Annotated in this window: 55 protein-coding genes and 1 tRNA gene; 3 read left to right on the top strand and 53 right to left on the bottom strand. The window is 45.5% G+C overall.

Going from position 1 to position 55,570, the window contains the following annotated elements; all coding sequences use genetic code 11:
* Positions 1-233: 233 nt before the first annotated feature.
* The 15 genes from lysS to GDZ68_RS15650 all read right to left on the bottom strand — a co-directional run bounded on the left by lysS (position 234) and on the right by GDZ68_RS15650 (position 17,093).
* A complete protein-coding gene (gene lysS / locus GDZ68_RS15580) occupies positions 234-1,724 on the bottom strand; it encodes a lysine--tRNA ligase (protein ID WP_153723236.1) in 1,491 nt (496 codons plus the stop codon).
* 168 nt (positions 1,725-1,892) lie between these two features.
* Entirely contained in the window at positions 1,893-2,408 is a 516-nt protein-coding gene (folK, locus tag GDZ68_RS15585) for a 2-amino-4-hydroxy-6-hydroxymethyldihydropteridine diphosphokinase (protein ID WP_228551134.1), read from the bottom strand.
* On the bottom strand, positions 2,405-2,773 hold the full coding sequence (gene folB, locus GDZ68_RS15590; protein ID WP_153723237.1) for a dihydroneopterin aldolase: 369 nt from the start codon (positions 2,771-2,773) through the stop codon (positions 2,405-2,407). The genes folK and folB overlap by 4 nt, the downstream gene beginning before the upstream one ends.
* A gap of 20 nt (positions 2,774-2,793) precedes the next feature.
* Positions 2,794-3,645 carry a dihydropteroate synthase gene (gene folP / locus GDZ68_RS15595; protein ID WP_153723238.1) on the bottom strand — a complete coding sequence of 284 codons (852 nt, stop codon included), beginning with the start codon at positions 3,643-3,645 and terminating at the stop codon, positions 2,794-2,796.
* The gene (pabC, locus tag GDZ68_RS15600; RefSeq protein ID WP_408020125.1) at positions 3,645-4,544 is read right to left on the bottom strand and encodes an aminodeoxychorismate lyase; all 900 of its coding nucleotides are present in this window, start codon (positions 4,542-4,544) and stop codon (positions 3,645-3,647) included. The genes folP and pabC overlap by 1 nt, the downstream gene beginning before the upstream one ends.
* A complete protein-coding gene (locus tag GDZ68_RS15605; protein WP_153723239.1) occupies positions 4,496-5,908 on the bottom strand; it encodes an anthranilate synthase component I family protein in 1,413 nt (470 codons plus the stop codon). The genes pabC and GDZ68_RS15605 overlap by 49 nt, the downstream gene beginning before the upstream one ends.
* A gap of 29 nt (positions 5,909-5,937) precedes the next feature.
* Positions 5,938-6,594 (bottom strand): peroxiredoxin family protein, encoded by a 657-nt coding sequence (locus GDZ68_RS15610; protein ID WP_194841202.1) that lies wholly within the window; start codon positions 6,592-6,594, stop codon positions 5,938-5,940.
* Positions 6,595-6,715: 121 nt separating this feature from the next.
* Entirely contained in the window at positions 6,716-7,642 is a 927-nt protein-coding gene (gene cysK / locus GDZ68_RS15615; protein WP_153723241.1) for a cysteine synthase A, read from the bottom strand.
* Positions 7,643-7,758: 116 nt separating this feature from the next.
* On the bottom strand, positions 7,759-8,685 hold the full coding sequence (locus GDZ68_RS15620; protein WP_153723242.1) for a peptidylprolyl isomerase: 927 nt from the start codon (positions 8,683-8,685) through the stop codon (positions 7,759-7,761).
* On the bottom strand, positions 8,663-9,553 hold the full coding sequence (gene hslO / locus GDZ68_RS15625; protein ID WP_153723243.1) for an Hsp33 family molecular chaperone HslO: 891 nt from the start codon (positions 9,551-9,553) through the stop codon (positions 8,663-8,665). Before hslO ends, GDZ68_RS15620 begins: the two co-directional genes overlap by 23 nt.
* A gap of 14 nt (positions 9,554-9,567) precedes the next feature.
* Entirely contained in the window at positions 9,568-10,332 is a 765-nt protein-coding gene (locus GDZ68_RS15630) for a type III pantothenate kinase (protein WP_153723244.1), read from the bottom strand.
* Positions 10,333-10,500: 168 nt separating this feature from the next.
* Positions 10,501-12,549, bottom strand: coding sequence for an ATP-dependent zinc metalloprotease FtsH (gene ftsH, locus GDZ68_RS15635; RefSeq protein ID WP_153723245.1), 2,049 nt, complete (start codon positions 12,547-12,549; stop codon positions 10,501-10,503).
* Positions 12,550-12,692: 143 nt separating this feature from the next.
* On the bottom strand, positions 12,693-13,235 hold the full coding sequence (hpt, locus tag GDZ68_RS15640; protein WP_153723246.1) for a hypoxanthine phosphoribosyltransferase: 543 nt from the start codon (positions 13,233-13,235) through the stop codon (positions 12,693-12,695).
* 18 nt (positions 13,236-13,253) lie between these two features.
* Positions 13,254-14,663, bottom strand: coding sequence for a tRNA lysidine(34) synthetase TilS (gene tilS, locus GDZ68_RS15645; RefSeq protein ID WP_153723247.1), 1,410 nt, complete (start codon positions 14,661-14,663; stop codon positions 13,254-13,256).
* A gap of 18 nt (positions 14,664-14,681) precedes the next feature.
* Entirely contained in the window at positions 14,682-17,093 is a 2,412-nt protein-coding gene (locus GDZ68_RS15650; protein WP_153723248.1) for a SpoIIE family protein phosphatase, read from the bottom strand.
* 214 nt (positions 17,094-17,307) lie between these two features.
* Here GDZ68_RS15650 and GDZ68_RS15655 point away from each other — a divergent pair.
* Positions 17,308-17,381, top strand: a tRNA-Met gene (locus GDZ68_RS15655).
* 120 nt (positions 17,382-17,501) lie between these two features.
* Entirely contained in the window at positions 17,502-17,792 is a 291-nt protein-coding gene (locus GDZ68_RS15660) for a hypothetical protein (protein ID WP_153723249.1), read from the top strand.
* Between the two features lie 119 nt (positions 17,793-17,911).
* Here GDZ68_RS15660 and GDZ68_RS15665 read toward each other — a convergent pair whose 3' ends face one another.
* The 28 genes from GDZ68_RS15665 to metG all read right to left on the bottom strand — a co-directional run bounded on the left by GDZ68_RS15665 (position 17,912) and on the right by metG (position 47,109).
* The gene (locus GDZ68_RS15665; protein WP_153723250.1) at positions 17,912-18,334 is read right to left on the bottom strand and encodes a S1 domain-containing RNA-binding protein; all 423 of its coding nucleotides are present in this window, start codon (positions 18,332-18,334) and stop codon (positions 17,912-17,914) included.
* Positions 18,335-18,455: 121 nt separating this feature from the next.
* The gene (locus GDZ68_RS15670) at positions 18,456-18,869 is read right to left on the bottom strand and encodes an FtsB family cell division protein (RefSeq protein WP_153723251.1); all 414 of its coding nucleotides are present in this window, start codon (positions 18,867-18,869) and stop codon (positions 18,456-18,458) included.
* 29 nt (positions 18,870-18,898) lie between these two features.
* On the bottom strand, positions 18,899-19,384 hold the full coding sequence (gene yabQ, locus GDZ68_RS15675) for a spore cortex biosynthesis protein YabQ (protein WP_153723252.1): 486 nt from the start codon (positions 19,382-19,384) through the stop codon (positions 18,899-18,901).
* Positions 19,381-19,677, bottom strand: coding sequence for a sporulation protein YabP (yabP, locus tag GDZ68_RS15680; protein WP_153723253.1), 297 nt, complete (start codon positions 19,675-19,677; stop codon positions 19,381-19,383). The genes yabQ and yabP overlap by 4 nt, the downstream gene beginning before the upstream one ends.
* A 205-nt stretch (positions 19,678-19,882) precedes the next feature.
* Positions 19,883-20,173 carry an RNA-binding S4 domain-containing protein gene (locus GDZ68_RS15685; RefSeq protein ID WP_153723254.1) on the bottom strand — a complete coding sequence of 97 codons (291 nt, stop codon included), beginning with the start codon at positions 20,171-20,173 and terminating at the stop codon, positions 19,883-19,885.
* Positions 20,170-21,630, bottom strand: a complete 1,461-nt coding sequence (yabN, locus tag GDZ68_RS15690) for a bifunctional methyltransferase/pyrophosphohydrolase YabN (RefSeq protein ID WP_153723255.1) — start codon at positions 21,628-21,630, stop codon at positions 20,170-20,172. Before yabN ends, GDZ68_RS15685 begins: the two co-directional genes overlap by 4 nt.
* A 5-nt stretch (positions 21,631-21,635) precedes the next feature.
* Positions 21,636-23,228 (bottom strand): putative polysaccharide biosynthesis protein, encoded by a 1,593-nt coding sequence (locus GDZ68_RS15695; RefSeq protein ID WP_153723256.1) that lies wholly within the window; start codon positions 23,226-23,228, stop codon positions 21,636-21,638.
* 54 nt (positions 23,229-23,282) lie between these two features.
* Entirely contained in the window at positions 23,283-23,876 is a 594-nt protein-coding gene (ytaF, locus tag GDZ68_RS15700) for a sporulation membrane protein YtaF (protein WP_153723257.1), read from the bottom strand.
* Positions 23,877-24,018: 142 nt separating this feature from the next.
* Positions 24,019-25,221, bottom strand: a complete 1,203-nt coding sequence (locus GDZ68_RS15705; RefSeq protein WP_153723258.1) for an NAD(P)-dependent malic enzyme — start codon at positions 25,219-25,221, stop codon at positions 24,019-24,021.
* A gap of 1,097 nt (positions 25,222-26,318) precedes the next feature.
* On the bottom strand, positions 26,319-26,855 hold the full coding sequence (gene spoVT, locus GDZ68_RS15710) for a stage V sporulation protein T (RefSeq protein WP_153723259.1): 537 nt from the start codon (positions 26,853-26,855) through the stop codon (positions 26,319-26,321).
* A 101-nt stretch (positions 26,856-26,956) separates the two neighbouring features.
* Entirely contained in the window at positions 26,957-30,472 is a 3,516-nt protein-coding gene (mfd, locus tag GDZ68_RS15715) for a transcription-repair coupling factor (protein ID WP_153723260.1), read from the bottom strand.
* A 117-nt stretch (positions 30,473-30,589) separates the two neighbouring features.
* Positions 30,590-30,817 carry an anti-sigma-F factor Fin gene (locus GDZ68_RS15720; protein ID WP_153723261.1) on the bottom strand — a complete coding sequence of 76 codons (228 nt, stop codon included), beginning with the start codon at positions 30,815-30,817 and terminating at the stop codon, positions 30,590-30,592.
* Positions 30,818-30,870: 53 nt separating this feature from the next.
* Positions 30,871-31,434 (bottom strand): aminoacyl-tRNA hydrolase, encoded by a 564-nt coding sequence (gene pth, locus GDZ68_RS15725; protein WP_153723262.1) that lies wholly within the window; start codon positions 31,432-31,434, stop codon positions 30,871-30,873.
* Positions 31,435-31,517: 83 nt separating this feature from the next.
* Positions 31,518-32,144, bottom strand: coding sequence for a 50S ribosomal protein L25/general stress protein Ctc (locus tag GDZ68_RS15730; RefSeq protein WP_194841203.1), 627 nt, complete (start codon positions 32,142-32,144; stop codon positions 31,518-31,520).
* Positions 32,145-32,225: 81 nt separating this feature from the next.
* Complete coding sequence (locus GDZ68_RS15735; RefSeq protein WP_153723264.1) at positions 32,226-33,185, bottom strand: ribose-phosphate diphosphokinase; 960 nt, start codon at positions 33,183-33,185, stop codon at positions 32,226-32,228.
* A 27-nt stretch (positions 33,186-33,212) separates the two neighbouring features.
* On the bottom strand, positions 33,213-34,571 hold the full coding sequence (gene glmU, locus GDZ68_RS15740) for a bifunctional UDP-N-acetylglucosamine diphosphorylase/glucosamine-1-phosphate N-acetyltransferase GlmU (RefSeq protein WP_153723265.1): 1,359 nt from the start codon (positions 34,569-34,571) through the stop codon (positions 33,213-33,215).
* A gap of 272 nt (positions 34,572-34,843) precedes the next feature.
* Positions 34,844-35,119, bottom strand: a complete 276-nt coding sequence (gene spoVG, locus GDZ68_RS15745; RefSeq protein WP_153723266.1) for a septation regulator SpoVG — start codon at positions 35,117-35,119, stop codon at positions 34,844-34,846.
* Between the two features lie 842 nt (positions 35,120-35,961).
* A complete protein-coding gene (locus tag GDZ68_RS15750; protein ID WP_153723267.1) occupies positions 35,962-36,336 on the bottom strand; it encodes a RidA family protein in 375 nt (124 codons plus the stop codon).
* Positions 36,324-37,166, bottom strand: a complete 843-nt coding sequence (gene purR / locus GDZ68_RS15755) for a pur operon repressor (protein WP_153723268.1) — start codon at positions 37,164-37,166, stop codon at positions 36,324-36,326. The genes GDZ68_RS15750 and purR overlap by 13 nt, the downstream gene beginning before the upstream one ends.
* 57 nt (positions 37,167-37,223) lie before the next feature.
* Positions 37,224-38,090, bottom strand: coding sequence for a 4-(cytidine 5'-diphospho)-2-C-methyl-D-erythritol kinase (gene ispE / locus GDZ68_RS15760; RefSeq protein WP_153723269.1), 867 nt, complete (start codon positions 38,088-38,090; stop codon positions 37,224-37,226).
* Between the two features lie 156 nt (positions 38,091-38,246).
* Positions 38,247-38,420: a small, acid-soluble spore protein, alpha/beta type gene (locus GDZ68_RS15765; protein WP_153723270.1), complete on the bottom strand. Its 174-nt coding sequence runs from the start codon at positions 38,418-38,420 to the stop codon at positions 38,247-38,249.
* Positions 38,421-39,406: 986 nt separating this feature from the next.
* Positions 39,407-39,673: a biofilm formation stimulator Veg gene (gene veg / locus GDZ68_RS15770; protein WP_081243506.1), complete on the bottom strand. Its 267-nt coding sequence runs from the start codon at positions 39,671-39,673 to the stop codon at positions 39,407-39,409.
* Positions 39,674-39,818: 145 nt separating this feature from the next.
* Complete coding sequence (rsmA, locus tag GDZ68_RS15775) at positions 39,819-40,712, bottom strand: 16S rRNA (adenine(1518)-N(6)/adenine(1519)-N(6))-dimethyltransferase RsmA (RefSeq protein ID WP_153723271.1); 894 nt, start codon at positions 40,710-40,712, stop codon at positions 39,819-39,821.
* The gene (gene rnmV / locus GDZ68_RS15780; protein ID WP_153723272.1) at positions 40,705-41,271 is read right to left on the bottom strand and encodes a ribonuclease M5; all 567 of its coding nucleotides are present in this window, start codon (positions 41,269-41,271) and stop codon (positions 40,705-40,707) included. Before rnmV ends, rsmA begins: the two co-directional genes overlap by 8 nt.
* Positions 41,272-41,407: 136 nt before the next feature.
* Positions 41,408-42,652 (bottom strand): G5 and 3D domain-containing protein, encoded by a 1,245-nt coding sequence (locus GDZ68_RS15785; protein WP_153723273.1) that lies wholly within the window; start codon positions 42,650-42,652, stop codon positions 41,408-41,410.
* A 137-nt stretch (positions 42,653-42,789) separates the two neighbouring features.
* Entirely contained in the window at positions 42,790-43,557 is a 768-nt protein-coding gene (locus GDZ68_RS15790; protein ID WP_153723274.1) for a TatD family hydrolase, read from the bottom strand.
* 244 nt (positions 43,558-43,801) lie between these two features.
* On the bottom strand, positions 43,802-44,272 hold the full coding sequence (locus GDZ68_RS15795) for a peptide-methionine (S)-S-oxide reductase (protein WP_153723275.1): 471 nt from the start codon (positions 44,270-44,272) through the stop codon (positions 43,802-43,804).
* A gap of 878 nt (positions 44,273-45,150) precedes the next feature.
* On the bottom strand, positions 45,151-47,109 hold the full coding sequence (metG, locus tag GDZ68_RS15800) for a methionine--tRNA ligase (RefSeq protein ID WP_153723276.1): 1,959 nt from the start codon (positions 47,107-47,109) through the stop codon (positions 45,151-45,153).
* Between the two features lie 301 nt (positions 47,110-47,410).
* Between metG and GDZ68_RS15805 the strand changes: the two genes are divergently transcribed.
* The gene (locus GDZ68_RS15805; protein WP_153723277.1) at positions 47,411-47,686 is read left to right on the top strand and encodes an AbrB/MazE/SpoVT family DNA-binding domain-containing protein; all 276 of its coding nucleotides are present in this window, start codon (positions 47,411-47,413) and stop codon (positions 47,684-47,686) included.
* Positions 47,687-47,742: 56 nt separating this feature from the next.
* Here GDZ68_RS15805 and rsmI read toward each other — a convergent pair whose 3' ends face one another.
* From rsmI to GDZ68_RS15855, 10 genes are all read right to left on the bottom strand, one after another.
* Complete coding sequence (rsmI, locus tag GDZ68_RS15810; protein ID WP_153723289.1) at positions 47,743-48,618, bottom strand: 16S rRNA (cytidine(1402)-2'-O)-methyltransferase; 876 nt, start codon at positions 48,616-48,618, stop codon at positions 47,743-47,745.
* Positions 48,618-48,881 (bottom strand): GIY-YIG nuclease family protein, encoded by a 264-nt coding sequence (locus GDZ68_RS15815; protein WP_153723278.1) that lies wholly within the window; start codon positions 48,879-48,881, stop codon positions 48,618-48,620. Before GDZ68_RS15815 ends, rsmI begins: the two co-directional genes overlap by 1 nt.
* The gene (locus GDZ68_RS15820) at positions 48,868-49,608 is read right to left on the bottom strand and encodes a tRNA1(Val) (adenine(37)-N6)-methyltransferase (protein ID WP_153723279.1); all 741 of its coding nucleotides are present in this window, start codon (positions 49,606-49,608) and stop codon (positions 48,868-48,870) included. The genes GDZ68_RS15815 and GDZ68_RS15820 overlap by 14 nt, the downstream gene beginning before the upstream one ends.
* Positions 49,609-49,666: 58 nt before the next feature.
* Positions 49,667-50,026: a DNA replication initiation control protein YabA gene (yabA, locus tag GDZ68_RS15825; protein WP_153723280.1), complete on the bottom strand. Its 360-nt coding sequence runs from the start codon at positions 50,024-50,026 to the stop codon at positions 49,667-49,669.
* Positions 50,027-50,039: 13 nt separating this feature from the next.
* Positions 50,040-50,867 carry a PSP1 domain-containing protein gene (locus tag GDZ68_RS15830; protein ID WP_153723281.1) on the bottom strand — a complete coding sequence of 276 codons (828 nt, stop codon included), beginning with the start codon at positions 50,865-50,867 and terminating at the stop codon, positions 50,040-50,042.
* Entirely contained in the window at positions 50,860-51,870 is a 1,011-nt protein-coding gene (gene holB, locus GDZ68_RS15835; RefSeq protein WP_153723282.1) for a DNA polymerase III subunit delta', read from the bottom strand. Before holB ends, GDZ68_RS15830 begins: the two co-directional genes overlap by 8 nt.
* A gap of 72 nt (positions 51,871-51,942) precedes the next feature.
* A complete protein-coding gene (locus GDZ68_RS15840) occupies positions 51,943-52,380 on the bottom strand; it encodes a YaaR family protein (protein WP_153723283.1) in 438 nt (145 codons plus the stop codon).
* A gap of 17 nt (positions 52,381-52,397) precedes the next feature.
* Entirely contained in the window at positions 52,398-52,727 is a 330-nt protein-coding gene (locus tag GDZ68_RS15845; protein ID WP_153723284.1) for a cyclic-di-AMP receptor, read from the bottom strand.
* A gap of 88 nt (positions 52,728-52,815) precedes the next feature.
* Complete coding sequence (gene tmk, locus GDZ68_RS15850) at positions 52,816-53,457, bottom strand: dTMP kinase (RefSeq protein WP_153723285.1); 642 nt, start codon at positions 53,455-53,457, stop codon at positions 52,816-52,818.
* A gap of 17 nt (positions 53,458-53,474) precedes the next feature.
* Complete coding sequence (locus tag GDZ68_RS15855; RefSeq protein ID WP_194841205.1) at positions 53,475-54,899, bottom strand: aminotransferase class I/II-fold pyridoxal phosphate-dependent enzyme; 1,425 nt, start codon at positions 54,897-54,899, stop codon at positions 53,475-53,477.
* Positions 54,900-55,570 lie beyond the last annotated feature (671 nt).

A 55,570-nucleotide genomic window follows, 5' to 3' on the forward strand; every position in this document is an offset into this window, starting at 1 on the left:
AAGAGGCAACTTTTTAATAATACCAAATCGCTGTATTGTTGTCAACACTTTTGTTTAATTTCTTTTAAAGTGTTTTTTCAGCTGAGTAGCTGTCTTGCAAATGCGACGCTTATTAATATACCATCGTTCTTTTTATAATGCAAGCCTAATTTGAATTACTTTTATATTTTCTCGATATTTCATCATTGAACATAATAAAACAGCTCCGACATTTGCAGTCAGAGCTGTTCAGATCAGTCTTTAGAACGCATCTGCGGGAAAAGCAGAACGTCACGGATTGATTGAGAATTTGTTAATAGCATGACGAGACGGTCGATACCGATACCGAGTCCGCCGGTAGGCGGCAAGCCGTATTCAAGCGCTTCAATGAAATCTTCATCCATTTCATGCGCTTCATCATTGCCTTGCTCTTTCTCTACTAGCTGCGCTTCAAAGCGTTGGCGCTGATCGATTGGATCATTCAGCTCAGTGAAAGCATTTGCGTGTTCACGGCGAACGATAAACAACTCAAACCGGTCCGTATAGCGCGGATCTTCAGGATTCTTCTTAGCAAGTGGCGACACTTCTACAGGATGCCCGTAGATGAATGTCGGCTGCACAAGCTCTTCTTCAACTTTTTGCTCGAAGAATTCATTCAATACGTGGCCTGCTTCCATTGAAGGAGTTACTTGAACATTATGTTCCTTCGCAAGTTCGTGCGCCTGCTCTCTTGTCAGCTGCTGCCAGAAGTCTACTCCTGTATATTCTTTTACTGCATCTGCCATATGAAGTCTCTTCCACCGCGGTGCCAAATCAATCTGGTCTTCGCCGTATTGAATGGTCGTTGTGCCGAGAACCTCTTGCGCAATATGTGCAACCAGGTTTTCCGTCAGTTCCATAATGTCGTTATAATCTGCGTATGCTTCATATAACTCAATCATCGTAAACTCGGGATTATGTCGAGTAGACATTCCTTCATTACGGAATACACGTCCGATCTCATAGACTTTCTCCAAGCCGCCAACAATCAGGCGTTTCAAATGAAGTTCAATTGCAATACGCATATAGAGTGTCATGTCCAATGTATTATGGTGAGTAACAAACGGGCGTGCCGCGGCCCCCCCGGCAATCGAATGCAGCATTGGTGTTTCAACTTCCAGAAAGCCTTGTCCATCCAGGTAATGACGCATAGATTGGATAATCCGGCTGCGCATGATGAATGTCTCTTTACTTCCTTCCGTTGAAATCAAGTCCAGGTAACGTTGGCGATAGCGCTGTTCAACGTCTTGCAGGCCGTGGAATTTCTCGGGCAGCGGACGAAGTGATTTCGTCAGGAACGTAAAGTTCGTCGCTTTAATAGAAAGCTCTCCTACTTTTGTTTTAAAAATTACACCCTGAATACCGACAATGTCGCCTAAATCCGCCAATGTAAACAATTTATACGCATCTTCACCGATTGCATCCTGGCGTACGTAAATTTGAATCTGTCCGCCTAGATCCTGAATATGCGCAAAACCAGCTTTTCCTTTACCGCGCTTCGTCATAATCCGGCCTGCAATCGTCACTTCATGCTCAGTTTCTTCAAGCTCTTCCTTCGATTGCTCTTCATAAGCCGAACGAATTTCATTTGTCAGGTGAGTACGCTCAAAACGCTGGCCAAACGGATCTAAACCGCCTTCTCGTATATCATTCATCTTTTGGCGTCTCACCAAAAGCTGATCATTCATTTCATCCAAATTGGACATTCCCTTTCACTCCTTATACTTTGGCTCATCTTCTTCTCAGATCCAGCCGTCTGCAACTATTGTACACAAATTACCCGCCTAACAAAAGTCCAAATGGTTATCCAGTTTGATTCCATAGAAAAAACTGCCCTATTAAAGAGCAGTTTTATCGTTATACAGCCGGCAAGCTCAATCCTGCTGCAAGAACTCCCCGGCGTTTTGAATCTGTTTCCAGAGGATGACTCCCTCTTCCCTCATAGCCGGTTCTTCGCGATAAAGCGCACCTGTAGAGGGATGCTTCACTTCCGAATTAATTTCAATGAGCGGGACAAGCACGAATGCACGTTCCTGCATGCGCAAATGAGGAACAATTAAATCCTCAGTTTGTATGCTGTCTTCGTTATAAAGCAAAATATCCAAATCAACCGTCCGCGGTCCCCAGCGGATTTTCCGCATTCTGCCGAGTTTGTTTTCAATCGACTGACAGGCACGCAGTAACTCTGCTGCTTCCAATGAAGTCACTAATTCCAGAGCGATATTTAAAAACTTCGCTTGCTCGGTCAATCCAAGCGGCTCCGTTTCGTATACTGATGACACTTTCCTCACCGTAATTGCAGGATGATCATGCAGCAAGCGTACTGCCTGCCTCAAATGATCCAGCCGGTTGCCGATATTTGATCCCAGCGACAGATAGGCAGTCTTCACGCATAGCGCCCCCTTTTGATTTCGACAGCGACAGATGCGTAATGGCCATGAATCGGAGGATCAGGTTTTACCAGTACCACACGCACCCCGTTCACTTTTTCGGCAAAATCCGTCATGATTGTTCCTGCAACTGTTTCCGCAACCGTTTCAATCAGCCGCACAGCTTCCCCCTCCACGATGTTTTTGCACATCTCATATACTTCCGCATAGTTGACTGTTTTCGATAAATCATCAGTCTGCCCTGCATCCGCCAGTTCCACCGCCAATGAAACTGTCAGCCGAAAACGCTGCCCCAACTTGTTTTCTTCCGGCAGCGCTCCATGATAGCCATAAAACTCCATATCATTCAAATGAATATAATCCATGAAATCTCCCCTTTGAGTGCTTACATAGTGAACGCAGTCTTTTTCGTCAGTATATCCATCATTCTGACCATCCTCGCAATTTCCTTTACGTCATGAACTCGCATAATATGGCAGCCGTGTTCGATTCCGTAACATACCGTCGCACCGGTGCCTTCCATTCGCTCTTCAACCGGCACATCGAGCACTTTCCCGATCATTCCTTTGCGGGAAGTGCCGAGCAGCACCGGATAGCCGAGATCCGCAATCGCCGGAAGCCCCTGCATCGCCAAGATATTCTGCTCTAGATCTTTCGCAAAACCGATACCCGGGTCCAGCCAGATCATCTCATCCCGAACTCCTGCCGCTCTCGCAATCTCCACACTTTCCTGCAAATCTTGCACAACCGCATTCATGAACGGCAGCTGGTAATCTCTATTATCCCGGTTATGCATCAAAATAATCGGCACATTATAGCGCGCCGCCACTTCTGCAATCGCCGGTTCGCGCTTCGCTCCCCACACATCATTGATGATACTCGCCCCAGCCTGAACAGCCGCTTCGGCTACCGCTGCTTTGGAAGTATCGACGGAAATGACGCAGCCGAGCTCTTTTGTCAGCAGCTCGACAACCGGCACAACCCGCTCCAGTTCTTCTTCCAATGAAACAGGCGTATATCCGGGACGTGTTGATTCCCCTCCGATATCAATGATCTTTGCGCCGTCCATCAACATTTGCTGTGCATGACGGAGCGCGGGGTCTTGTCGGCCAAACTTCCCGCCATCCGAAAATGAATCAGGCGTTACATTCAAAATCCCCATGATGACTGTTTCCTCAGCAAAATTCATCGTCGTCTTACCAAATTGGTATGACGTCTTCGCCTTCTCTAACTTCATTACTGGTCACTCACTTTCATTCGGTTGACGGCTTGTTGATAGCTGGTATGTAATCGTTGATAAACAGGCCCTCTATTGCCTAGGTATTCGTTGCTTCCCGCACTTCGAATTGGCACGATTTCCTGAATTGCATTCGTAACGAACATTTCTTCTGCCGAATCCAGCTCCTGCGGCAGAAAAAATCCTTCCTCTGAAGCAATACCGAGCTCATCAACTAACTCCAGCACAAACGCCCGAGTAGTCCCCGGCAAAATACCCGTTTCCAATGAAGGCGTGTAAAGCACTCCTTGCTTTACCCAGAAGATATTGGACGTAATTCCTTCCGCAACGAAACCTTCTTTCGTTACAAAAAGACCTTCCAGCTTCTGCAGTGAAGATAATTCAAGTCTTCCCTTCACATTATTCGCATACTGGTGTGATTTATGCCGCTGTGAACTTTCCGGTTCACTGCGTTTCGTCTGCAGCCATACTCCGTCTTTTTCAGTATGGGCAGGCGGCAACACTAAAGGTTTTTGAAAAATCAGCACGTTGGGTTTTTCGTAATCCATGGGAGCCAGTCCAATATCATGCACTCCCGCTGACACATTCAACCTGAAATAACCATCTTCACAGCCATTCTGCACATATAACAAATAAACTGCCTGTTTGATTTCACTGTCTGTATACGACATATTGATGCGGTATTCCGCAAGCGCCGTCCGCAGCCGCTGCATATGAAGATCAAATAAAAAGATAGTCCCATTATACGTACGGAATGTCTCGAAAAATCCAAGTCCGTACAGAAATCCGTGGTCAAAAGGCGAAATACGCAATTCATCAGACTGCTTCAGCTCTCCGTTCATCCAACAAATCAATGCAGCTGACCCATTGCCTGTTCGGCCATCTCTTTCGCCTGCCATAATGCTTTTGCCTTATTGAGCGATTCTTCGTATTCCGCTGCCGGCACCGAATCAGGCACTAATCCTGCCCCCGCCTGAATATGAACCATCCCATCCTGAATAAATGCAGTGCGGATTGTGATGTTCAGCTCCATATCGCGGTTGAAACCGATCCAGCCCATTGAGCCTGTATACAATCCTCTTCGCGTTGGTTCCAATTGTTCAATAATCTCCATCGTCCGCAGCTTCGGATCCCCCGTGATTGAACCGCCGGGGAATACACCGCGGATAATCGTTCCGACATCTTCCGTTGCAGCTGTTCCACGGACATTTGAGACAAGATGCATGACATGCGAGTATTTTTCCACGACCATGAATTCATCGACCTCTACCGTTCCGGGTAAACAGATTTGTTCAAAGTCCTTGCACTCAAGATCAACCAGCATCTTATGCTCGCCCTTTTCCTTCGTGTCCGATACTAATTCCTCCTGCAAGCCAGCATCTTCCGCTTCAGTCGTTCCCCGTTTTCTAGTCCCGCCAATCGGCCGGGTGCTCAGTTCGCCCCCCCGCTTTTTCAACAGCAGTTCAGGCGAACCCGACACCACTTCAAAATCAGGAGCGGCCATATAAGCCATATATGGTGACGGATTGAACGAACGCAACGCTTCATACATTGACAGAGATGTCGCGCGGAGCGGCTTTGATTGGCGGACAGAAAGATTCACCTGCACCACATCACCCAGTTCGATAAATCGCTGCACATCACGTACCATCTCTTCAAATTGCCCGCCTGTTACGGAGACTTCCAACTCTTCTTCTGATACCGAAACATCTGCAGCTTTTCCTGCCGAAAACTGTCGGGCAGCCAATTTCGCAGCTTCCAGCCATTCCAATTCCATACCCGCCAATGAAACTCCGGCATCAGGCAGCGCCATAAAGTAGGCTGTTTCCGTATTCACATCGAGCACAGCCCAGCGGTCAAATACATAGAAGTAAATATCCGGTGTCAGCAAGTCTTCATCTGCCAGAGCAGGCAGTGTTTCATAACGTCTGACATAATCATAGCTGATCATTCCGATTGCGCCGCCCTGGAAAGCAGGCAGCTCTTCATCCATCCGCAATTCATACCGCGAAATAAATTCATGAAGAAGCGTAAGCGGATCTTCCCCTTTACGCAATTCTTCCGTACCATCCTTCCATTCTATATGCAGACCCTCCGACACTGCCTTCGCAGTCGCAATCGGATCTATTCCCGCAATGCACATCTCTCCGCCGCGTCCGCTCTCCAATAAAATGTGGCGCTCTTTCTTTGCTGCCAGTTGTTTATAGGAATAAAAGAATTCGTCTCTCGTCATTGAAACGGATGTGTAGGCTGCTGTCTCCATGATGTTTCCCCCTGCATTCGTGTTTATATTTATTTACTTTCATCAATGATTTTCTTCAGGAATTTATCGTCTATGCCGGACACTACGATATCCGTGATGACTCCTTCTGTGTTCAGAATATATGTCGTCGGATATGCTTTTACCCGGTAGGTCTCCACCACCTCGCCGTCTACATCCAATAAAATTGGAAAGGTCAGGCCGTATTCTTCAACAAACTCCTTCGCGCTCTCTTCCTTCTTGACTTCTTTCTTCGTCATATTCACTGCCAGTATTTCCATATTTGACGACTCTTTGTATTCATTATAATAAGTTTGCATATGCGGCATTTCTATGCGGCAAGGCGGACACCACGACCCCCAAAAGTTCAGCATGACTTTCTTTCCGCGGTAATCAGACAGCTTGACCGTCTCCCCGGCAAGCGTGGTCAATTCAAAGTCCGGCGCAAGATCTCCTCTTGCCAGACCGGTCGTTTCACTCACATCACCTGTTCCGCTGTCATCACCTTCAGCAACCCGCCATTCTTCCGGCACGTCTGCCAGCTCATCTTTTGACATATCTTTCATCATGGCACTTTCATATCCCGGAATCCCGCCGGTTTCTTTCTTAATTTCTTGTCTTGTTATGATAACAATCGTGATCATACCGATGATAATCAAAACTGAAATCAACATACCCCACTTCTTCACAGCCATCCTCCTCGTTATGCAACTCACTTATTTTTAATTATACAGATTCTTATAGTCTGACGAAAGTGTAGAGGTTTTAGCTGCTGGAATAAAAAAAGAGCGCAAATGAGCGCTCTCCGGATTATTCTTCATCAAATTGGTAGAGTGGTGTACTCAAGTAGCGCTCACCGTTGGACGGGATGATCGCCACTACCTTTTTCCCTTTGCCCAGTCTCTTTGCGACTTGCAGTGCAGCTGCAATGGCAGCCCCTGACGATACGCCGCCCAGAATTCCTTCTTCGCGTGCAGCGCGGCGTGCGTAATCATATGCATCGTCATTCGAGATTTGAATGATTTCATCGTAAATATCTGTATCCAGCACTTCTGGAACGAAACCTGCTCCGATACCTTGAATCTTATGCGGTCCCGGTTTTCCTCCAGAAAGTACAGCTGAATCTTCGGGCTCGACAGCTACAATCTGAATTTCCGGGAAACGCTCTTTCAAAACGCCGCCGGCTCCTGTAATCGTACCGCCTGTTCCAATTCCAGAAATGAATGCATCCACACGGTCGAGCGCATCTGCGATCTCAGGTCCCGTTGTTAAGCGGTGCACTTCCGGATTTGATTCGTTGTTGAATTGCTGTGGAAGGAACCAGCCATTTTGCTTTGACAGTTCTTCCGCTTTTGCAATTGCACCTTTCATACCTTCAGCGCCGGGAGTCAATACCAATTCTGCTCCGTATGCACGAAGCAGATTGCGGCGCTCCAAGCTCATCGTATCCGGCATTACAAGGACAGCCTTGTATCCTTTGGCTGCCGCAATCATCGCAAGGCCGATTCCTGTGTTGCCGCTTGTCGGCTCGATGATTGTGCTGTCTTCCTTCAAGCTGCCGTCTTTTTCAGCTGCTTCAATCATCGCCAGTGCGATTCGGTCTTTAACACTCGAACCCGGATTAAAGTACTCTAATTTCAAATAAACGTCTGCGTCCTCTGCACCTGCTAAACGATTTAATTTGACGAGAGGCGTGTTGCCGACTAAATCAATTACTGAATTTCCGACTTTACTCATAAATGATCCACTCCTAATCCCTAGTAGGTTGATATGTTTTATTGTTTTAATCATACTATCTTAGTTTTCACTTGTCAATTAAATTATTCAGAGAGTTTCAATCGGCTATCAACCTATTACTTTTTGCCGTAAAACCATTCTGCATCAAACTCTTTCCAGAAGGCTTCCGGACTTATCGATTCAGGCAGCTGTTCCAAAGCCAGCTGACGTTTAATATGGTCTTTTACTTCTTTATAAGTGAAATCGCGTTCTTTAATCGTTTCGAGAACAGTGACAACCGCATAAGTTCCATCCTTCAACGCAACCGGCTTGCTCACTTCGCCAGTCTTCAGGCTTTCCGCCGTCTTGACCACTTGCGGATCGACATCTTCGGTTTGTGCGTTCACGTACCCCAGATCCCCGCCCAAATTACCTGAAGAGAGATCAACAGACCGCTCTTTCGCGAGTGCAGAAAATGCAGAACCATCCTTCAGTTCATCGGTTACTTGCTTTGCTTCCTTTTCGGTAGAGGAAATAATGACCGATGTGCGATAGGCAGGCAGCACATGAAAGAACACCTCATTTTGCTCAAAATACTTTTTGACAGCGCTTTCCTTAATCACTACATCTTTCGTCAGCACTTTCTCCAAAATTAGCTCACTGCGAATTTGATTCCTCGTTTGTTCCGTATCAAGTCCCGAATGCTGCTGGCCATCAACCGATGTAATGAGCGCAAGCTCCAGATCAATTTCTTTATCCGATACTTTAATGCCATATTCATCAGCGGCAGCACTCATCACCCGGTGATTCACCAAATCTTCGAGAACTTCCCTGCCTACCTGCTGCTCCATCGCCGACATCCATTCCGCTCTGGTGATCGGCTCACCCGCTACAGAAGCCACTTCTTCTGTATCTGCAGCAGGAGAACGATCCGTTAACAGCCAATGAAACAACCAAAAAACATTCATTGCAAAAAGTATACCTAATAACGCGATGAAGGGTTTTGTCTTCAGCCTCTTTTTTTGAGGAGCCGGAACAGGCTCAGTCGGCCGATTGAATCTCATCGATATACCCCTTCAGCTCTTGCTCCGAATACTGATATCTTTCCAGGCAGAAATGACATTGTGCTTCAGCGCCGTGATCTTCGTCAATCATCGCTTGAATCTCTGCAGCGCCAAGGCCGGTTATCGCATCGCCAAAACGCTCCTTCGAACACTCACAGTCAAATTTCACATCTACTTTATCCAAGAACTCTACATTTTCCTTGCCTAATACTTCCGCAAGGATTCCTTCAGGAGTAAGACCCTGATCAATCAGTGCAGATATCGGAGACATATTTGCAATCTTATCTTCCAGAAGTGAAATAGTTTCATCCGTAGCACCCGGCATTACCTGAATGATAAAACCTCCCGAAGCTTTCACCGTGTTATCCGGATTCACCAGCACACCCAGCGCTACAGCGGAAGGCACTTGTTCAGAGACCACAAGATACTGCGTGAAGTCTTCTGCTATTTCCCCGGAAATAATCGGAACCTGCCCCGTGAAATAATCCTTCAACCCTAGATCTTTGACAATTGAAAGTGTTCCTTCAGTACCGACAACTCCGCGCACGTCTAATTTGCCTTTTTCATTTAGCGGAACATGCGTCTGCGGATTCGTGGCATAGCCGCGCACTTCGCCGTGAGCATTGGCATCCACCACAATTGGACCAAGCGGACCGTTGCCTTGAATTTTGACAGTCAGTTTGTTATCACCTTTCAGCATCGCACCCATCATGACAGATGCCGAAATCGTACGGCCAAGTGCCGCTGTTGCAGTCGGCCACATCTGATGACGCTGCTGAACTTCTCCTACTGTATCTGTAGAACGCACTGCATATGCCCGGATCACTCCATCAAATGCAAGCGCCTTTACTAAATAATCTGTTGACATGTTCTTCACTCCTATTACAGATTTCTTTCATATATGAGATGCAGCCCTTTAAGTGTCAAAAAGTTATCCACTACATCAATGATTTTTGTTTCTGTAGATATCAGTTCTGCCATTCCGCCTGTCGCAATGACGGTCGGCTCCAGATTGCTTTCTGCTTTCATCCGGTTGACGATGCCCTCGACCTGTCCTACATAGCCGAATACAATGCCCGCCTGCATAGCCGCCACTGTGTTTTTACCTACTACATGTTCCGGACGTGTCAGTTCTACACGCGGCAATTTGGATGCACGGTCAAACAATGCTTCCATCGAGATTTTAATTCCGGGAGCAATGGCACCTCCCATATATTCACCATGTTCATTGACAAAGCAGTACGTTGTGGCGGTACCGAAATCAACAATAATAAGTGGGCTTCCATAATCACGGATAGCAGCGACTGCATTCACGATGCGGTCGGCTCCGACTTCCCGGGGGTTTTCATACTTAATATTTAAGCCCGTCTTTACACCGGGACCTACAATCATCGGTTTCTGATTGAAATATTTTTTGCACATCTGTTCTAACGGAAACATGACAGGCGGGACTACAGAAGAAATAATGATCCCTGTAATGTCTTTGAATGACAGACCGACGTGCTGGAACATCGCTTTAACTTGCATTGCGTATTCATCTTCCGTCTTATGGCGATACGTTTCCATCCGCCAGTGATGCTTTAATACGTCTCCTTCATATACACCTAAAACAATATTGGTATTGCCCGTATCTAATACTAACAGCATAGTCGCTTTCCTCTCTTGCTCTGACTTTTCCCACACATCATACCATAAACAATCATCGTTTATACACGCTGATGATTGGTGTATTTCATCACGGAATTCGCTGCCCCGAAAATAAAACCTGTCATAAGAAAACAGCCGACTGCTATATACAGTCGGCTGTTGTTACGCTTAATCTCTGCGTTCCTCATCAATGGAAGGGAGCGTTTTGCTGCCCGTTCCGCCTTCACGCGGCAAATCTCCAGTAGACGGATCTTGCGGAGCACCCGTTACGTCCGGATTTGCATTAGGTGTTTCATCCGAATCATTTTCCGGCGTTTCAGCAAGTTTCGGAGTCTCCTTATCAGACTCTTTCGCTTCTTTCTTGCCGTTATTATTTTCGTATGACCTTTCAGGCAAGACGCCATGGTCTTTCAAGTGATTGATTTGTTCTGCATCAAGCGTTTCGACTTCCAATAAAGTCGTAGCGATCAGATCAAGCAAATCCCTTTTTTCCGTCAAGATTTGTCTTGTGCGTTCATATTGTTCTTTAATGATTACTTGCATTTCAGAATCAATTTCGTATGCAATCGTTTCAGAATAGTTCTGCTCGGAGTTGAAGTCACGTCCAAGGAATACCTGGCCGCCCTGCGTCTGTCCGAACTGCATCGGTCCGAGCTTATCGCTCATCCCGTATTCTGTCACCATCGAACGCGCGATGCCAGTAGCACGCTGGAAGTCATTATGCGCCCCGGTCGATACTTCACCGAGCACGATTTCTTCCGCTACACGTCCGCCTAAAAGACCCGCAATTTTATCGAGAAGCTCAGGTTTTGTCATGAAGTAACGATCTTCTTTCGGAAGCATGACTGCGTATCCGCCGGCCTGCCCGCGAGGAACAATGGTTACTTTATGGACGATTTCCGCGTCATCGAGCATTAACCCCACAACCACGTGGCCCGCTTCGTGGAATGCAACGATGTTTCGTTCTTTCTTCGAGATGACACGCGTTGTCTTCGCCGGACCGGCAATGACACGATCCGTCGCTTCATCAATATCAGACATATCGATCTTCGTCTTATCTCTTCTCGCCGCCACAAGAGCAGCTTCGTTCAATAAGTTCTCAAGATCCGCACCAGAGAATCCTGGAGTACGCTGGGCAAGAGCTTTCATATCGACGGTATCATCAAGCGGTTTATTGCGTGCATGAACTTTCAATACAGCTTCTCTTCCTTTTACATCCGGACGGCCAACCGTAATTTGACGGTCAAAGCGTCCCGGACGAAGAAGTGCCGGGTCCAAAATATCCGGACGGTTTGTCGCGGCAACGATAATAATTCCTTCGTTTCCTTCAAATCCATCCATTTCGACCAGCAACTGGTTCAATGTTTGCTCACGCTCATCATGACCGCCGCCTAAGCCGGCTCCACGCTGACGTCCAACTGCGTCAATTTCATCAATAAAGATAATACAAGGTGCATTTTTCTTGGCATTCTCAAACAAATCACGAACTCGGGAAGCACCGACACCTACAAACATCTCAACGAAATCAGAACCTGAAATCGAGAAGAACGGCACGCCTGATTCGCCTGCAACCGCACGCGCAAGCAATGTTTTCCCTGTACCCGGAGGTCCCACAAGCAAAATACCCTTGGGAATCCGTGCACCCAATTCCACAAACTTGCTGGCATCTTTCAAGAAGTCCACGACTTCTTCAAGCTCAGCTTTTTCTTCATCTGCACCTGCTACGTCATTAAAACGTACTTTCTTTCGATCGTCGGTCTGCAGTTTCGCTTTACTCTTTCCGAAGTTCATCACTCGGCCGCCACCGCCGCCTTGTGACTGATTCAATAGGAAGAAGAAAAGAATAATAATGATGATAAATGGCACAAGTCCTGTGAAGAAGGATACCCACGCGCTGGTTTCAGCCGGCTTCAGGATCTCTATTTCAGTCTTTGTGGTATTAGCGATCTCTTTAATACCGTCCATATCATTACTCGGAATGTTGGTTACGAATGTTTCTCCTTTTTCGTAGCCTTCCATTTCCCCTTTTACTTCAAACACGAGCTGTAACGGCTGAAAAGTAGCGTTTTCAACTTTTCCCTGCTCCAGTGCCTTGACAAATTCGTCATACCGAATCGGTTTCATCTTCGGATTTGGATTATTTAGCGAACTGAAAATCCCCATAATTGCAAGGAAAATCAACCCATATAAAAGAAAGTATCGAAGTATTCGATTCATCCCAAGCCTCCTCATCTCATTCAACAGAAAACTAAACAGAAAACTATTGTAAATTTTAACATAGATTAACACGACTCTACAATGAAAATGCCTTCATGGAAAAAGGCTTTCAAACTGGTCAGTCTGCATCCAGTCGGAAAGCGTTAAAAAGAGTAAATTTCTTTTTTCAGCACACCAATGTATGGCAGGTTCCGATACTTCTCCGCATAGTCGAGTCCGTAGCCGACAACGAATGCATCCGGAACGATGAAACCTACATAATCTGCCTTCAGATCCACTTTGCGGCCTGTCGGTTTATCCAGTAAGGTTACAATTTTGATGGAGTTGGCTTTTCTATATTTAAATAGTTCCACTAAATAATTCAATGTCTTGCCACTGTCTATAATGTCTTCAATGATCAGTACATCGCGTCCTTCTACACTTGTGTTCAAGTCCTTGACGATTTTTACTTCGCCTGAGGAAACTGTTGCATTGCCGTAACTAGATACGTCCATAAAATCCAATTCAATATACGTATCAATCCGTTTGATCAAATCGCTCATGAATGGCAGTGCACCTTTTAGGACACCGATTGCCAGCGGGAACTTCTCTTGGTACTCTTCCGTTAGAGTAGCTCCGAGTTCCCGAACCTTTTCTTGAAGTTCTTCTTCTGATATTAACACTTGCTCGATATCTTGTGCGATCATCGGCTCGTCCCCTCCATTTTATCTGTTTTCGCCTTCTCGCGTAATCCATATGTATGACTCGCCTTCCGGCCGGGAAGATGAAAACATCTCACCGTACCGAACATTCGGCACCGCACATACGATACCGCTTGCCGTTGTAAGAACCGGCTGCCGCTGTCTTTGCGCCATTCCAACTTTTTCATCAATCAGTAATCTTGAAACACGTTTTGCATGAGACATGCCTTTGACAAGTAAACGATCGCCGGATTCCCGGAGACGCACCGTCAGCGGCAGTTCAGAGGCGGGCAATTGGAAGTAGCGCACTTCATCTGAAGATCGGAATTGCTCGATCATGTGCGCTTCGGTATGCTGCCAATAAAACTGAACACTTCCCCAAGAATGCCAAGTTCCTTTTGACAGTACTTTTGGACGAAGAGGGGCTGTATCCGTATACGTTTTTGTAACTAGCAGTTTATCATATTCTCTAACAAATCGGTAGCCATATGCCAAATCCATCGTACTATTTCCAGCGGAATTGCAAATGTGCTGCAACAGCTCATCCACTAATGTAGAACGCCGCTCCGCTTTGACGATTTCCTGGCTGGGAAGACAACTTAATAGTAGTTGAATCACTCGCTTTTGTAAAGCTTGGGGTATAACCAGAAATGCCTTGCGGTCAAAAGAAGGAAGCTGTTCATCAGTATAAGCTGCAATTGCCTGCCAAGACTGCAGCGCGAGTTCCTGCAGGAAATTTTCTTCCGCTTGGCGCTGTACGGTTAATTGGACAGCACCCGCTGCTACCGAAGGGTTTTCTTCCGTTAAAAACGGCACTACCTGATGACGGATGCGGTTCCGTAAATAATCATCCTTTTGATTGCTCGGATCTTCTCTGAAAGTAAGATCGTGATAAGCGGCATACTCATACAGCTCATTCTTTTTTAAGGGAAGGAAGGGACGAACCACGCTCCCTTGATGGAATGGCCGCTGCAAGGGCATGCCGTTCATCGAGCGGCCTTTAGTTAATTGGATCAGCAATGTCTCCAGTTGATCTTCTGCATGGTGAGCGGTTGCTAAGATAGAAAATCCCTGTTGTTCCATCGTTTTCGTAAAACATTTATAACGCTCTTCTCTGCACAGCATCTGTACATTTCCCCCGCTGTTTTTCACCAGCGACGGAATCGGAACCTTCTCGGAGTAAAAAGGCAAATGAAATTCCTTGCACAGCTGTTCTACCGCATATGCATCTTCAGCCGACTCTTTGCCGCGAAGCATATGATCGATATGAATTGCGCCCGCTTCAATAGAAAGCGTCTGCCTGTGAGTTGCCAAAAAATGCAGCAGCGCAATCGAATCAACGCCGCCTGAACAAGCGACAAGCACACGTGAATTGGGAGGAATCAACGTTTGTCTACCGATGAATTCCAATACTTTCTGCGTCAAACTTTTCATGATTCTCCCCCTCTGTCTCTATCCTACCATCTTTTTCTGTGAAATAATCCTTGGTTTCTTATTTACGCTGTACCATTTCGGCAGCACATGATCAATTTTCATTACCAGGATTGTCCGGTCGTCATCGATCGATTCAAATGTCCGTTCCATCTCGGCCATGACCTGATCTGCAATCGTCCGGCAATCCAGTTCCTTGTATCGTTCGATTGTCTGCTCGAGAACCTTCTCCTGTGCTTCCAGAGGAATTTCTCCGTTAAAGATACCGTCTGTCATCATCACCAGAATATCCCCTGACTTCAATTGCTCCTGTTTCGCTTCTATCGAAAAGGACGGCAGGAAGCCAAACGGCACGTTCTTGCTGTCCAGACGTATGCACTCATCTCCCCGCTTAATATACGTGCTCATCGAACCGGCTTTCCACGACCACAGCCTGCCTTCCTGCAAATCAATCAACGCCAGATCAAGCGTCGCGTACATATCATCCAGTCCGTTCAGCGCCATCATATAATGCAATGTATGGATGGCAGTTTCTGGGTCCATATTCTGCCCCAGACATTCACGCATCAGACGGATCACTTTCCTGCTCTCGTGATAGGCATTGAGGTCTTGTCCCATCCCGTCAGATAACAGCACAGCATACAGGCCATCATGAATTTTAAACACTTCATACGCATCACCCGCCTGGAATGTTCCTCCGCCGGCCGTCGTAACAATATCATAATCCAATGAAAAACGAACGGCCGAACTGAATGTCAGCTGCATATGCGGGAACGGAAACGGCTGATAGACTGACTTTGAAATATAAATCGGTTCCTCATACATTTGTTCCAATATAGGCAAAATTAAATACTCTCCTACCGTTGTCTCCGTTTCGAAATCCGCTTTCTTCTCTGGAATTGATATGACTACTTTGCAGGAACCTCTTTCTTCAGACAGTATATCCACTTGGAAAAATTCCACTCCCTGCGCCTGCAGACGATTTGCCAGCTCCTCTTCCGCCATTTTATACGTCGTCAGATCCTCCTTCACTTCCCGCATCACTTTTTCTATATGTGTGCTCATATCACGCAACTGCAGTGCAAGCATCTTCCTTCCATGCTGCAGCTGCCCCATTAACAGACGGTTTGTTCCGTGCTCTTCCAATTCATTGAGCAGTCCTTTAAAACGCAGACATTTAAACTTCATCTTCTCTTCTACACGCAGACGGGCTGCTTTTTTCGTTGCGGAATAAGTCGATTCCCATTCATTCACTAACCCCGCCATACTGCTGTCCTCACTCTCCCAGCACTTTTTATAGCGAAAACAGGATTGACAAATAGACGGCACCGAGTCTGTGGCGGCGATTTCCTCTTCGGGAGAAAAACGATCATTGACGAGCGTCGACATAAAATGAGCAAACTGCTGAAACTCTTCCAGCTGACCGTCTAATTTATCCGCCAGCCATTGCTGACGTTTCTCTGAGATCCCTTCCTGCTTTGGTAAGAACACTTGGCGGATCTTGTTCATTCGGCGCGAAGGAATGAAGAAAAACAGCCCGGCCGCGACGCCGATTGTTGCAAAATGCACTGTATCCAGCGGCAAAGTCGCATCGTACAGCAAGAAAAAGACCGATACAAATAAACTTCCTGTCACAATTCCTATTTTCCCAAACCTTTTCAGACCACCCGCAAGCAACCCTGTCATCCCGTAGAGCGCCATCATGCCGGTAAACGCCAAATCGGAAACACCTATAATTAACGCGATAATCATACCAACTGTTGTGGCAAATGGAACGCCGCCGACCATGGCGGCTACATAAATAGCCAGAAATAAAAACACACCTGCCACCGAGACGTAGCCGAGCTGCAGACCGCCCATCCCGGTCGTCGCAAGCGCCCCTACTATACAAATGGCACTTACCTGCTCAGGATTCCAAGGGCCGTACAGCAGCCTTTCTATAGAAGGAAAGGCGAGCAGCATGAAGACAGTCATGAACAGTGCAAGCAGCGCTTCCAGCCCGATTGACAGCTGCACCGTCACCGGCGGGCTCCCGCTGTACATAATAAGCTGCCAGATGATCTGCGGGATGATCATGCAGCCTGCCACAGCGAGCGGTATTGATTTCTTTACAAACGGAGACTTGATTGCCGTATGAAACAGCAGCAGCTGTGCCAGATGGATAACGGCTTGTCCCATTCCTAAAAACGCACTTCCGGCCATCCCTCCGATGAATACGTAAATCAGATGCTGTCGATAACGTACAGCGGCCAGCGCCCAGATCGATAAGAAAAATGGAACCGCCATGTCGAATACTACTGCCTGCGACAGAAAGAAGGAGCCGATCAAGAAAAGGAACGCAGTCAGAAAATAGACTTTTCTGTTCATCAGTCCCTGCCATGCCACTCTGAACTGTTCGCCAAACGGTCTCTCCATATTGTCAATCATCTTCATTTCCCATACCCCCTATGTTCTCTTACTAGCAACTATACATGGGGTTCCCAAGAGATTTTGTAACATTGTGACAGCTGGTTTAAAAAACATTTCGACGTAATCCGGTTGTTTTTTTCTTTTTTCCAAAGAATTGTTGACACTTCTTGCTTTGCCTTGTATGATAAAAGACGTTGCGCTCGAATTACATTATTTGAATGTGCAGCAAATACGTCTTGGCGGTGTAGCTCAGCTGGCTAGAGCATTCGGTTCATACCCGAAAGGTCGTGGGTTCGACTCCCTCCGCCGCTATATATGTAAGATCCTCCTGTCTATGCAGGAGGTTTTTTTTGTTTAAAATTTATAAAGGCCGGGGCATCCTGCTTTGTCTATTGAGGTCGCAAATGTGCGGCGGGCGGCTGGTTTGGTTCGTTGGGATACCGGTTTGGCGCGCGACAGCAAGCGAAAGGTGCGCTGCCGGGGGGCTTTGGCTCGCTTCCAGCCTTCATTCGCGCGCTGAGGCGCATTATTGGTGCGTTCATACGTTTTAACATGGCGGCAGAACTTGTCGGTGATCATGAAAAATCTGTTTGCGCTCATGGATGGGGCTGCGTGATCATTCAGCCCGGCCAGCGGCTCATGCGGACAGTCGGTGTGATCATATCCGTTGCCCAAGCGCTCATACAGCCTTCATTCGCGATCATAGCTGCCGGGTTACTTTGACGAATTCCTTTCCCATTGCTTATTTCATAGCACAAAAAAACTGCCTGGAAAGTGATCGTTCACTTTTCGGGCAGCCCCATTATATATAAACAACTTAAGTGTTTGAAACAGACAGCAAGTTACCCTCTTCTTGCTCCTCGACCGCCGCGTTTAGATTCTGTCGCTCTCTTCAAGGTAGTTAGACGTTCTTCACTGTCCTTCATGAATTTTGCCATTTTCTGTTCAAAATTCTCTGGTCGCTCAAAGCTCGGTTTGCTGCCTGGACGAGGTCTTTGTGGACGTTGTGGACGCTGAGGACGTTCTGACTCAGGTTTTGCTTTACGGATGGAAAGACCGATTTTACCGTCTGCCCCCACATTCATCACTTTTACTTCTACCATATCACCGACTTTTAGATGGTCATTTATATCTTTGACGTAATTGTCAGCTACTTCACTAATATGGACTAATCCTGTGGATCCGTTCGGTAACTCAACAAATGCCCCAAAATTTGTGATCCCGGTTACTTTACCTTCTAACTTGCTGCCTACTTCAATTGACATAAAAAAAATGCTCCTCCTTAAGTTTTAAGCGGCCCGTAAGCCTATCAACCATATTGGCAGTGCCTGTTTTTTACAGGCTCCTACCTATATTATAGCCAACAAAAAAAGAGTGTCAATACGACTACTCTTTTCTCGTCTCTTTTTCTGACGATTTCTTCTTGTCAGGAATGGAAAATATGATCTCGTTAGATTCAGAAAGGAAGTATTCTTTACGCGCCAGTTTCGCGATATATTCTTCGTCATCCAACTTAGCCAGCTGCTTATTCAATTGTTCCTGCTCAGCCTCTAAATCCTTTAGTGTCGCAATCGCTTCGGTCTTTTCCTGTTCTTTCGCTGCCAATAACTTCTTCTGGCCGGAATACATATTGAATAAACTTCCAAACACTACGCACGTCAAAACGGCGAAGACAATGAGACGATTCCGCAGCCTCTTCTTTTGTGCCAGTTTCCATTTTTCTTTTTTCTGCATGGAGCGCACATATTCAGTTTCGATTGATGTAACATTCCGAGATGCCGGCTTCTGTGATTTGTTCATGGCGCACACACCTTTCCTGCTCTTATACTCTATTGTTCTCTATTATATAGCACTCTACCTTTTTTTTGAAGGAATTTCCCGGTCTTCTTAGCAAATCGGACAGCCGGCCAGCTGACAAATGTCAGAATGGAGATCAAAGCTTGGACGATTCGCTGAATGATAAAGATGACCAAGCGGATGAAATACCAAACAGGACGGATGACCAACAGCAGTATCAGTCTTCCGGCAAACCGGAACGGATAATGAAATAACGCCGCATACAGCAGCATGCCGCTGACCTGCGCAATAGGGTCGTACATCCGCCAGGCCCCTTCACGTACGATCAGCAAAACCCAAAATGCACCGATCCCGAGCAGCACCCAGATGACCAATTCAAACCAGAATGCCCGCCTGCGGATCCAGGATCGTTTATCACAGGCAGCAATGACTGTGCCGAATAAATCCATGACGGCTCCCGCCAGGATTCCTGCTCCAATCATTGCGAGTAAGCTGAAGAATTGGACGGATAGACTCATCCGAATAATTTATGGAGAAAGTTTCTTGAACCGGCTTCTTCTTCATCGTACTGCAAGGTCTGAACAGAGCCTTCGAGTGTCAGCAAGCCCTTGTCCACATCCAAATGTACAATGCGCAATTCCTCCCCGCGGATTTGCAGCATTCCCTGCGAAGTACGTACGAGAAATTCCTCTTGGTCGAACCGGTCAATTGTTTTTACAGACGTGAGATCCATTCTTTTGCGATTGCGCATGGTCACTACATGATCTCCTGTTGGAATGGTATACGTAGAACTGTCAGTTTGAATTTGCATATGCGTCCCCCTTTTCTAGTGCGTTCCCCATATCATATGCAGCGGGCTGGGCAAACATTACAAAAGGTTTAGAAGGTTGAAACCGGGTTACAGTATGGGATTTGCGCTTCAGCCGGTACGCTTTCCGGAGGGTCCTCCTGCCAATCTTTTACCTGCAAACTAAAAAGACAGCCAAAACACAGCTGTCTCCTGCTTCAATGCCTATTCAATCCTCATCATCCACAAACTCGGGATCCACTTTGTCCAGGCGCTCTTCGCTGACGATGGTGTACATGCCTGCTGCGTCTTCTTTTTTCGTTGAGGCTTTTAGTTCATTAACGGTTGCGGTCACAATCTTCTGGCCGAAACGAATCGCCAGCTCGTCACCCGGTTTTACATCTGAAGCCGCTTTTGCCACTTTTCCGTTGATGGTAATCCGTCCTTGGTCTGCCACTTGTTTCGCTAATGTACGGCGCTTGATCAAGCGGGATACTTTTAGAAATTTATCCAGTCTCATGTAGTTTCTTCCTCTCGTTTGGCCTGCTGCCAGAATTCTTCTAACTGTTCCAATGTGTAATCGGAAAATCCGCCGCTTCCTTGCCGGACACTTTGCTCAACATATTGAAAACGGGATTTGAATTTTTCATTGGCGTGCCACATGGCTTCTTCAGGTGAAATTTTCAGGAATCTGGCAATGTTGACGATTGTAAACAGGACATCGCCCAGCTCATCAAGCTGACGGTCTTTATCGCCGTTCTCCACTTCTGCCTGAAACTCTTTCCACTCCTCTTCGAACTTCGCAAAAGCCCCTTCCCTGTCAGGCCAGTCAAAGCCGACTCTGGCAGCCGCTTTTTGATAATTGAACGAAGTCAGCAAAGAGGAAGCGTAACGTGCCTGATCTTCCAACAAAGAATCAAGCTGCGGCTTTTCCTGTTCTTTGATTGCCTGCCAATTCGTCAGTACTTCTTCCGTTGTATCTGCTTCTGTCTGTCCGAAAACATGAGGATGACGGCGAATCATCTTGGAACCGATCGATTCAAGCACGTCTTCCATGGAAAAGTATCCGCTGTCCTCTCCAATCTGCGCATGCAGAAAGACTTGCAGCAACACGTCTCCGAGCTCTTCAATAATCGCTTCATCGTCTTCCTCGTCAATCGCCTGAATTAATTCATACGATTCTTCAATCAAATAGCGTTTCAGCGTCTCGTGGGTCTGTTCACGATCCCACGGACAGCCGTCAGGCGCGCGCAGAGCCGCAATAATCTCTCTGAATGAACTCCACTCTTTCAGACGCTGCTCACGCTTTACAAGTGGCGGTACGTAGATCGTCGTAAGATTATTCAGCGCAACGGCGCGGTCCAGTTCAAACAGCGGCACGGCAGTCAGTTTCTCATCTGCAGAACCGGCAGCTGTCACAATGGTCACCACGTGCTCGTCAGGATACTTTTCCATCAGCGACAGTTTGACGTCAGACGCAACGAAGGCATCATATACTTGTCCCACTAACACATGCTGGTCCATTCGAATATCGTCGCGCTTTACATCAGTGCCGTCGAGCAGCTGGAAGCCTTCAATCGGATCAATGCGCAAAGCAGTGAAAATGGGATCCAAAAAGCTGCTGCCGCCTGCTATCTGCAGTTCAACCTCGCCAGCCTGCTCTTTTTCAATCAACAACTGCACCGTTCTCTCCGCCACAAGCGGATGGCCCGGCACTGCATACGTAACCGGCTGCTCTGCACTCATTTCAAGCAGCTTTTCGACAATTGTCTGATAGACATCTTCAAATGAATCATTCGCTTCATAGACTGCATCAAAACTTTCCATTTGCAGACCTTCTGCGCGCAGTTCGCCTACAACAGGATGCTCTTCAGTTCTGATGACCAGATGTTCGGCCTTCTGTAATAAACGGTAAGTGCCGAGCGTCAATTGCTCCAAGTCGCCTGCACCCAGTCCGATCACTGTAATTTTCTTCACATGCTTCACCTTCTATTTTTAGTCAGCCATAATTGTACTGCAGCCAGCCGTTTTCCGAAAGGCAGCAAGTACCATTCTCTTTCCTTCATTATACGTGATTTCAATACGACGAACAGGAATATGATTGCTCCGATCGTAACGGACGTCATAGCTGTCATGGTTGCTTGCAAGCGTGAAGGCAGCCAATCAAACAGCCAAATATCTGAAAGCAGCATCCAAGGAATCAGCACCGCCGCCATTGCACCCGCCGCACCCAGCAGCACCGTGTAAAATCGTCTCGGGGCCAGGGAGAATCTCCAATAGCGCTTAAAATAGATCACTAATAAAATGGCCACTGCTGCAAAAGCCGCAGCTCCCGAGATTGCAGCGCCTTCAATCCCATACTGCCGGACTAGGTATGGAGTCGACGCTGATTTGATGACGACACCGATCAGCATCAATAACAACGGCCCCCGTACTTTTCCGCTTCCCTGCAAAATGGCGGTCAGCGGCAGGATGATCGACAGCCATAAGATTTGGATACAGAATATGATGAGCGCTGCAGAGCCCGTCCGTGTTTCAAACAGCATTTCATTGACGTAAGGAAGCACTAGCGCAAGTCCTACCGTAGCGGCCCAGCCGAATAAAATCGATGTGCGAAACGTCAGACTGATGAAAGGAAGCGCACTATTTCCGTCTTTTTTCGCAGCATGATGAGCAATCAAAGGGACGAGGGCGAGCGCTAATATAGAAGCCAATAAAATCCCCATTTGCGCAAGGGGCTGACCCCGGTCGTACACACCTTTCATTGCCATTGCTGTCTCGCTCGCAATTCCTGTTTCAACAAGTGCATTATAAATTGTAAACGAGTCGATCAGCTGGAAAACGAGCAATATCAGGGAACTGGCACTGACGCTGATACTAAGCGTTGTCAGGTCCTTCACCACATGCCACGGTTTCACGAAAACCAATGGCGCCCTCTCCCGCCGCAAAAAGAACCAGGTTAGAATACATACACCCGCCGCTTCTCCGGCAACCGCTGCCCACATCGTAATCTCCCCTATTTTATAAAGAGAAGTCCCGGCCTTTACCGCAATCCACGTCCCCGCCAGAACGATGACCACCCGCAGCAGCTGCTCTGATACATTTGAAATCGCCACGGGTATCATCCGGCCTTCCGACTGGAAAGTTCCTTTGAGCACAGCAAGAAACGGCAGCACTAAAACAATATACGCGCCCGCCTGCAATACAGGGGCTAACGCAATATCACCCATTACTTCTGCAAAAAAAGCCGAGCCTGCACGCAGCAGCAGGAAAATCATTCCTGACACAATAAGCAGATAGGCAAGGGATATACGCAAGATTCCGCGTGATTCACCCGGCCCTTTGCTTTCTGCCAGCATTTTCGATACCGCCACCGCAAAACCCGATGATGTCCAGACAATGAAAATCCCGATGAACGGATAGACTTGCTGATAAATATAGAACCCTTTATCTCCCACCAGATTCTGAAAAGGCACTCGATAGACTGCGCTCAGTACTTTGACAATAATTGCTGCAATCGTCAAAATGGACGCACCTTTCATAAACGACTTCATATTCCATTTAGTCAATGCCATACATGTGCCTCTTTCATTCGATAATGGTTACTAGTATACCATTTACCCGAGCTGTTAGAAGAGACGGGTGCATGCGATCAGTAATATGATAACACCGCTCATGAACGTGCCAAATTGTCCGACAGTCATCCTGCCGATCCGCAAGCCTGACAGTTTCACTCCTAATGCGACGCCTATCCAAAGAGTTAGATAGCTCCCGGCAGCTGCCGAAAGGGCGATAGCGAGCGCTGACAGTTCCAGAAGCCCTGCCCCGATGCCATTCGTCAGTGCATTGGCAGACAGCGCCACCCCCAACAACAGTGCCTCACCAAGACTAATATGGGATGAACCGTCAAAATCCATCTTTTCCGGTTCATTCAGCACACCATTATTCCTTTTCTTCTGTTGTGAAAGCGCAATTACCATAATCCGCAGCCCGATGACGCTCAAAACGGCAAATGCGATTAGATCCGGCAGTATCCCCGGTAGTAATTCCGCCAGCCAGACACCCGATACAATCCCCAGCAAACTGAAAACAAAACAAATTACTGCAATCAGCAAATTAGATAATGCAGGGATTCGCACCCGCTGGACACCGTATGAAAGTCCAACTCCAAAGTTATCTATACTTGATGAAATCGCGAAGCCTGCGATAAGCAGCCAAGTCATTGTATATCCCTCCAGACTATAGGTTTTATCTTACTATACGTACAGAGGGAAGACAGCGTGTGTGCGTGCAGCAGAGAATACCTCTGCACATAAAAAAACCAATCTTTCATAAATAGTGAAAGATTGGTCGGTATACTCAGTTTTAACGGGTGGGAAGTATGATTTCTTTAGCTACTGACACGTTCGTGCGCATTGCCGCCTTACCTACTTCATGCGCTACAATTGAAGCCACACGATCATCAAATGGATCAGGGATTATATAATCTTCACGTAAATCTTCTTCTCTAATCAATCCCGCGATTGCGTAAGTTGCCGCAAGCTTCATCTCTTCGTTAATTTCCGTTGCTCTGACATCAAGCGCGCCTCGGAAAATCCCCGGGAATGCCAAGACATTATTTACCTGGTTCGGATAATCGGAACGTCCTGTCGCGATTACGCGGACACCGTATTCTTCAGCCAGTTCAGGTTTCATTTCAGGAATTGGGTTAGCAAGACCAAAAACGATCGGATCAGTATTCATGCTCGCAACTAATTCCTTCGTCAGTAAGTTTGCTACGGAAACACCTACAAATATGTCTGCACCTTTCATCGCTTGCTCTAATGAACCTTCGATTTTGTTACGGTTGGTAATGCGTGACATCTCATGCTTCACACTATTCATGGAGTAATCTCTGCCTTCAAAGATAATCCCTTTAGAATCACACATGATAATGTTTTCAAAGCCCATGCTAAGCAATAGTTTTGTAATAGCTACACCTGCTGCGCCCGCACCGTTCAAAACGATTTTCACTTCATTGGCTTTTTTGCCGACCAGTTTCAATGCATTGATCAATCCAGCACCGACAACAATTGCCGTACCGTGCTGATCATCGTGGAAAATCGGGATATTACATTCTTCGCGTAATCTTTTTTCGATTTCAAAACAGCGCGGAGCGGAGATGTCTTCCAAGTTGATTGCACCGAACGTCGGGCTCATCGCTTTGACTATATTGACAATTTCGTCCGGGTCCTTCGTATCCAGACAAATCGGGAATGCATCAATTCCTGCGAACTGCTTCAGCAATAAAGCTTTTCCTTCCATGACAGGCAAAGCTGCTTCAGGACCGATGTCCCCGAGACCCAGTACAGCAGTTCCATCTGTTACAACCGCCACCAGATTCCCTTTAATTGTATATTCATATGCAAGTGACGGATCTTGTGCAATTTCTACACAGGGTTCAGCAACTCCTGGTGAATACGCCAAACTTAAATCCTCTTTATTTTCCAAGGGCACTTTTGAAACAGTTTCCATTTTTCCGTTGTGGATTTGATGCATGTGTAAAGAAGATTTGTATTGCCTGTTCATAAATATCTCTCTCCCTGTCCTGTTAAATAGTTGGTGGTTCTTGTTGTTAGTGATTATAAACGCATTGACAAAGCAAATACAAGGGGGAATATTCTATCAACTCTAAAAATTGAAAATCGGAAAGCGGTTACATTGCCTTTGTCAAGGCCTTTCTGACAGATGAAAATTTTTTAAAAAAAGTTTTGACTTTTGCTTAATTTCGTAGTATGTGAAATCCTTCACTTTTGATTTGGCTTATGTGAATATTTTCACGTATCACCCATGTGAAAAGCTTCACTTAATCATTTCTGTCATGTGAAATTTATCACATGAGTAGTATGTGAAATTTTTCACCTTATATAGAAGGAAAAATATTCGCTTTTTGGTTAGAAGTTGTCCAATCCTCGGCAAGAACGGAGAAAATCGAAATAAATTAAAGTTCTGTACTAAAAACGTGTGCTTGACTATCCATTTCATCAGCAGTCTGAGATTTGATTGTGAATATAGGGTTATGCGGAAAGAGACCGTTTCCCTGCGTTCCAGGCGGACGCGTTCCGGAGGGCCCTCGGTGAGCCAACTGGTCGCTTCGCTCCCTTTAGTTGTCTCATCCTATCAGGCTGATCCTCCCGGAGTCGCCGCCTTCCACTCCGGTACACTGGCTGGTGTTTCAATACTTTTTGTGTGAGTAGCGGTATGAGCATAATGTCTGAGACTCTTACGATAGGTGTGGTGTTTCATGCAATACTTAGTATTCTACAAAGGCTCAGACTCTTATGATCAATGCGTTTACAAAGTCGAGAAACGAAAACCATACCACCTAAATTTACACTTTGCAAAAAGCAACATAACATACATTCCCCACACCAGCGTAGGCGCAACTGCGGGGTCGGCCGTTGCTGTGAGACTGCTGGCATGCTCTTCGCCAGTAGGCTCATAGCGTAAGGCAATCCCCCAGCGCCGAAGCGGCTTCAAACTGCAAATTCACACCGTATTTAAGCTTCCTTCAAAGTCGAGTAACGAAACCTGCACATACTAACTCCACAAACAAAAAACTCACAATCCCATTACTCTGGACTGTGAGTTTTCCGATAAAAATTTGACACAATAACCGCATCTGTTTAATTTTCCATCTGCTTTGCTAAGAAATTCGCTGCAGTTTCAGCTGCTTTTTGTTCCACTTCCCCAACAAAATGAACTTTGGACAATAAATAGACTGCACCAATTGCATCTCCATTCGTCACAATCGGCGCCATACAATAGGATTTAATCTGTTCCACCTGTCCAGGCACCCATTCCACTGACTTTTCATGCTTTTCTACAATAACCGTCCTGTCGTTCAGCAGCTCTTCACAAGATGCTGACAACTGACGGTTGACATAGTCCTTTTTCGACAGACCCGCCACCGCCAGCATCTCATCACGATCACTGATCAAAGCAGGCGTTCCAAGCGTTTCATACAGAGTTTCTGCATATTCCACTGCAAATTCGCCAAGCTCTGATATAGGTGAGTACTTTTTTAGAATGACTTCCCCTTCTCGATCGGTGAATATCTCTAAAGGGTCTCCTTCACGAATTCGGAGTGTCCTCCTGATTTCTTTTGGGATGACCACTCTGCCTAAGTCATCAATTCTGCGGACAATACCCGTTGCCTTCATGTATAATGCCTCACTTTCTCGAAATGAAATGTATTTCTGAGAGTAGTATGCATCATCATTGGTCATTTTATGCAATGAAGGATTTCCGCGGAATCTGCTGATCAATCTTCTTTTGCCGTCTCCTGCATGGTGTGCACCATATCCTCAATCATGTCAAACTCCGTAAATTGATTCGACTTCTTCTCGTTCACAGTCACGATAATCTGGCCGTTTTCAAGAGTCAGTCCAACAGCATGGCCAAATTTTAATGAATGCTCCATAAGCTTGGCGCCGTCTGCGCGTGCAGTTCCTTCTACAGTCAGCCTAATTTCCACCATATTCTGCTGCTTTTTAATAGATTCTACACCAGCCGTGCGCCCCCATGCTTTCATTCGACCGACACGCAGCAATAAATCTGCTTCAAGCGGCATATCGCCGAACCGGTCGATCATCTCATCGACCAATTCCACATAATCCTCATCGTTCTCAATCGCTTTTACACGTTTATACATTTGAATTTTTTGATAGCCGTCCCGAATATACGTTTCAGGAAGATAAGCATTGATCGGCAGGGAAATTTCGACATCGGTCTTCTCTTCCTTGGCAACGCCCGTCTGCCGTTCCTCGATCGCTTCCTGCAGCAATTGAGAATACAGATCAAACCCAACCGAATCAATAAAGCCATGCTGCTGTGAACCCAGCAAGTTTCCGGCACCCCGAATGGATAAATCACGCATCGCAATTTTAAAGCCCGAACCAAGCTCTGTGAACTCTTTGATTGCCTGGAGACGGTTTTCCGCCACTTCCGTCAGCACTTTATCGCGCTGATAGAGCATATAGCTGTAAGCTACACGATTTGAACGCCCGACACGTCCCCGCAACTGATAGAGCTGCGACAGACCCATACGGTCGGCATCGTGGACTATCAGTGTGTTGACGTTCGGAATATCGATTCCTGTCTCAATGATTGTTGTGGTGACGAGCACATCATATTCCCCTTCAAGAAAGCTCATGATCACCGCTTCCAGTGCAGCTTCTCCCATACGGCCGTGTGCGGATGCAATACGCGCTTCCGGTACAAGCTCACGGATTTCCTCAACTTTTCGATCCATATCTTCTACGCGGTTATACAAATAAAATACCTGCCCGCCGCGGCCCATCTCCCGTTCAATCGCTTCCCGCACCAATCCGCCGTTGTGCTCCATAACATAGGTCTGGACCGGGAAACGGTTGGCAGGCGGTGTTTCGATGACAGACAGATCACGCACGCCGACCATCGACATATGCAATGTCCGCGGAATCGGTGTAGCCGTCAATGTCAGTACATCGACATTATTTTTCAGCTGTTTCAATTTCTCTTTATGCGTCACGCCAAAGCGCTGCTCTTCGTCAACTACCAGCAGCCCTAGATCTGAGTAGATTACATCTTTTGAAAGCAATCGGTGCGTGCCGATGACGATGTCGACCGTTCCCGCTTTTAATCCCTTAATTGTTTCGTCTTGCTCTTTCTTCGTACGAAATCGGTTCAGCAAGGATACAGTCACCGGATAATCCGCAAAACGTTCTTTCATTGTTTCATAATGTTGTTGCGCTAAAATGGTTGTCGGCACTAAAAAGGCTACCTGCTTGCCGTTGGTAACTGCTTTAAATGCTGCCCGGATCGCCACTTCGGTCTTTCCATAGCCTACGTCCCCGCATAGCAGCCGGTCCATCGGGCGTTCTCTTTCCATGTCTTTCTTAATTTCACCGATCGACTGCAGCTGGTCTGCTGTTTCATCATACGGGAAAGCATTTTCAAACGAGCGCTGTAAATCATCATCTTCACTGAAAGCAAAGCCCTTTTCCGCTTCCCGTTTGGCATACAGCTTGATCAAATCATCCGCTATATCCTGGATGGCAGCTGTGACTTTACGTTTCGTCTTCGTCCATTCTGCGCCGCCAAGCTTATGCAGCTTCGGTTCTTTCTCTCCTGAAGCAACATACTTCTGAATCAAATCAATCTGATCGGCAGGTACGAATAATTTATCTTCCCCGCGATAGCGTATATCTAGGTAATCTTTTTGCAGACCGCCCACTTCGAGCGTCACGACACCATAATATTTCCCGATTCCGTGATGGACATGGACAATATAATCACCTGGTTTAATTTCCGAATAACTTTTGATCCGTTCCGCATTTGTAATTTTAGGCGGACGGGCTTTGCGCTTGGGCTTGCCCGTGAACAATTCAGTGTCTGTGATGACCGCGAGCTTTTGAAACGGCAATTCGAAACCAGCTGTCAGCTCACCTTCAATAATCGACAGCGTTCCCTCTTTAGTCGGCGAGCCATTAAACACGGCTTCTATATCATATTCCCGCAAAATTTCTTGAATTTGCTTCATGCGTTCATCTGAAGACGCGAGAAGGAAGACATTGAAATTCTCTTTCTTCCAGCGCTCAATCTCATTCTTTACTAAAGGCATCTGACCGTGAAACTGCTGCATTGGCTTGCAGGAAATCGCTAGTGTTTTTTTGATGGTGAAACCGGGCACCGTACGCGTGAATAAAGACAGATACAGCCTAAGCTGATGAATTTCGGTCAGCACATGCTCATATTTCCATGCCAGCTTCGTGTCATGCAGCATTTTGCCGTCTTCAAGCATCGCCAGCTGGTATTCCTGCTCTTCCGCTTCCAACGTGGCAACCGACTCTTGAATCCGTCCTAATTCGTCAAATACAATCAGGCCGTCTGAAGGAAAATAATCCGTCAGCATAGCGCTTGCTTCAGATGAAAATGAGGCATACTTTTTCATCGTATCCGGGACAATTCCGTCTTTCATGAGACCGATGTCTTCCATAATGGCCGTCAGCAGTTGCTGCTGCAGCTCTTCACTTTTGATTCGTGTCAGACTGTCACCCAGTGCCTGCTCGACATTACGGGATACTTGCAGCAGTTCTTCCTGCGACCAAATGAACTCCGTCGCAGGCAGCAGTGTAATAGTATCCAGCTTGCCTGTCGAACGCTGATCTTCAGCTGAAAACGTACGAATTGAATCGATCGTTGCATCAAACAGCTCGATTCGCACGGGTTCCTGCATCGTCAGCGGATAAATATCCAGAATCCCCCCGCGCGATGCAAATTCACCTGGCGCACTGACCAAGTCTTGACGTATATAGCCCATCGAAACAAGTTTCTCAAGCCAAATGCCGACATCAATCTCTTCATCCGTTTTTACCGTGATGTAATTTGACAGCCACCGCTCTTTTGACGGCAGCAATTTTCGGAGGCCCGCCACAGGAGTGATATAAATCCCGCTGCCTGTGCGCGCCATATGATCCAGTGTCTCAATGCGGCCCGCCCGCAGCTCATAGCTTGCGAATGAAAAATCCGCAGCGACCAGCTCTTCCGCCGTATACAGATGGACATGATCTTCATCTGTCATCTTGATTAGATCCTCATACGTGCGCTGTGCCTGAAGCATGTTTGGCGAGACGATTAAGACCGGCCGCTTCAATGACTGCTGGATCACTTTAAAGAAGATAGCTTTAGATCCTCCGGAGAGCCCGGTAACCAACTGCTGATCTTGTCCAGTCTGCAAATCACTCAACAGACCTTGAATCTCTTTTTCTTCTAAAAATAGCTGATCTAGTACTTCCAATCGAATAATCCTCTCTATATATCAATTATGACTTGTCTGCCAAGTCTAGTTTTCTCTTTCATAACAGAAAGCTTTATGCACAAAAAGCTTTGGCTGTAAGCGCCAAAGCAACTGTTACTATTGTAACCATTTTTTTAAGGTGTAATAGGCCGGAAACGACTTCAGCGATTGTTCACAGTGTTCGCAAATACAGCGTATATGCAGACCCCCGTCATGATCGACGGACAACATAGATTGTTTCTCTTCTTTTTCCAGCTTCTCAATCTGGCTGAGGGTTTCCTTCGCTGCTTCAAATGGAATCGAACCTATTTCCGTGTGACAGTGATTGCAAGAATAACGGATCACGTACTCTTCACCTTCCTTTTACAAAGTATAGGCAAAGAATTCATATGTTATGCTTATCCGTTAAATTTATTCATCACTTCAAGAAAAGGTGTCTCCTTGCTCCAAGCTTCACAAGCATCTGCACTTTTCTGGACGGCTTCTTCCATTAGCGGCAGTTCCTCTTTAGTAAAAGGAGCCAATACATAGTCTGAAACTTTCATGCCGCCTGTCGGACGGTCTACACCTATGCGGATCCGGTTAAATTCTGAAGTCCCTAAATGTGCAATCAATGACTTCATTCCATTATGACCGCCCGCGCTTCCTTTCTGACGCAAACGGATTTTACCTGCCGGCAGATCCAAGTCATCATAAAGGACAGCAAGTTCTTCATCATCGACTTCAAAGTAGTCAGCCAGCGGGCGCACACATTCTCCTGACAAGTTCATATACGTCATCGGTTTTACTAGGATTACTTTCCCCTGTGCCGTATGAACAGTCGTATAGTGCCCATTGAACTTTTGCTGGAAAGGCGGTGCCTCCAGGCGTTTTGCCAACTCATCAATTACTTGAAAACCAATATTATGACGCGTCTTCTCATACGCTTTTCCGGGATTTCCGAGTCCAATAAATAATCTCATTTGCTTCTCTTCCTTTTCTGAGCGATCGATATATGCATAGAAAAGGAGCGCACGTTACAAACTCCGTGCGCCCATTTCATTACTTATTCTGCTGCTTTATCTTCACCAATTACTTCTGGTTCTGCTTCTGCTTCAGTTGTTTCATCCAGCGCTTCCATCTCTGCCTCTGTGCGAGGTGCAGAAATCGTGACCAGTGCTGTTTCATCTTCATTCAGAATTTCGAACTTCACTTTGTCGCGAATATCGCTGACAAGTATAGTATCTCCGATCTGAAGTTCTGAAACGTCTATGTCAATGCCATCAGGAATATCAGACGGCTTTACACGAATAGACAATTCCCACAGCGGCTGCTGAACTGTCCCGCCTTCTTTTTCACCCGGTGATTGGCCAACCAGGTTGATCGCAGCTTCAACTTCTAGCTCTTCTGTCATATTGATTGCCAAAAAGTCAGCGTGCGTAATATTTCCTTTAAGTACGTCAGATTGATAATCACTTAACACGACATTTACATCGTTGCCGTCTACGTTCAATTTGATAACACCGTTTCTTCCTGTTTCGCGGAGCGTATCAATTAAGTCGCGCTCCTTAACGGAGATCGGTGTGCTTTCTGTCTTGTAACCATAGACTACGGAAGGAATCCATCCGTCACTTCGTAAGTGCTTCAGTGTTGTTTTGTCAGTTTCTCTTAAGTTCGACTGCATTGTGCTCATTTGTATAGTCACCTTTCCTTTGAAAAAGTTTTTTCTAACTCTTGAAACATTCAATACCAGACGACATCAGGTAACTTGTCATCAATCAAATAGCGTGCTTACAGACTTGTTCTCAAACACCCGAATAATTGCAGATGCCAATAAAGGCGCAATTGACAGCTGTTTGATTTTCGGAGATTGTTTATCTTCCGGCAATTTAATGGAATTCGTAATAACTAATTCCTTAATCTGCGAGTTGTTTATCCGTTCAATTGCGGGACCGGATAATACAGGATGTGAACAACAAGCATACACTTCTTTCGCTCCGCTTTCAATTAACGCGCTCGCTGCAATGGTAATTGTACCGGCAGTATCAATGATATCATCGATTAGAATTGCAGTTTTCCCTTCTACATTTCCGACAATATTCATGACTTCTGCCACGTTGGGACGCGGACGGCGTTTATCGATAATCGCAATCGGCGCTTTCATGCGGTCCGCCATTTTACGCGCTCTTGTAACGCCTCCATGATCAGGCGATACGATGACAAGATCATCACCTGCTAAACCTAGGCCCTGGAAATATTCCGTCAAGATCGGTTCAGCAATTAAGTGGTCGATCGGAATATCAAAGAAACCTTGGATTTGAGGGGCGTGTAAATCTACCGCGATTACACGGTCTGCACCTGCTTTTTCCAATAAATTCGCAATTAATTTCGCCGTGATCGGTTCACGTGAACTCGCTTTGCGGTCTTGGCGTGCATAGCCGTAATACGGCATAACCACATTAATTGTGCGCGCAGAAGCACGCATCAGTGCATCCAGCATGATGAGGAGTTCCATCAAGTTATCATTTACCGGGTTGGAAGTAGACTGAATAACAAATACTTCACAGCCACGAATGCTTTCTTCAATATTGATCTGGATTTCTCCATCACTAAAGCGTTTGACTGAGCATTTTCCTAATGGAAGTCCGACTTGTTCTGCTACTTCTTTTGCCAGTGGTTCATTCGCAGTTAACGAAAAGATTTTCAGTTTATTGTTTGGATAATGATTTGCCATGATGGCCCTCCTGTTAGTTGGGTAAGATTAGTTTTTTACGTATCCCTCTTTATTCTCTTGGCGAACACGCGCAATTGCAAGTGAATTTTCTGGAACATTTTTTGTAATAGTGGATCCGGCGGCTACAAGAGCATTTTTCCCTATTGTCACAGGGGCTACTAAATTGGCGTTGCATCCAATAAATGCGTTGTCCTGTATTTCGGTTTTATGCTTATTCTTGCCATCATAATTGACTGTGATGGTACCGCAGCCGACGTTTACATTCGTACCGATTTCTGCGTCTCCGATATAGCTCAAATGAGATACTTTACTGTGATCGCCGAGCTGAGACTTTTTCACTTCAACAAAGTTCCCGACCTTTACGTGATTGCCCAATTGGGAATCAGGACGTAAATGTGCGAACGGACCGACAGCGGTATTTGAGCCTACCCGGCTGTCCAGTACAACAGAAGAGTGGACTGTCGTGTGATCGCCCACTGTACTGTTCTGCAAATGACTGTTGGGTCCGATAATACAATGCGTGCCGATTTTTGTCGGTCCTTCAATCATCACGCCCGGCTGAATGACTGTGTCGCGGCCGATTTGTGCATCCACACTGATCACAGTCTGTTCCGGATTAATGATCGTTACACCATTGCGCATATGTTTTTCTGCGATCAGGTGACGCATTTCTTTTTCTGCCCGGGCAAGCGCTACACGGTCGTTGACACCCAATGTTTCGTGAAAGTTCGGTGTCGTGTATGCCGAGATGCGCTGTCCTTTAGATTTCAGAATGCCGATGACATCCGGAAGATAGTATTCACCTTGGGCATTTTCATTGTTCACTTGTTTCAGTGTTTCGAATAATGCACGATTATCAAAGCAATACGTACCTGTGTTGATTTCGGTTACTTTGCGTTCTTCATCATTTGTATCCTTATGTTCGACGTTTCGCAATACGTCACCATTCTCTGCGCGGATGATCCGGCCATAGCCTGCCGGGTCATCTGCGTTTGCAGTAAGTATTGTAGCTTTTGCTTCCGACTCATGATGATGGGCAAGTAACGCCTTCATTGTTTCGCTGCTGATCAGCGGCGTATCCCCGCAGACGACAAGCGTTGTACCGTCAAGATTGCCAAGTACCTCTTCCGCCTGCTGCACCGCGTGTGCTGTGCCGAGCTGTTCTTCCTGCAGCGCGTATTCACTTTTATTTCCTAATGACTGCTCTACCATTTCTGCACCGTGACCAACAATGGTAACGATTCGGTCTGCATCCAAATGGCGAATATGATCGATAACATGCTCTACCATCGGTTTACCGCAGACCGGGTGAAGCACTTTATATAAATCCGACTTCATACGAGTCCCTTGTCCTGCTGCCAGGACGATAGCATATGTGTTTGTCATCTGCCGGCCCCCATCCTTAATTCAATATTGACTATATAGGAAGTGATAGGGTTTTTCAAGCATACTCCCTTGACAATTGCAGAACTATCTTTTATCATTATTAATCTTTTTGCGGATTTTGCAGTACTCCGCTAAATCACTAACCCAAACTAACAGGAATGTCTTGTTTATACCCTTTCATCATATAATGAAACCAAAAGGCCATCTACTCGAATAGACGGCCTTCTGGCTGATTCAATCATATGAGAACGCTTTCTTTTGTTTCAATTAGTTTAAAGCGCAACTTCCTCAAGCTCCCCAACTCGATGATAAGCTGCCAAGACTGATTCTTGTACTTTTGTTCTCGCATCAGAATTGATTGGATGCGCTACATCGCGGAATTCCCCGTCTGGCGTGCGTTTGCTCGGCATCGCCACAAATAATCCGTCATTCCCCTCGATGACCCGGATGTCATGGATGACAAATTGATCGTTCAGCGTAATGGAAGCAATCGCTCTCATTCTGCCTTCTGTGTCTACTTTGCGTAATCTCACATCTGTAATCTCCATTTTCCCCACTCCCTTGTTGTCAGTTATTCACAATGTATATATTCTAGATAGAATGGAAAATTTCCTCTTTTTACCCAGAATTTTTGTGTTGATTCTATAATACTAGTTTTTCACTCAGATTAAAATAGAATTTTTGTGAATTTTTAAATTCTATTTCGGCTCTTCACCAAAACATGTGCTTGATAATCAATTTAATGAGCAGTTTGAGATGGGATTGCGCAGAATAGGATAGTAAATGGGTGGATACCGTTTCCCTGCGTTCCAGGCGGACGCTTTCTGGAGGGCCCGCGGTGAGCCATCTTGGTCGCAAGTTGGCTCACCTGTCGGGCTGATCCTCCCAGAGTCGCCGCCTTCCACTCCGGTACACTGGCTGGTTTTTCAGGAATTTTTATATGAATAGCAGTCATGAGCATGCTATTTGAGTTTATTACGTAAGGTGTGGCGTTTCATGCAATACTTAGCATTCTGCAAAGGCTTAGATTCTTGTGTTGAATGCATTGCAAAATCGAGAAGCGGGAACACCACCAACTAAATCCACACTCTGCAAAAAAGCAACATGTTATACTTTCCCCACATCAGCGAAGGCGCAACTGCGGGGTAGGCCGTTGCTGTGAGACTGCTGGCATGTTCTTCGCCAGTAGGCTCACAGCGTAAGGCAATCCCCCAGCGCCGAAGCGGGTTTAAACTGCAGCATGATTTTCGCAATACATACATTACAAGTTGGCAAGAACAGATTTTGGTGCAGACCCTCTATTTCTGTTGCATAAGAAAGTTTCCTTTTAATAAAAAAACAGTTCCCATGTCTGTGTTAGAAATAGGAACCGCCTGTTTGACTGTTGAGATTATTTACAAAGCGCAATTACTTCGATTTCAACGCGTACGTCTTTTGGAAGACGTGCGACTTCCACTGTGGAACGTGCCGGTTTGTGGTCACCGAAATGCTCTGCATATACTTCATTTAATTCAGCAAACTCATTCATATCCTGGATGAATACAGTTGCTTTGATTACTTGCTGCAGGCTTGATCCCGCTTCTTCGAGAATCTTGTTAAGATTGGCAAACACTTGGTTTGTCTGGTCTTTAATTCCGCCTTCTACAAGTTCACCCGCTGCGTTCAATGGAATTGCTCCTGATGTATAGACCATTCCGTTTACTTTCACTGCTTGAGAATATGGGCCAATCGCCTGTGGTGCCTGTTCTGTTTTTACATATTCCATTTCTCATTACCGCCTTTCGAAAAATAGTTTCCTTCTTCTAGCTCGATCTTTCTGTGTTTCTCGTCCACTGCGTGCAGTTTAATCAGAGACAGATAGTCATCCACCAAAATCTCTTCGGGATGTTCCGCCTCTACGAGCACTGCAACCCCGCCAAGCTCACAATTAAACTCTGATAGTAAGCTTTTCATGCCATGAATGGTTCCGCCAACTTTCATGAAATCATCCGTCAGCAGCACTTTCTGGCCGCTTTGCATGCTTCGCTTCGACAGTACCATCGTTTGAATCCGGCGTGCAGAACCTGACACATAATTAATACTGACCGTGGAACCTTCTGTTACTCTGCTGTCACGCCTTACAACAATCACCGGGACATTCAAATGCCGGGCAATCGCATGCGCGATAGGAATCCCTTTCGTAGCCACTGTCATGATGGCATCAATGCCTGCATCAAAAAACGCAGTAGCAATCACCTTGCCGATTCGATCGAGAAACTTTGGATTGCCGAGCAGATCTGTCATATACAGATAACCGCCTGGAAGCAGACGGTCAGACTGGGCCAGCTCTTCCATTAACGAATCAATCACTTGCTGTATTTCTTCTTTGCTTGCCAAAGGAATATATTTAATACCGCCTGCTGCACCGGATATGGTCACTAACCGCCCCGTACCGCTCTCTTCAAATGTTTCTTTTAAGATGCCTAAATCTTCACTGATGGAGGATTTGGCTGCAGCGTATCTAGTAGAAAAATACGTCAAAGAAATGAGTGTGTGCGGATTTTCCAGCAAATGGCGCGTCATGTCGACTAGCCTTTCACTTCTTTTCCACTTCATAAATACCGACTCCTAAATCCGAATGAATTATAAGTACATTATCATAATCGTACGGAATTAATCAACTGTCACACGTTCACCCAACATTCGTACAGCATGAACGTCCTGGCAAAATCCTTTGAGCGCATTAACAATTCTCGGTACGCGTGATTCATGCTTGACCAGGCCAAACACCGTTGGGCCGCTGCCGCTCATCAGCACAGCATCTGCGCCGAAACGCTCCATTTGCTCTTTCAGCACCACTACATCCCGATGCAGATTCATTGTGACAGGCTCGAGTACATTACCTAAAGATGAACACACTTTTTCGTAATCACCTTCCTGTAAGGCTTCCATCATCGTCTTCGTTTGCGGATGTTTGATAGACGCCAGATCAAGCTGTCCATAGATATTTCCGGTAGACACACCGATTACCGGTTTCGCCAGGATGACCCAGCAATTCGGAGGTGGCGGCAAATGAGTGATTTTCTCGCCGCGTCCCTGGGCAATCGCTGTGCCGCCATAAACACAAAATGAAACGTCTGAACCAATTTCCGCGCCGAGCACCGCCAGCTCGTCCAGTGACAGTCCGAGTTTCCACAGTCGATTCAGACCGCGCAATGCAGCAGCCGCGTCTGAACTGCCGCCGGCAAGCCCTGCGGCAATCGGAATATTCTTGTCCAGCGTAATCTCCACGCCTTCATTTATTCGAAAACGTTTCCGCAATAAGTCCGCTGCCTGATACGCCAGGTTTTTCCGGTCATTCGGCACAAAACGATGAGATGACTTAATCGTAATGCTGCGGTCCCGTGTAGGACGCAGCCAAATACGGTCAGCCAGATCGACAGTTGTCATAATCATTTCAACTTCATGATATCCATCCGGCCGTTTATTCAGCACATCTAACGTTAAATTGATTTTTGCAGGCGCCTTTTCGTAAATCATGATAAAAGCTCCCTCCCCACAGCATGTTCTTGCTCATTATATTACCACACAATAGATAGAACGTAGGAGGAATAAACGAAAAAAGAACTGTAAAGCGCATTTCGCGTTTACAGTTCCTTTTGTCAGCCTTTATTGGATTGTCCGTGACATTGGAAGTTACTTTTTCTCCTCTGCCTGCCTGCTTGCCATTTCAATTGCACGTTTCACCATATTGCCTGCATCACGTGATCGAATACCGCCCCAGCCTTCCCGCTGCACTGTCTCATAAAAGCCCAATTCTTTCGCGATTTCTATTTTCAATTGTTCTGACATGACACCTTTTCTGGCCATTCGGTTTTCCTCCTTTGGCTGACATGTGTAGCATGTGGTATATGGGAGGAATTATTCTTTCTTTTTATAGATAAGACTTGTATATTATGTACGCTTGACGCATTGCAAAATGAAATTAACTAAAGTTATGCACGATAAGGTGCCGGCACAAAAAACTTTCATGAATGGTAAAGGCTCTTCACTAAAACATGTGCTTGGTAGTCTATTCCATGGATTTGACTTGTGCAGTATAGAATAGTAAATGGGTGGATACCGTTTCCCTGCGTTCCAGGCGGACGCGTGTCTTGCGGGCCCGCGGTGAGCCAAGCGAACAGCGAAGGGTTCGCTTTGCCGTATTTCTGCGTCCTTTGCAGAAATTAAGGCAATACAGGGTTCCTTCTACATGCTAATTTCGCTTCGCTCCCGCAAGTTGTCTCACCTGTCGGGCTGATCCTCCCAGAGTCGCCTAAAACCAGTGCTCCTAACGCTGCGCTTTTACTCGCAAAAGCCGTTCTTCGTGACGGCTTTCACTCCGGTACACTGGCTGGTTTTTCAGGAATTATTATATGAATGACAGTCATGAGCATGCTATTTGAGTTTATTACGTAAGGTGTGGTGTTTCATGCAATACTTAACATTCTGCAAAGGCTAAGATTCTTGTGTTGAATGCATTTGCAAAGTCGAGAAACGGGAACACCACCAACTAAATCCACACTCTGCAAAAAAGCAACATGTTATACTTTCCCCATATCAGCGAAGGCGCAACTGCGGGGTAGGCCGTTGCTATGAGCCAACTGGCGTGTTCTTCGCCAGTTGGCTCATAGCGTAAGGCAATCCCCCAGCGCCGAAGCGGGTTTAAACTGCAGCATGATCTTCGCAATACATACATGACAAGTTGTCAAACCGATCGTGATACAGACCGTGTACAAGTTACTTTTCCAAAACAAAAAATCCGCCAGAACATTCCAGGCGGATTTACTAGGAAATAAATTAAAATTGCTTGGTAATTATTTGATGATAAAGGCCGTTTGATCTGAACCATCAAGAATTGTTATTTCAACCGCTTCGGTCAAAATATCTGCATAGCTGTAAGAAACTCTTTCAAACGCATTGTCATCCTGGTCTAACTCAACTACAAAAACCGCACGATACGTATCGCGCAATACTCCAGCATGTTCGATCGTCTTTTTACGACCGCCGTTCGCTTTTAGGTGGAGACGTTTTCCTAAATGAGCGTCCAGTGACTTTTTAATGTCTGCTAATGTTTTTGGCATGTTGCTTACACCTCACTAACTACTAGCATAACATTTCTGTTCATTTCTGTCAACCAAATTTTTTATTTTAACAGTCAACCTATATATTTGTCAAATGTTTTCTTATAAATTTCACTATATTTTCACAACAAAATGTTGTTGACTTCTACTCCGGTTTCGGCATATGAAAATGAGGGTATAACGCGTTTGCCAGCTTGATGAACTCAGGAATGGATAAAGTTTCGCCTCTTCGTCCAGGATCCAATTCCGCTTTCTCAAAAGCCTCCTGTATTAATTCCTTTTTCTCTTTGCCATCAGGCAATGAGGCCTGCAGGTTATTCCAGATTGTTTTACGGCGATGAAGGAATGAACCCTGCGTAACCGTAAACAAAAAGTCTTCATCTGCCACATCAGGATACGCTTCTTCCCTGCGCGTTAAACGCAGCACAGCAGATTCTACATTAGGCTGCGGAATAAATACCGTTTTAGGCACGATCATTGACACTTCTGCATCCATATAATACTGCACGGCAATCGATAAGGAGCCGTATGCTTTGGTGCTCGGCACAGCAGTAATCCGGTCCGCCACCTCTTTTTGCATCATGATCACCAGCTGCTTGACCCGCGCTTTTTCCATCAGGAATTTCATGATAATCGGTGTCGTAATATAATACGGCAGATTGGCGACAACCACAATATCCTCATAGTCGGCGAAATGCTCCTCAATCACTTGATGAAGATCCGCTTTCAGCACATCCTGATGAAGCACCGTGACATTCGGGTAAGGAGACATCGTATCTTCCAGCACAGGCAGCAGACGGCCGTCTATTTCGAACGCTATCACTTTTCCTGCCTGACGTGCCAGATGCTCTGTCAGCGCCCCTATGCCAGGTCCCACTTCGATGACACCAGTTTCCTTCGTGATATCTGCGTGAGATACGATATTATGCAGAACGTTCGGATCCACCAGAAAGTTCTGTCCTAAACTTTTTTTGAATGAAAATCCGTGTTTCTGTAGTATTTCTTTCGTCCTTATCGGTGTTGCGATGTCTTTATACATCAGTTGTCATTTCCTCCTCGTCAAGAACTGTCAATGCCTCGACTAATTGTTTTTGGGAAATCCGAAACATTTCCAAACGCTTTTTTAATCCTTTACCGTTGACCTGGCCAATTTGCAGCAGCTCGCTCAGTCGTTCGCGCCGTTTTCTGGAATCTTTATGGCCGATCAGCCGTGCCTCGAGCAGCATAGACATAGGGATCTCTTCTATAGTATGCTCATTGACTGTATAAACAGAAGCCAACGCACGGCGAATTGCTTCATCACTGGCATGCTCAATCCCGAGTCCGCGGCCGTTTTTCGCAATCGTATCTTTTTTAGGCAGGAAAGCATGCTTAACGTCCGGAACTTTTTCTTCCACAATCGCACGAATGCGTCTTCCGGGAAAATCTGGATCTGTAAACACGATGACACCACGCGTCTTTTGCGCATGACGAATCCGCTCTATAGTCTTTTTATTGACAGCAGAGCCGTTTGTCTCAATTGTATCCGCACCTGTTGCCCGCCTGACAGCGACTGTGTCCGATTTTCCTTCCACTACGATGACTTCTTCTATATTCACAAGATTCCTCTTTTCTGCCCTTATCATTCTTTCTATTTTACAGTTTTTTCACATGCTGTACAACCATACAGGTCCTTTGACCGGCACATGAAAAAACCGGTAAAAGAAAGTCTCGCTCTCTTTTACCGGCAATCTATCAGTTGATTACTTTAATTTTCACTGTACGGCGTCCAAATTGATAAGCCGCTGCTTTGGTCGGCATATGCAAATCGATACGGTTGCCTTTAATCGCGCCGCCTGTATCTCCTGCTACTGCATAGCCATAGCCTTCAACCCACACTTTTGAGCCTAATGGAATCACGCTTGGATCGACCGCAATCACTTTTAAATTCGGGTTTGCGCGCAAGTCGATGCCTGTTGCCGTTCTTCCTGAACAACCATTGCAATATGCCGTGTAGGCACTGGCGTTGGCATAAAATTCACGGCCGCCGCTTGGTTCATTGCCTCGTGATACCCCTACATTGCCTTTACTCTGCGAAGCGGAAGCTGTATTCGCACTGGCGACCATAACTTTCGATCCTACATTCACTACTTTATGTGTTGGCTTCTCAATTACTTTTTCACTTACCAGCTCACGAGAAACCACTTTTCCATTCTTCTTCGTTACTTCAAACTTCCGCTGTACTTTTCCTTTTTTACCTTCCTGAACCACTTTTTCGTGGCCCTTCAGTAATTTTGGATCTGCTTTCGTCTGTACTTTGAAGTTCTCTGCTTCTTCCACTACATCGGTGACCTTTTCTACTCGTGCAATTTTTACCGTTGCATTAGACGATGTCAGCGTTGCTTTTGAATCGCCTACTACTTTATCCAATTCATTAAGACGGATATTTTGTTCTCTTAAAAAGTCAGCGACCGTAGTCGAAGTTGACCAGTGGCTACTTTCTTTTCCACCGTCTTTTACCGTAACTTGAAATGCTTTTTCAATCGTGATCGGCTGATTGGCTGAAACGCTTGAGGCGAGAGCAGGTTCAATTTGATCATGCGTGCTGACTTCAATATTTGCTGTCTTCAGCACATCTTGCACCGTTTGCTCCGTCGTCCACATTTCTGTTGCTTTGCCGTCAATATCTATAGTAACTTTTCTCGCCTGTTCCCACTGGATCGCTAAGCCATTCTCCACTGGTGTGTTCATTGAAGGTTCAAGATGGTCTTGCGTCTTTACTTCTATGTCATGTGCAGCTAACACTTCCCCTACCGTTGCTGCTGCCGTCCGCAATTCGGTTTGCTTACCGTTTAGAGCCAACGAGACATTTTTCTTTTTACCATCAATCAAAACTAATGATGTGGTAGCTATAAATAAAGCCATTGCAACTGCTAAAATTGCAATACGCTTACCCTTCGTTGAAAGCATGAACAGGTTTTTCATGGGTTTCTGAGACATGAAAAAAACTCCTCCTTCATTACTCGGCTGAGTATATAGTGTTTGATTTTGCCTGTCAACCTTTTAAACTGATAGCCAGTCGGGAGACGGCAGCACTTTTTTGTCTGTACAGAAACGCAAACCCAGTGACACTATACTCACTGTATTCCGAAAAGATGCATGGCATTTTCGGTTGTTTGCTTGCCGACTTCCTCCACAGACAATTCTTTTAGCCGTGCAATTTCTTCTGCTACAAGCGGTACGTATGAGGGTTCATTGCGTTTCCCTCTGTATGGATGAGGCGCTAAATAGGGCGCATCGGTTTCAATTAATAATTTGTCCAAAGGAATTTCTTTTGCCACTTCTTTTGGCATTCTGGCATTCTTAAAAGTTACAGGTCCGCCAAGAGATATGAGGAAATTCATGTCGATGCATTGTTTCGCAGTTTCTACGCTGCCTCCGTAACAATGCATGATGCCTCCCACATCGCTCGCATTTTCTTCCTGCAAAATTCGAACGACATCCGCCGTTGCATCACGGTTGTGAATAATAATCGGCAAGTCTACTTCTTTTGCCAGTTGAATTTGCTTGCGGAACAACTCCTGCTGAATGTCCTTTGGTGACTTGTCCCAATGATAATCAAGACCCGTTTCTCCAATTCCTACTACTTTGGGGTGGGCGGTCAGTTCCTTGATCCATTGCAGGTCTCTTTCCGTACAGTCAATTGCGTCAACAGGATGCCAGCCGATTACGCCGTAGATGAATGGATACTGATCTGCCAGTACCATCGCCTTTTCAATCGTCTTCGTATCAAACCCGACGACCACCATTTTTTCTACTTTTGCATCAATTGCACGCTGGATGACTTCTTCAACATCCTCTTCATATTGATCTGCATTTAAGTGGACATGTGTATCGATAAACATCTGTATCTCTCCTCACAGTATTCTCTATTCTAAGAGCAATCATTATGTCTTTCATCTCATTTATATTACAAATGTGTAACAAACCTGCTTTAGAGTGTGCAATTCGTATTACCAGATTGCACTAGTAAATCATAATTTATCCCGCATGTGAATTTATTTGCTTCCGCGAGAAATAGGAAAAAGACCAATAAAAAATAAAAACACCCAGAAAATGTCTGAGTGCTTTTATGACAGAAAAGCCTTTTTACGAATACTTATACAGCAGTTTTTCTGGTATATGACAATAATCGTCAGGATATCTGGCTAATCGGTCTTGATGTTCTTCTGCACTGCTCACATAGTTTGTGAGAGGCAACACTTCTACCGCTATTCTCTTATAATCATCTCTCTTTCGGAGAAATGCCTGCGCTTCTCGTAAGTGTTCGGGTTCCCTGCTATAAATACCGGTCCTATATTTCTCTCCTACATCCTGTCCTTGTTTATTCACACTGTAAGGATCAATAATTTCGAATAAATAATCCATTAATTCCCTGACTGTTACGATAGCTGGATCAAATTCTGTCTTTACACATTCTGCATACCCGTCATAATCTTCCTCAAGTACTGGACTTGTGCCATTTGCCCTTCCTGCTTCTGTAAACATCACGCCAGGCAGTGTTTTTATAAATGCCTGTACGCCCCATAAACATCCGCCAGCAATATAGATCGTTTCCATAGACGCCCCCTGCAAGTTTTTCACTCATTTTACCACAAGCTGTCTTTACTTCTAAATAACACATAAAAAAGATGCCAATCCGTCTAAGAATTGGCATCTTTTATGGGTCTGCCCCAAAATCGGTTCTTGAAAACTTGTCATGTCTGTATTGCAAAAATTATGCTGCAGTTTAAACCTGCTTCGGCGCTGGGGGATTGCCTTACGCTATGAGCCAGCTGGCGAAGAACACGCCAGTTGTCTCATAGCACCGGCCTACCCCGCAGTTGCGCCTTCGCTGATGTGGGGAAAGTATAACATGTTGCTTTTTTGCAGAGTATGGATTTAGTTGGTGGTGTTCCCGTTTCTCGACTTTGCAAATACATTCAACAGAAGAATCTAAGTCTTTGCAGAATGCTAAGTATTGCATGAAACGCCACACCTATTGTAACAGTCTCAGATATTATGCTCATACTGCTTACTCACATAAAAAGTATTAAAACACCAGCCAGTGTACCGGAGTGGAAGCCGTCACGAAGAACGGCTTTTGCGAGTAAAAGCGCAGCGTAAGGAGCACTGGTTTTAGGCGACTCTGGGAGGATCAGCCCGACAGGTGAGACAACTTGCGGGAGCGAAAGCCTTTACGAAGAAAGGCTTTTGCGAATAAAAGCGTAGCGTTATGAGCACAGTTTGCCTTAATTTCTGCAAAGGACGCAGAAATACGGCAAAGCGAACCCTTCGCTGTTCGCTTGGCTCACCGCGGGCCCGCAAGACACGCGTCCGCCTGGAACGCAGGGAAACGGTATCCTCCCATTTACCATCCTATTCTGCGCAATCCCATCTCAAACTGCTCATTAAATTGATTATCAAGCACATGTTTTGGTGAAGAGCCTCTTTTATTATTATTTAACCTGCGCTCCGTTTTCCAATGAAGAATCCACGGTGGCAAGTTTCAGCACACCGTCTTTTTGACCGGCTAAAATCATTCCCTGGGATAGCTCGCCTCGTAGTTTTACAGGTTTTAAATTTGCTACCACAATGACTTTCATTCCTACTACATCTTCAGCTGCGTAATGCTCAGCGATGCCTGATACCACTTGGCGCTGTTCGTAGCCGAGATCGAGCTGGAGCTTCAGTAATTTGTCGGCTTTTGGCATTTTTTCACACGCCGTTACCGTCGCTACACGAAGTTCTACGTTCATAAAATCATCAAATGAGATTTCATTGGATTCCTCTATGGCTTCTTCAGGCTCTTCCTGCACTTCAGCCGGTGCCGTGATGGCCATTTGCTGACGAATGTATTCTACTTCCACTTCCGTATCGAGACGCGGGAAGATCGGAACCCCTTTATTGATGACCGTTGTGCCGGCCGGGATTTTGTAACCGTCTTCCAATGAATCCCACCCGAGTGATTCTGCCGGGAGACCCAATTGCTCCACCATTTGTTTCGGTGCATTCGTCATGAACGGCTGCAGCAACACCGCTGTATGATGCAGTGAAAGCGCCAGATGATACATAACGGAAGCAAGTTTCATACGGTCTTCTTCCGATTTCGCCAATACCCATGGCGATGTTTCGTCGATATATTTATTCGTACGGGAAATTAATGCCCAGACATCAGACAAAACGACACTGAATTGCATTTTTTCCATTGATCGCTCATATTTATTCACGGTTTGCTGAATCATTGCGCGCAGCGGCTCGTCAAATTCAGTTGCAGTGAGTCCTTCTGTCAAAATCTCTCCGTCGAAATATTTATTGATCATAGAAATCGTACGGTTCAATAAGTTACCCAGATCATTCGCCAAGTCGTAATTGATCCGCTCGACAAATGCTTCTGGAGAAAATACGCCGTCCTGTCCAAATGGAAGTTCACGCAGCAAGAAATAGCGTGTAGCATCCAAGCCATAGCGCTCAACCAGCATTTCAGGATACACGACGTTGCCTTTGGACTTTGACATTTTTCCATCTTTCATCATGATAAAGCCATGCGCGAATACTTTCTTTGGCAAAGGCAAATCAAGTGCCATCAAGAAAATCGGCCAATAAATCGTATGGAAACGAACGATATCTTTCCCGACCACATGCACATCTGCCGGCCAGTATTTACGGAACAGGGAGTCATCGTCTGTCATATAGCCAAGCGCCGTAATATAGTTCGTCAGTGCATCCACCCACACGTAAATGACATGTTTTAGATCTCCAGGCACCTTAATTCCCCAGTCGAATGACATACGGGATACGGACAAATCTTCCAAACCGGGTTTAATAAAGTTATTGATCATTTCGTTTTTACGCGACTCCGGCTCAATAAATGTTGGATTTTCATCATAATAAGCCAAGAGACGATCCGCATACTTCTTCATGTTAAAGAAATATGATTCTTCCTCGACACGCTGCACGGGACGTCCGCAATCCGGACAATTTCCGTCCTCCAGCTGTGATTCTGTGAAATATGATTCACAAGGCACACATTTCCAGCCTTCATATTTTCCTTTGTAAATGTCTCCGTTATCGAGAAACTTTTGAAAAATCTTTTCAACTACTTTCGTATGGCGATCCTCAGTGGTACGGATCAAATCATCATACGAAATGTCCATCAGTTTCCACAAATTCTTCGCAGTATCTGCAATAGCGTCTACATACTTAATTGGTGAAAGCCCTTCTTCTTCTGCTTTTTCTTGAATCTTTTGTCCATGCTCGTCCATCCCTGTCAAAAAGCGGACGTCATACCCACGTAACCTTTTATAGCGTGCCATTGCATCGGACGCAATCGTTGTATAAGCAGTTCCGATATGGAATTTTCCACTCGGGTAATAAATCGGTGTTGTGATATAAAATGTTTTAGATTGATTCTCCACACAAATTCCTCCAGATTAAATAATGTATAAATTCATTTTATCGGATATTGTACAAAAGTGCCATGTTCTCCTCCGCTAAAGCTTAACTCTATCATTTTCCCTTGGCAGTTAATGAAAAACAAATTGAAATTCCAGTCATTTCTCATTTTTTCCCTATCAAAAAATTAATAAAATTTATTATGGATATTTCGAGTTATGATGATTGACGATTATTGGAAGAGTTGGTATGATGTTTAATAGACAAGAGAATCATGTCGAATTTTGACGAATAGAAAACTAGAGTGTAGGAGGAATTCTTGTCATGAAATCTACTGGAATCGTAAGAAAAGTTGACGAACTAGGCCGTGTGGTTATCCCCATCGAATTGCGCCGCACACTTGGTATTGAGCAAAAAGACGCGTTAGAGATATACGTGGACGACGACAAAATTATCTTAAAGAAGTACATGCCGAATATGACATGCTCTATTACAGGAGAAGTGTCAGACGACAATCTTCGTCTAATTGACGGTAAATTGATTTTAAGCCCAGAAGGCGCAAAGCAATTAATTGAAGAAATTCAAGATAAAATCAATTAACGAAAAAGGATCCTGAGCGTATTTCCGTTCCGGGTTCTTTTTTCATTTAAAATTCATCAATCCACATGATACGCTTGATAGACATCACGCTTGCCCATTCCTCGTGCTTCTGCCACTTCCTTAATAGCTTCTTTAGAGCGGATATCCTGCTGTTCAATAACCCGTTCCACATGCTCTTTGATCGAAAGCTCTGTCCACCACTCTTCTGTTTCCTCATTCGAAGTCTCCTGATTTCCTTCCACTACTAAGCAAAATTCACCTCTAATTTCATTTGTATCCGCCCACTCTATTGCTTCCGCCAGCGATCCTCTCAATAACTCTTCAAAACGTTTCGTCAGTTCACGTGCCATAACAATCTTTCGTTCATTGCCGAACTGCTCTGCCATATTTCGCAACGTTTGCTTGAGCCGGTGGGGAGCTTCATAAAACAACAGCGTCTCTTTATAGCGCTGTAATTCAACTAGCTGTGCTTTCTGCTCTTTCTTCTGCCGCGGTAGGAACCCCCAGAATAAAAACGGCTGGGGCGTAATTCCTGACGCAACCAGTGCTGTAACAGCTGCGTTCGGACCGGGAACGGGAACGACTGCCAAATCATGTTCAATTGCCAATTCCACTAGATCAGCTCCCGGATCTGAGATGCACGGCATACCGGCATCACTGACTATAGCTACATCCTTCCCATTTTGAAGGTAATCTATAATCTTTTCGCCGGCATCCCGCGTATTATGCTCATGATAACTGATCATCGGTGTATGAATATCGAAATGATTACACAGTTTAATCGTATTGCGCGTATCTTCTGCCGCAATGAAATCTGCTTCCTGTAAAATTCGTACGGCGCGATACGTCATATCTTCCAAATTGCCGATAGGTGTGCCGACAATAAATAATTTTCCTGCAGCTGTTTCTTCGGCACTCTTTTGAGAAGTAATCATTCAATCCGCTCCTTTCTAATATACTGCTCTTTTTGTGTGCGGGTTAATGTCTTAAACTGGTACTCCGCTTGCATCGCTTCCCGCTTCGTTTCAAATACTTCATTATATATATAGCGCACAGGCAAACGCCCTCTCGTGTATTTGGCGCCCTTTCCTTCATTATGCACTTGCAGACGACGTTCTAAATCATTTGTATAACCAGCATAGTAGGAACCATCCTTGCATTCTAACACATAAAAGAAATGCTCACTCGTTTCCATACAGCAAGAGCCTCACTTCCTTTGTGTATTCACCGTCTTTCTGGTAGACATATAAAGGAGGAAGGATTTTCAGGTCCGGCTTTCCATCTTTAATTGCTTCAATTAGCAGTATATTCGCCTCTTTGCCTTCTTTGGGATAAACAAATTGAATGCGTTTAGGCTCCAGCCGATGCCGTCTCATTGAAGTGATTATATCCAGCAACCTGCCCGGGCGGTGCACAAATGCAGCTTTCCCGCCTTGCTTCAGCAATTCACTTGCAGACTGCACTGCCTGATCCAGTGTTAATTCGATTTCATGCCGTGCAATCGTATAATGCTCGCTTTTATTTCTGGCACTTGCATCGTTTGCCAGGAAATACGGCGGATTGCATGTTACTGTATCAAACTGGTCATAGCCGATCTTCTTGGCAATCCCGATCACATTATCCTGCATAATCGTCAGCTGATTTTCCAGTTTATTAAATGCCACACTCCGCTCAGCCATGTCAGCCAGCCGCTCCTGCAGCTCAATTCCAGTAATTTTAGCCTTGGTCCGAGCACTCAAAAATAGTGGAATCACACCATTTCCTGTACACAAATCCACCACTCTTCCTCCTCGTATCGGCATATAAGCAAAGCGAGCCAATAATACCGCATCCAATGAAAAGGAAAAGACAGAGGGACTTTGGATAATTCGCAAATCCTCTGCCAGTAAGTAATCCAGTCGTTCATCATCCTGTAAATTCATCCAGCATACTCCTTACTCAAAAGAAAAAGCCAATACCTAAAAATAGGAATTGACCTTCTCAACCGTTCTGTTTATTTAAAAATGACAGACAAAACAAACAATCTTCACCCTTACGGCTGCTGCCGTAATGTACATTGCACACATGGAACCCTTCATTGTACAAACGGGCTAAATTATCAACGCCTTCGCCGACATCCAGTTTCTTCGGACGTTCATCTCGTGCGGTCTCTTCTATATTTTGTGTAATCTTATCGATTTCATCCAGACGCATTCGCAAATGATGATTTTCCAGACGAAGCGAGTGGTTTTCTTCAGTCATCTCTGCAACAAATCCAATGAGTTCCCTGAATTGTTTTTGCATGGAATCTAACTGTTGCTCAAATTCCATCACTCGATCAAGAAAGTTCACTTCTTTCAACTGTTCCACCTCATCATTTCGTCAATTGAGCCATTTCTTTTTGCAAATCCTCAATTTCACTCCACGCATATTCAAGCACTCTTTCAAATGCAGGCATATTCACTTGCAGTACACGTTCCAGTAAATTCAGTCCAACAACTTTTCCAACGCCATCCGGTGTCGCTACTTGTGTGCCGAGATCCGGCATCTGTACCTTCGCTTCCTCGTACGCGTCATTCTCATATTTCAGACAGCACATCAAACGGCCGCACAGCCCTGAAATCTTCGAAGGATTTAAAGAAAGATTCTGATCTTTAGCCATCTTAATAGAAACCGGTTCAAAGTCCCCTAAAAAAGTTGAACAGCATAACATTCTGCCGCAGGGACCTATACCGCCGAGCATCTTTGCTTCATCGCGCACTCCGATTTGCCGAAGTTCGATTCTTGTGCGGAAGATGGATGCGAGATCCTTGACTAAGTTCCTGAAATCAACACGTCCTTCAGCAGTAAAATAAAACACTATTTTATTGCGGTCAAACGTATATTCCACATCAACCAGGCGCATGTCCAACCGATGTTCTATAATCTTTTCAGCACAAACAACAAACGCATGCTCTGCTTCTGTCTGATTTTCTTTCACACGCTCCCGATCACTCTCATCTGCAAGACGAATGATCTTCTTCAATGGCAAGACGACATCCTCATCATCTATTTCATTACTCCGACTGGCCACCTTGCCATACTCTACGCCTCTTGCAGTTTCCACAATGACATAGTTGCCAATTTCAATCGGCATATCCAATGGATCGAAATAATATAATTTACCCGCTTTTTTAAAACGGACGCCTACGACTTTATACAAACAATAACCCCTCCTGCATAGTAAGCACCAATTGTTCCAGTAAAAGCGTACGATTCATATTTTGATGCAATCGCTTTTTTGCCTGCAAGACGGCATCTATTTTCACAGTTAAACTGCTATACGCATTTTTGACAGAGTGTCTAGTGAAGGTTTCCAGCTGATCAGGATAAGCAATAGTTCCATGCAATCCCGCTTTCACCGCAACAATATCACGGTAAGCAAAGAGAAGCAAGTCAATGCCTTGTTCACAATCGCTCTTTTCCTTCATTAAAGGCATCCAGTCTGTCTGGATGAACAGCAGTGCCTCACTCGGCGAACGCTGCTCAATTGCCTCTACTAATTTTAACACTAATTTCCGTCTCTGTACAAAAGAATCTTCCTGCGCCAATTCATATGCCGCTTCTATATCTGCCGTCATTAACGTTACCGTAGCCGCCATCGATGCAGTGATTCCTCTTTGAATGAGCTTTTCCATAATTTCTTCCCGATTCATCGGCTGCAATGAAATCCTCTGGCAGCGCGACTGTATGGTCGGCAGCAGTGAAGTATAAGAGTCCGTTAACAAAATGGCAGTCACTTCTCCCTCAGGTTCCTCGAGAAACTTCAGAAGAGTATTAGCCGCGAAACCATTCATACGTTCAGCGTTTACAATGACATAAACTTTGCGCCCTTCTTCAAAGCCCTTCTTCGCCATCACCTGAATCACATTTTCAATTTGTTCTTTTTTAATATCTTGTCCGTCTGGCCGGATTGTCTTTATATTAGGATGGTTCCCTGAATCAATTCGTTTGCACGAATGACATGTTTCACATGGAACATTTTCATTCGGATCCATACAAAGCAGAAGTTTGGTGAAATGCTTTGCAATTTCCTCTTTGCCCGCTCCCGCAGGCCCATCAAATATATAAGCATGACCTATCCTTTTACGTCGATGAATCGCCTGTAAACGCTGGATTATCTGCTGCTGAGACTGCAGTGCATGATTTTTTATTGCTTCCGACATGCAATCCCTCCTTGCCGATTCTTCCTGGCTGTTGTAAAAAACCCCGTGCTACTCGGTTTGGGCAGCACGGGATCACGTATATAAGTTGATCAGAAGGCCTTTAATTTCTCCTATTTTTGCCAACAAATCAATCGATGATGATTCTTCATCCAATAAAGCTTCTGTCAGTGCAATTAATTTTTCATCAATCGTCTGAACAATTTTCAACCGGCGTCCTTCGCCAAATTGGTTCCACGTATGAGACTGTTTCAACTCAATACCGGAGTCTACTGCTTCCTTCAAGAAACGCTTGATCAGCATTTTGTACTTTGCCATGTCGCGCAGATTTCTTGATCTGGCCAGCCGATCCCCAGCACTTGAAATATCTCCAAATAAACGGGTGATTTGCTCCCCCTGCAGGCGCGACTCCTGTTTTTCAACCATTTGCCCAAAACGTGCATTATTCGAGTGCGGCCGAAGCGGATCCGGCAACTTTTCCATCCCTGTACGATAGTCACCATTGACTTTCATCAGAGCTCACCTCAATATCAAAAATGGTGGAATTGTTCAATTGGCAAGACAAATACAGTGGCTCCGCCTACCTCTACCTCAATAGGATACGGAATATATGAATCAGCGTTACCGCCCATCGGTGAAACAGGTGCAACCATCTGGTCACGTGAACGGCAGTTTACTCGAATTAAATCCAATGCTTTTGATACTAATTCATCTTCTACACCCATAAGGAATGTAGTGTTGCCTGCGCGAAGAAATCCGCCTGTACTGGCCAACTTCGTATTCCGAAAATCACTTTTAGTTAACGCGGAAGATAATCGGTTACTGTCCTGGTCCTGTACCACTGCTACTATCAGTTTCAATGTACTCTCCCCTTTTCCGATTTCTTATCTATGCAAGACACAAATTGAATCATGCCTATTAGTAAAAATAAGGTTCCTTCTTATTATATCATGAATCCTTGTGTAAGTTGACTTCTGAACTTACAATTTCCCAAACATTTTCGACTACTTGTGCCACAGGCATATCTGCATTAACCGTACGGACTCGTTCCCTGTCCTGTCTAATAACTTCTTGATAACCTTCGTAGACGCGCTGATGAAATTCCAGATTTTCAAGATCCAGGCGGTTTCGTTCTCTTCCTTTATCATTCCAAATACGTTCTAATCCCACTTCGGGCGGCACATCGAAAAAGATTGTGCAGTCCGGCATATGATTTTCGATCGCAAATAGGTTGATATTCAATACTTCCTCCAATCCGAGACCTCTTGCCACACCCTGATAAGCCAAAGAACTGTCAATAAAACGGTCGCACAGTACAATCTGTCCTTCTTTCAGGGCAGGCAGCACTTTCTCTACCAAGTGCTGACGCCTCGCCGCTGCATATAACAGCGCCTCCGTTTTTCCGTCCATCTCCTGATGATTTGAGTCCAAAATTACTTCACGTATCTTTTCGGCTATCGCGATGCCGCCCGGTTCACGGGTGACAGTCACTGTATGTCCCTGTGTTTTCAGCCTGTCTGCCACCTCATGCAATACCGTAGTTTTCCCCGCCCCTTCAGGCCCTTCAAAACTAATAAATAAACCGGTCACAAAAAATCTCTCCTCACCTATTCAATCACTGTCTGTATCCTCATTTTCTCCAAATCAATTGCTCCCTGAAAATGAGCATCAGCGTTCACTAATTCCTGTAATTGTCTGCAGTGACCTTCTGTAATACGCTCTCCCGCACACAGCAGAGGAATACCCGGAGGATACGGTATTACCGCCTGACCCGCCACCTTGCCCGCCGCTTTTTTAAACGAAACCCATATTGTTTTCATTCTCTGAAGTTCATCTATCGAGTAGACAACGGCCGATATTGGCGAAACAGCTTCCAGGACACTGACCTGAACCGCATTACTTTCTAATGCACTCAGTTTCTTGGCAGCTAACTTGAATTTATTCACTGCCTCAGACGGCCCTCTATTATGACTTGCCTTTACCAAAGGCAGCACCAGCAGAACTTGATACAAATCTGCTAGCTCCGAATAAATCCCCTGCTCCTCAAGTGCTTCCTGCACAGTAAAGCCCGACTGACCTTTCACCCGAATAATCAGCTTTAGTAAGTCATCAGTTTCGATTAGATCTATATTGTCTATACCCCGCAGTCCCTCTAGGAGTCTTTGACGGTACAGCTGCAATTCTTCATAGTCTGTTTCTCCATAAGTCTCTGCATAATGCCTCGCATCATCCAACGAGGCCATCAGCAAATAAGACGGACTGCTCGACTGCAGCATATGTAAATAATGAGCAACCTTTTCTGTATTCACCAGGTCAGATCTAACATGTAAAAAAGAGGCCATCGTCATTGCAGGAAGTGTCTTATGTGCAGACTGAACAACCACATCAGCCCCTAAAGCCAAAGCACCTTCCGGGAATCCCTTATTCACAATGAAATGTGCTCCGTGTGCTTCATCTACTAGCACCGGCACATTATATGCATGACAAACGTCAATGATCTCTCTCATTTCTTTATTCGCCAGCCCGTAATACGTCGGATTCGTAAACACTGCAGCCTTCACGTCAGGAAAATTTATCAAAGCCGCCTTCACGTCAGCAGCTGCAACCCCGCCTGCCGACCGAGTCCGCTCATCCCACAGAGGAGACAAGAAAACCGCCTGCGCTCCAGTCAGCTCCAAAGCATGAAACACAGACTTATGCGCATTTCGTTGCACCAGAACAGTATCTCCCCTGCCGACTGTCGCATACAGCATAGCCAAATTTCCAACAGTGGACCCGTTAACCAGGAAAAAGCTTTGATCACTATGATACAACTTGGCGAGTTTCTCTTCCGCCTTTAATATAGCTTCCGAAGGCTCATGAAGATCATCCAGCCCTGTTAGCTCTGTGACATCATAAGACAAGGCATTTCGCAATTCCATAGGCAGACCGGACAACTCACCATTCTTATGACCCGGCACATGAAAGGATACAGGCTGCTTCGCACGGAAACCTTCTAATGCTTGTATCAATGGCCGATCCTCATAACTCATCCGCAAAGCACTCCTTTTCTTTTACTAAGTATAACGCAGCGACTCCATACAGCCAACTCTCCTTTAATTACTTTATAAACAGAGTACTAATGAAAGTAAAAGTTGCGATTGCTATGCACAGTCTATTATCAGGGACATTTATGCCCTGTACATCAAGGCAGATACGTAACTCGCAAAGTTGATTTGATAAGCGAATCAAACAAGCCGTTCAACGAACCAATCTACATTGTCGCCGAACCAATCCAGCCGATTACCGCGCTATTATTCCATGTCTGCAAACCAAACATCTCTCCCACCGAACCAATCTCACCGCTAGCCGAGCCAACGAAAAACTGCTTCAGGTTTCCGACGCAAGAGAACGGGTGATTTATCTCTCCATGAGCACAGCGGCAAGGTGTATGATCAAGTACGGCAGGTCCATGATCATTGGCAGGGAGAGAATGAGCACGAGCGCAGGGTGTATGATCAGCGGTCAGAAGGCTAGGAGCGTTTGAAGGGAATGTATGATCAAACAAGCCTTAGGGTGATTGGTTTCATACTTCGTCGCTTCTTGTCGTCCGATGTTGGCTTTCTCTTTGCACATCTCCCTGAACGCACAAAAAAGCCACTCCCCATAGGGAATGGCTTCGTGCCCAGCAACGTCCTACTCTCACAGGGGGAAACCCCCAACT

It is taken from the genome of Sporosarcina cascadiensis (assembly GCF_009650995.1).
GTDB classification, from domain to species: Bacteria; Bacillota; Bacilli; order Bacillales_A; family Planococcaceae; genus Sporosarcina; species Sporosarcina cascadiensis.

Bases quoted from the DNA above. Each gene is read 5' to 3' on its own strand.
- GDZ68_RS15765 (WP_153723270.1), bottom strand. From the start codon at position 38,420: ATGGCCAGAAAAGGTGTCATGTCAGAACAATTGAAAATAGAAATCGCG.
- ftsH (WP_153723245.1), bottom strand. From the start codon at position 12,549: ATGAATCGAATACTTCGATACTTTCTTTTATATGGGTTGATTTTCCTT.
- GDZ68_RS15790 (WP_153723274.1), bottom strand. From the start codon at position 43,557: ATGTTTATCGATACACATGTCCACTTAAATGCAGATCAATATGAAGAG.
- GDZ68_RS15695 (WP_153723256.1), bottom strand. From the start codon at position 23,228: ATGGCATTGACTAAATGGAATATGAAGTCGTTTATGAAAGGTGCGTCC.
- GDZ68_RS15735 (WP_153723264.1), bottom strand. From the start codon at position 33,185: ATGGCAAATCATTATCCAAACAATAAACTGAAAATCTTTTCGTTAACT.
- veg (WP_081243506.1), bottom strand. From the start codon at position 39,673: ATGCCAAAAACATTAGCAGACATTAAAAAGTCACTGGACGCTCATTTA.
- GDZ68_RS15795 (WP_153723275.1), bottom strand. From the start codon at position 44,272: ATGGAAACGATCTATATTGCTGGCGGATGTTTATGGGGCGTACAGGCA.
- GDZ68_RS15805 (WP_153723277.1), top strand. From the start codon at position 47,411: ATGAAATCTACTGGAATCGTAAGAAAAGTTGACGAACTAGGCCGTGTG.
- spoVT (WP_153723259.1), bottom strand. From the start codon at position 26,855: ATGAAGGCAACGGGTATTGTCCGCAGAATTGATGACTTAGGCAGAGTG.
- rsmA (WP_153723271.1), bottom strand. From the start codon at position 40,712: ATGTATAAAGACATCGCAACACCGATAAGGACGAAAGAAATACTACAG.
- cysK (WP_153723241.1), bottom strand. From the start codon at position 7,642: ATGAGTAAAGTCGGAAATTCAGTAATTGATTTAGTCGGCAACACGCCT.
- GDZ68_RS15665 (WP_153723250.1), bottom strand. From the start codon at position 18,334: ATGTCAATTGAAGTAGGCAGCAAGTTAGAAGGTAAAGTAACCGGGATC.
- GDZ68_RS15605 (WP_153723239.1), bottom strand. From the start codon at position 5,908: ATGGAGACAGCAGCCTACACATCCGTTTCAATGACGAGAGACGAATTC.
- pth (WP_153723262.1), bottom strand. From the start codon at position 31,434: ATGAGATTATTTATTGGACTCGGAAATCCCGGAAAAGCGTATGAGAAG.
- GDZ68_RS15730 (WP_194841203.1), bottom strand. From the start codon at position 32,144: ATGAGCACAATGCAGTCGAACTTAAGAGAAACTGACAAAACAACACTG.
- GDZ68_RS15705 (WP_153723258.1), bottom strand. From the start codon at position 25,221: ATGAACAGGCAATACAAATCTTCTTTACACATGCATCAAATCCACAAC.
- lysS (WP_153723236.1), bottom strand. From the start codon at position 1,724: ATGTCCAATTTGGATGAAATGAATGATCAGCTTTTGGTGAGACGCCAA.
- GDZ68_RS15820 (WP_153723279.1), bottom strand. From the start codon at position 49,608: ATGAATTTACAGGATGATGAACGACTGGATTACTTACTGGCAGAGGAT.
- GDZ68_RS15855 (WP_194841205.1), bottom strand. From the start codon at position 54,899: ATGAGTTATGAGGATCGGCCATTGATACAAGCATTAGAAGGTTTCCGT.
- hslO (WP_153723243.1), bottom strand. From the start codon at position 9,553: ATGTCAACAGATTATTTAGTAAAGGCGCTTGCATTTGATGGAGTGATC.
- folP (WP_153723238.1), bottom strand. From the start codon at position 3,645: ATGAAGTTAGAGAAGGCGAAGACGTCATACCAATTTGGTAAGACGACG.
- purR (WP_153723268.1), bottom strand. From the start codon at position 37,166: ATGAAGTGGAAAAGAAGTGAAAGGCTAGTCGACATGACGCGCCATTTG.
- spoVG (WP_153723266.1), bottom strand. From the start codon at position 35,119: ATGGAGATTACAGATGTGAGATTACGCAAAGTAGACACAGAAGGCAGA.
- tilS (WP_153723247.1), bottom strand. From the start codon at position 14,663: ATGAAAAGTTTGACGCAGAAAGTATTGGAATTCATCGGTAGACAAACG.
- holB (WP_153723282.1), bottom strand. From the start codon at position 51,870: ATGTCGGAAGCAATAAAAAATCATGCACTGCAGTCTCAGCAGCAGATA.
- pabC (WP_408020125.1), bottom strand. From the start codon at position 4,544: ATGGCAGGCGAAAGAGATGGCCGAACAGGCAATGGGTCAGCTGCATTG.
- GDZ68_RS15670 (WP_153723251.1), bottom strand. From the start codon at position 18,869: ATGAACAAATCACAGAAGCCGGCATCTCGGAATGTTACATCAATCGAA.
- GDZ68_RS15685 (WP_153723254.1), bottom strand. From the start codon at position 20,173: ATGAGACTGGATAAATTTCTAAAAGTATCCCGCTTGATCAAGCGCCGT.
- GDZ68_RS15650 (WP_153723248.1), bottom strand. From the start codon at position 17,093: ATGAAGATGATTGACAATATGGAGAGACCGTTTGGCGAACAGTTCAGA.
- hpt (WP_153723246.1), bottom strand. From the start codon at position 13,235: ATGATCGCACAAGATATCGAGCAAGTGTTAATATCAGAAGAAGAACTT.
- GDZ68_RS15840 (WP_153723283.1), bottom strand. From the start codon at position 52,380: ATGAAAGTCAATGGTGACTATCGTACAGGGATGGAAAAGTTGCCGGAT.
- ispE (WP_153723269.1), bottom strand. From the start codon at position 38,090: ATGATTTACGAAAAGGCGCCTGCAAAAATCAATTTAACGTTAGATGTG.
- ytaF (WP_153723257.1), bottom strand. From the start codon at position 23,876: ATGACTTGGCTGCTTATCGCAGGCTTCGCGATTTCATCAAGTATAGAT.
- GDZ68_RS15750 (WP_153723267.1), bottom strand. From the start codon at position 36,336: ATGGAATATGTAAAAACAGAACAGGCACCACAGGCGATTGGCCCATAT.
- yabP (WP_153723253.1), bottom strand. From the start codon at position 19,677: ATGCAAATTCAAACTGACAGTTCTACGTATACCATTCCAACAGGAGAT.
- GDZ68_RS15815 (WP_153723278.1), bottom strand. From the start codon at position 48,881: ATGGAAACGAGTGAGCATTTCTTTTATGTGTTAGAATGCAAGGATGGT.
- GDZ68_RS15630 (WP_153723244.1), bottom strand. From the start codon at position 10,332: ATGCTGTTAGTATTAGATACGGGCAATACCAATATTGTTTTAGGTGTA.
- GDZ68_RS15785 (WP_153723273.1), bottom strand. From the start codon at position 42,652: ATGTCTCAGAAACCCATGAAAAACCTGTTCATGCTTTCAACGAAGGGT.
- folB (WP_153723237.1), bottom strand. From the start codon at position 2,773: ATGGATTATATTCATTTGAATGATATGGAGTTTTATGGCTATCATGGA.
- GDZ68_RS15620 (WP_153723242.1), bottom strand. From the start codon at position 8,685: ATGAGATTCAATCGGCCGACTGAGCCTGTTCCGGCTCCTCAAAAAAAG.
- glmU (WP_153723265.1), bottom strand. From the start codon at position 34,571: ATGACAAACACATATGCTATCGTCCTGGCAGCAGGACAAGGGACTCGT.
- yabQ (WP_153723252.1), bottom strand. From the start codon at position 19,384: ATGAGTCTATCCGTCCAATTCTTCAGCTTACTCGCAATGATTGGAGCA.